54 protein-coding genes and 2 pseudogenes (1 of these 56 only partly in view) are annotated in these 57,671 nt (G+C 43.2%); 11 read left to right on the top strand and 45 right to left on the bottom strand.

What is annotated here, in order from left to right; translation table 11 throughout:
- Positions 1-20 precede the first annotated feature (20 nt).
- From raiA to DK428_RS07070, 4 genes are all read left to right on the top strand, one after another.
- On the top strand, positions 21-344 hold the full coding sequence (gene raiA / locus DK428_RS07085; RefSeq protein WP_109063409.1) for a ribosome-associated translation inhibitor RaiA: 324 nt from the start codon (positions 21-23) through the stop codon (positions 342-344).
- A gap of 341 nt (positions 345-685) precedes the next feature.
- On the top strand, positions 686-2,935 hold the full coding sequence (locus DK428_RS07080; protein ID WP_109063408.1) for a nitric-oxide reductase large subunit: 2,250 nt from the start codon (positions 686-688) through the stop codon (positions 2,933-2,935).
- A gap of 187 nt (positions 2,936-3,122) precedes the next feature.
- Positions 3,123-3,686 (top strand): DUF5358 domain-containing protein, encoded by a 564-nt coding sequence (locus DK428_RS07075; protein WP_005701275.1) that lies wholly within the window; start codon positions 3,123-3,125, stop codon positions 3,684-3,686.
- A gap of 147 nt (positions 3,687-3,833) precedes the next feature.
- Complete coding sequence (locus tag DK428_RS07070; protein ID WP_109063407.1) at positions 3,834-5,498, top strand: bifunctional metallophosphatase/5'-nucleotidase; 1,665 nt, start codon at positions 3,834-3,836, stop codon at positions 5,496-5,498.
- A gap of 91 nt (positions 5,499-5,589) precedes the next feature.
- On the opposite strand, the gene psiE is transcribed toward DK428_RS07070, so the two are convergent.
- The 13 genes from psiE to DK428_RS07005 form a co-directional block, all read right to left on the bottom strand.
- Positions 5,590-6,009, bottom strand: coding sequence for a phosphate-starvation-inducible protein PsiE (psiE, locus tag DK428_RS07065; protein WP_050692447.1), 420 nt, complete (start codon positions 6,007-6,009; stop codon positions 5,590-5,592).
- Positions 6,010-6,123: 114 nt separating this feature from the next.
- Positions 6,124-6,675: an REP-associated tyrosine transposase gene (locus tag DK428_RS07060; RefSeq protein ID WP_109063406.1), complete on the bottom strand. Its 552-nt coding sequence runs from the start codon at positions 6,673-6,675 to the stop codon at positions 6,124-6,126.
- 294 nt (positions 6,676-6,969) lie between these two features.
- Positions 6,970-8,817, bottom strand: coding sequence for an NACHT domain-containing protein (locus tag DK428_RS07055; RefSeq protein WP_157952197.1), 1,848 nt, complete (start codon positions 8,815-8,817; stop codon positions 6,970-6,972).
- A 46-nt stretch (positions 8,818-8,863) separates the two neighbouring features.
- Complete coding sequence (purL, locus tag DK428_RS07050) at positions 8,864-12,757, bottom strand: phosphoribosylformylglycinamidine synthase (protein WP_109063404.1); 3,894 nt, start codon at positions 12,755-12,757, stop codon at positions 8,864-8,866.
- 161 nt (positions 12,758-12,918) lie between these two features.
- The gene (fis, locus tag DK428_RS07045) at positions 12,919-13,215 is read right to left on the bottom strand and encodes a DNA-binding transcriptional regulator Fis (protein WP_005701282.1); all 297 of its coding nucleotides are present in this window, start codon (positions 13,213-13,215) and stop codon (positions 12,919-12,921) included.
- A 20-nt stretch (positions 13,216-13,235) separates the two neighbouring features.
- A complete protein-coding gene (dusB, locus tag DK428_RS07040; RefSeq protein ID WP_109063403.1) occupies positions 13,236-14,198 on the bottom strand; it encodes a tRNA dihydrouridine synthase DusB in 963 nt (320 codons plus the stop codon).
- Positions 14,199-14,494: 296 nt separating this feature from the next.
- Positions 14,495-15,379, bottom strand: a complete 885-nt coding sequence (gene prmA, locus DK428_RS07035) for a 50S ribosomal protein L11 methyltransferase (protein ID WP_109063402.1) — start codon at positions 15,377-15,379, stop codon at positions 14,495-14,497.
- Between the two features lie 12 nt (positions 15,380-15,391).
- Complete coding sequence (gene fic, locus DK428_RS07030) at positions 15,392-15,937, bottom strand: protein adenylyltransferase Fic (RefSeq protein WP_109063401.1); 546 nt, start codon at positions 15,935-15,937, stop codon at positions 15,392-15,394.
- A 5-nt stretch (positions 15,938-15,942) separates the two neighbouring features.
- Positions 15,943-17,394 carry a sodium/pantothenate symporter gene (gene panF, locus DK428_RS07025; protein WP_109063400.1) on the bottom strand — a complete coding sequence of 484 codons (1,452 nt, stop codon included), beginning with the start codon at positions 17,392-17,394 and terminating at the stop codon, positions 15,943-15,945.
- Positions 17,391-17,666 carry a YhdT family protein gene (locus DK428_RS07020; protein ID WP_005704551.1) on the bottom strand — a complete coding sequence of 92 codons (276 nt, stop codon included), beginning with the start codon at positions 17,664-17,666 and terminating at the stop codon, positions 17,391-17,393. The genes panF and DK428_RS07020 overlap by 4 nt, the downstream gene beginning before the upstream one ends.
- A 23-nt stretch (positions 17,667-17,689) precedes the next feature.
- Complete coding sequence (locus DK428_RS07015; protein ID WP_109063399.1) at positions 17,690-19,126, bottom strand: surface lipoprotein assembly modifier; 1,437 nt, start codon at positions 19,124-19,126, stop codon at positions 17,690-17,692.
- 134 nt (positions 19,127-19,260) lie between these two features.
- A complete protein-coding gene (locus tag DK428_RS07010; protein WP_109063398.1) occupies positions 19,261-20,052 on the bottom strand; it encodes a TatD family hydrolase in 792 nt (263 codons plus the stop codon).
- A 43-nt stretch (positions 20,053-20,095) separates the two neighbouring features.
- Positions 20,096-20,608: a peptidylprolyl isomerase gene (locus DK428_RS07005; RefSeq protein ID WP_005704548.1), complete on the bottom strand. Its 513-nt coding sequence runs from the start codon at positions 20,606-20,608 to the stop codon at positions 20,096-20,098.
- 99 nt (positions 20,609-20,707) lie between these two features.
- On the opposite strand from DK428_RS07005, the gene cysS reads away from it, so the two are divergent.
- Positions 20,708-22,087 (top strand): cysteine--tRNA ligase, encoded by a 1,380-nt coding sequence (gene cysS / locus DK428_RS07000; RefSeq protein ID WP_109063397.1) that lies wholly within the window; start codon positions 20,708-20,710, stop codon positions 22,085-22,087.
- 133 nt (positions 22,088-22,220) lie between these two features.
- Here cysS and lipA read toward each other — a convergent pair whose 3' ends face one another.
- The 10 genes and pseudogenes from lipA to rhlB all read right to left on the bottom strand — a co-directional run bounded on the left by lipA (position 22,221) and on the right by rhlB (position 31,681).
- Positions 22,221-23,183, bottom strand: a complete 963-nt coding sequence (lipA, locus tag DK428_RS06995) for a lipoyl synthase (RefSeq protein WP_012771720.1) — start codon at positions 23,181-23,183, stop codon at positions 22,221-22,223.
- A 66-nt stretch (positions 23,184-23,249) separates the two neighbouring features.
- Complete coding sequence (gene lipB / locus DK428_RS06990) at positions 23,250-23,888, bottom strand: lipoyl(octanoyl) transferase LipB (protein WP_109063396.1); 639 nt, start codon at positions 23,886-23,888, stop codon at positions 23,250-23,252.
- 45 nt (positions 23,889-23,933) lie between these two features.
- Positions 23,934-24,236: a DUF493 family protein YbeD gene (gene ybeD, locus DK428_RS06985; RefSeq protein WP_109063395.1), complete on the bottom strand. Its 303-nt coding sequence runs from the start codon at positions 24,234-24,236 to the stop codon at positions 23,934-23,936.
- Between the two features lie 71 nt (positions 24,237-24,307).
- Positions 24,308-25,504, bottom strand: coding sequence for a serine hydrolase (locus DK428_RS06980; RefSeq protein ID WP_109063394.1), 1,197 nt, complete (start codon positions 25,502-25,504; stop codon positions 24,308-24,310).
- Between the two features lie 29 nt (positions 25,505-25,533).
- The gene (locus DK428_RS06975; protein WP_109063393.1) at positions 25,534-26,418 is read right to left on the bottom strand and encodes a septal ring lytic transglycosylase RlpA family protein; all 885 of its coding nucleotides are present in this window, start codon (positions 26,416-26,418) and stop codon (positions 25,534-25,536) included.
- A gap of 49 nt (positions 26,419-26,467) precedes the next feature.
- Entirely contained in the window at positions 26,468-27,589 is a 1,122-nt protein-coding gene (rodA, locus tag DK428_RS06970) for a rod shape-determining protein RodA (RefSeq protein WP_162616571.1), read from the bottom strand.
- Between the two features lie 58 nt (positions 27,590-27,647).
- Positions 27,648-29,525: pseudogene (gene mrdA / locus DK428_RS06965) on the bottom strand (penicillin-binding protein 2); the annotation flags it as partial.
- Positions 29,525-29,992, bottom strand: a complete 468-nt coding sequence (gene rlmH / locus DK428_RS06960; protein WP_005701303.1) for a 23S rRNA (pseudouridine(1915)-N(3))-methyltransferase RlmH — start codon at positions 29,990-29,992, stop codon at positions 29,525-29,527. The pseudogene mrdA and the gene rlmH, both read right to left, overlap by 1 nt.
- Positions 29,993-30,041: 49 nt before the next feature.
- Entirely contained in the window at positions 30,042-30,350 is a 309-nt protein-coding gene (gene rsfS, locus DK428_RS06955) for a ribosome silencing factor (RefSeq protein WP_109063391.1), read from the bottom strand.
- A 71-nt stretch (positions 30,351-30,421) separates the two neighbouring features.
- Complete coding sequence (gene rhlB / locus DK428_RS06950) at positions 30,422-31,681, bottom strand: ATP-dependent RNA helicase RhlB (protein ID WP_109059902.1); 1,260 nt, start codon at positions 31,679-31,681, stop codon at positions 30,422-30,424.
- A gap of 301 nt (positions 31,682-31,982) precedes the next feature.
- Here rhlB and rho point away from each other — a divergent pair, with 301 nt between their 5' ends.
- Positions 31,983-33,245 (top strand): transcription termination factor Rho, encoded by a 1,263-nt coding sequence (gene rho, locus DK428_RS06945; RefSeq protein WP_109063390.1) that lies wholly within the window; start codon positions 31,983-31,985, stop codon positions 33,243-33,245.
- A 131-nt stretch (positions 33,246-33,376) separates the two neighbouring features.
- On the opposite strand, the gene DK428_RS06940 is transcribed toward rho, so the two are convergent.
- The 17 genes and pseudogenes from DK428_RS06940 to DK428_RS06860 form a co-directional block, all read right to left on the bottom strand.
- Positions 33,377-34,603 (bottom strand): MFS transporter, encoded by a 1,227-nt coding sequence (locus DK428_RS06940; RefSeq protein ID WP_109063389.1) that lies wholly within the window; start codon positions 34,601-34,603, stop codon positions 33,377-33,379.
- Between the two features lie 233 nt (positions 34,604-34,836).
- The gene (acpP, locus tag DK428_RS06935; RefSeq protein ID WP_005544465.1) at positions 34,837-35,067 is read right to left on the bottom strand and encodes an acyl carrier protein; all 231 of its coding nucleotides are present in this window, start codon (positions 35,065-35,067) and stop codon (positions 34,837-34,839) included.
- A 269-nt stretch (positions 35,068-35,336) separates the two neighbouring features.
- Positions 35,337-36,065 (bottom strand): 3-oxoacyl-ACP reductase FabG, encoded by a 729-nt coding sequence (fabG, locus tag DK428_RS06930; RefSeq protein ID WP_109063388.1) that lies wholly within the window; start codon positions 36,063-36,065, stop codon positions 35,337-35,339.
- A 22-nt stretch (positions 36,066-36,087) separates the two neighbouring features.
- The gene (gene fabD / locus DK428_RS06925) at positions 36,088-37,026 is read right to left on the bottom strand and encodes an ACP S-malonyltransferase (protein WP_109063387.1); all 939 of its coding nucleotides are present in this window, start codon (positions 37,024-37,026) and stop codon (positions 36,088-36,090) included.
- 107 nt (positions 37,027-37,133) lie between these two features.
- A complete protein-coding gene (locus DK428_RS06920; RefSeq protein ID WP_109063386.1) occupies positions 37,134-38,084 on the bottom strand; it encodes a beta-ketoacyl-ACP synthase III in 951 nt (316 codons plus the stop codon).
- A gap of 61 nt (positions 38,085-38,145) precedes the next feature.
- Complete coding sequence (plsX, locus tag DK428_RS06915) at positions 38,146-39,156, bottom strand: phosphate acyltransferase PlsX (RefSeq protein WP_109063385.1); 1,011 nt, start codon at positions 39,154-39,156, stop codon at positions 38,146-38,148.
- 26 nt (positions 39,157-39,182) lie between these two features.
- Positions 39,183-39,353: a 50S ribosomal protein L32 gene (gene rpmF / locus DK428_RS06910; protein ID WP_005544470.1), complete on the bottom strand. Its 171-nt coding sequence runs from the start codon at positions 39,351-39,353 to the stop codon at positions 39,183-39,185.
- A 16-nt stretch (positions 39,354-39,369) separates the two neighbouring features.
- Positions 39,370-39,894 carry a 23S rRNA accumulation protein YceD gene (gene yceD, locus DK428_RS06905; protein WP_050332904.1) on the bottom strand — a complete coding sequence of 175 codons (525 nt, stop codon included), beginning with the start codon at positions 39,892-39,894 and terminating at the stop codon, positions 39,370-39,372.
- Positions 39,895-39,965: 71 nt separating this feature from the next.
- Positions 39,966-40,607, bottom strand: coding sequence for a dethiobiotin synthase (gene bioD / locus DK428_RS06900; RefSeq protein WP_109063384.1), 642 nt, complete (start codon positions 40,605-40,607; stop codon positions 39,966-39,968).
- Positions 40,607-41,371 (bottom strand): malonyl-ACP O-methyltransferase BioC, encoded by a 765-nt coding sequence (gene bioC / locus DK428_RS06895; protein ID WP_109063383.1) that lies wholly within the window; start codon positions 41,369-41,371, stop codon positions 40,607-40,609. The genes bioD and bioC (DK428_RS06895) overlap by 1 nt, the downstream gene beginning before the upstream one ends.
- Positions 41,365-42,015 (bottom strand): DUF452 family protein, encoded by a 651-nt coding sequence (locus DK428_RS06890; RefSeq protein WP_109063382.1) that lies wholly within the window; start codon positions 42,013-42,015, stop codon positions 41,365-41,367. Before DK428_RS06890 ends, bioC (DK428_RS06895) begins: the two co-directional genes overlap by 7 nt.
- Entirely contained in the window at positions 42,000-43,172 is a 1,173-nt protein-coding gene (locus tag DK428_RS06885; RefSeq protein ID WP_109063381.1) for an 8-amino-7-oxononanoate synthase, read from the bottom strand. Before DK428_RS06885 ends, DK428_RS06890 begins: the two co-directional genes overlap by 16 nt.
- Positions 43,165-44,454, bottom strand: a complete 1,290-nt coding sequence (gene bioA / locus DK428_RS06880; RefSeq protein WP_109063380.1) for an adenosylmethionine--8-amino-7-oxononanoate transaminase — start codon at positions 44,452-44,454, stop codon at positions 43,165-43,167. Before bioA ends, DK428_RS06885 begins: the two co-directional genes overlap by 8 nt.
- A gap of 342 nt (positions 44,455-44,796) precedes the next feature.
- A pseudogene (bioC, locus tag DK428_RS06875) lies at positions 44,797-45,557 on the bottom strand (malonyl-ACP O-methyltransferase BioC).
- A 217-nt stretch (positions 45,558-45,774) separates the two neighbouring features.
- A complete protein-coding gene (locus DK428_RS06870) occupies positions 45,775-46,140 on the bottom strand; it encodes a hypothetical protein (RefSeq protein ID WP_109065025.1) in 366 nt (121 codons plus the stop codon).
- Between the two features lie 28 nt (positions 46,141-46,168).
- Entirely contained in the window at positions 46,169-47,464 is a 1,296-nt protein-coding gene (locus DK428_RS06865; RefSeq protein WP_109065026.1) for a phosphatase PAP2/dual specificity phosphatase family protein, read from the bottom strand.
- 1 nt (position 47,465) lies between these two features.
- Positions 47,466-49,250, bottom strand: a complete 1,785-nt coding sequence (locus tag DK428_RS06860; RefSeq protein WP_239496838.1) for a bifunctional alpha/beta hydrolase/class I SAM-dependent methyltransferase — start codon at positions 49,248-49,250, stop codon at positions 47,466-47,468.
- Between the two features lie 198 nt (positions 49,251-49,448).
- Here DK428_RS06860 and asd point away from each other — a divergent pair, with 198 nt between their 5' ends.
- Complete coding sequence (asd, locus tag DK428_RS06855) at positions 49,449-50,318, top strand: archaetidylserine decarboxylase (RefSeq protein ID WP_083014651.1); 870 nt, start codon at positions 49,449-49,451, stop codon at positions 50,316-50,318.
- A gap of 25 nt (positions 50,319-50,343) precedes the next feature.
- A complete protein-coding gene (bamJ, locus tag DK428_RS06850; RefSeq protein ID WP_109059894.1) occupies positions 50,344-50,976 on the top strand; it encodes a BamJ family beta-barrel-assembly machinery protein in 633 nt (210 codons plus the stop codon).
- Positions 50,977-51,040: 64 nt separating this feature from the next.
- Here the strand turns inward: bamJ and proB are convergent, their stop codons facing one another.
- Entirely contained in the window at positions 51,041-52,147 is a 1,107-nt protein-coding gene (gene proB / locus DK428_RS06845) for a glutamate 5-kinase (RefSeq protein WP_065295901.1), read from the bottom strand.
- A gap of 164 nt (positions 52,148-52,311) precedes the next feature.
- On the opposite strand from proB, the gene DK428_RS06840 reads away from it, so the two are divergent.
- From DK428_RS06840 to folA, 3 genes are read left to right on the top strand one after another with little or no spacing between them, the layout of a single operon-like run.
- Positions 52,312-53,097 (top strand): threonine/serine exporter family protein, encoded by a 786-nt coding sequence (locus tag DK428_RS06840; protein WP_109065028.1) that lies wholly within the window; start codon positions 52,312-52,314, stop codon positions 53,095-53,097.
- Position 53,098: 1 nt separating this feature from the next.
- Positions 53,099-53,563, top strand: coding sequence for a threonine/serine exporter family protein (locus DK428_RS06835; protein WP_109065029.1), 465 nt, complete (start codon positions 53,099-53,101; stop codon positions 53,561-53,563).
- Between the two features lie 39 nt (positions 53,564-53,602).
- Positions 53,603-54,088: a type 3 dihydrofolate reductase gene (gene folA, locus DK428_RS06830; RefSeq protein WP_109065030.1), complete on the top strand. Its 486-nt coding sequence runs from the start codon at positions 53,603-53,605 to the stop codon at positions 54,086-54,088.
- Between the two features lie 157 nt (positions 54,089-54,245).
- On the opposite strand, the gene DK428_RS06825 is transcribed toward folA, so the two are convergent.
- From DK428_RS06825 to DK428_RS06810, 4 genes are all read right to left on the bottom strand, one after another.
- Positions 54,246-55,091, bottom strand: coding sequence for a hypothetical protein (locus tag DK428_RS06825; protein ID WP_109065031.1), 846 nt, complete (start codon positions 55,089-55,091; stop codon positions 54,246-54,248).
- A gap of 305 nt (positions 55,092-55,396) precedes the next feature.
- Positions 55,397-56,704 (bottom strand): polyamine export protein PaeA, encoded by a 1,308-nt coding sequence (gene paeA / locus DK428_RS06820; RefSeq protein ID WP_109065032.1) that lies wholly within the window; start codon positions 56,702-56,704, stop codon positions 55,397-55,399.
- Between the two features lie 91 nt (positions 56,705-56,795).
- Positions 56,796-57,320 carry a DUF1523 family protein gene (locus DK428_RS06815; RefSeq protein WP_050692480.1) on the bottom strand — a complete coding sequence of 175 codons (525 nt, stop codon included), beginning with the start codon at positions 57,318-57,320 and terminating at the stop codon, positions 56,796-56,798.
- A gap of 31 nt (positions 57,321-57,351) precedes the next feature.
- Positions 57,352-57,671, bottom strand: the end of a protein-coding gene (locus DK428_RS06810; protein WP_109065033.1) for a TatD family hydrolase. It continues 463 nt past the right edge of the window; only the last 320 of its 783 coding nucleotides appear in the window; its start codon lies beyond the right edge, outside the window; its stop codon occupies positions 57,352-57,354.

The raw sequence follows: 57,671 nt of genomic DNA, 5'->3' as shown, positions 1-57,671 counted from the left end.
CACAATAAGAGGTAAATGCTATGACATTAAATATCACCAGCAAACAAATGGATATCACCCCTGCAATTCGTGCTCACGTTGAAGATCGCCTTGCCAAATTAGAGAAATGGCAAACCCAATTAATTAATCCCCACTTTATTTTAAATAAAACGCCGAAAGGTTTTTCCGTGGAAGTCTCTATCGGCACGCCAAACGGCAATTTGCTTGCCAGTGCAGAATCGGAAGATATGTATAAAGCCATTAACGATGTGGAAGAAAAACTGGAAAGACAACTCAACAAACTACAACATAAAAGCGAATCCCGCCGTGCAAATGAACGCTTAAAAGACTCATTTAAAGACTAAAAAAACCTAGCAAAATTTCGGCAACCGCCAAAATACTAAAACAAATGACCGCACTTTTCTAAGTGCGGTCATTTGTTTTAGATCAAAAAGCCGTCAGTTATTTTGAATTAACCACTATTCGGTAATACGCTTAGATTACAAATCCGATATAATTACTCAGGTATTTTTACTGCAATATGTAAAACCTACTTTATGCCACTTTGCATATTTTACTTTTATTACTTCTGTGGGAATAATCTCTTCATGTTAGCTAACATATCTCATTGTTCCTATTCTAGTTATGCAATGCGCGCATAAATTCCGTAATACCCTAATCTATTCAATAATCTAGGAGTGCTCAAATGGGACAGTACAAAAAGTTCTGGTACCTATTAGTCGCCGTATTAATAGGGGCGTTCTCTATTCTCGGCTACTATGGCTTTGAAATCTATCGTGAAGCTCCGCCGATTCCGAAACAATATGTGACGGAAAAAGGCGAACCGGTTATCACACATGACAATATTTTACACGGTCAAACCGCTTGGCAAACTACCGGTGGTATGCAGTTAGGTTCCGTTTGGGGCCATGGTGCATATCAAGCACCGGACTGGACCGCCGACTGGTTACACCGCGAATTAATCAACTGGTTAGACATTGTTGCAAATCAAGAATACGGCAAAAACTTCGCCGATTTAAATGATGACCAACAAACCATCCTAAAAAACCGTTTAACCAAAGAATACCGCGGCAGTAAAGTTGATGAAAACGGCACCGTAGTGCTTTCCGCCAACCGTTTAGCGGCAATCGATAAAACAGCACAATATTATATTTCTTTATATGGTGATGATCCGGCGAGCAAAGCAACGCGTGAACACTTCGCCATGAAAGACAATACTTTGCCGAGCTTAGAAGCCCGTCAAGATTTAGCAAAATTCTTCTTCTGGACAGCATGGACTGCCTCCGCAGAGCGTCCGAATACCCACGCTACTTACACTAACAACTGGCCGCATGAGCCATTAATCAATAACGTGCCGACACCGGAAAACGTCATGTGGTCTATCGCCAGTATCGTCTTCCTTATTGCCGGTATCGGTTTCGTGGTGTGGATTTGGTCATTTAAACGTCGTGAAGATGAAAAAGACCCGATTTCCCCGGAAGTTGACCCGCTAACTAAATTGCAATTAACGCCATCACAAAAAGCCTTGGGTAAATATTTGTTTACCGTACTTGCGCTTTTCTTCGTACAAGTGAACTTAGGTGCCGTTGTGGCACACTACACGGTTGAAGGTCAGGAATTCTATGGTTTGGATATTTCCCAATATCTTCCATATTCTTTAGTACGTACCTGGCACATTCAAGCTGCGTTATTCTGGATCGCCATGGCATTCTTGGCCGGCGGTTTATTCCTTGCACCGATTATTAACGGCGGTAAAGATCCGAAATACCAAAAACTTGGCGTAGATGTTCTCTTCTGGGCGTTAGTCGTCTTGGTGGTTGGCTCCTTCACCGGTAGCTACTTGGCCATCGCGCATATCATCCCTGAAGAATGGAGCTTCTTGTTCGGTCACCAAGGTTATGAATTCATCGACTTAGGTCGTTTCTGGCAAGCTGTGAAATTCGCCGGTATCTTGTTCTGGTTGGTATTAATGCTACGCGGCACCGTGAATGCATTCAAACAACCGGGCGACAAAAACTTACTTGCCTTGTTCTTTGCCTCCGTTATCGCCATCGGCTTATTCTATGGTCCGGCGTTATTCTACGGCGAACACACACACTTATCCGTGATGGAATACTGGCGTTGGTGGGTAGTTCACCTTTGGGTAGAAGGCTTCTTTGAAGTATTCTCCGTAGCGGCACTGTCCTTCATCTTTGTAAGTTTAGGTTTAGTTTCCCGTCGCACAGCGACTGTGGCAACCATCACCGAAGCGGCATTGTTCTTAATCGGCGGTATTCCGGGAACCTTCCACCACTTATACTTCGCCGGCGCGACAACCCCAATTATTGCTGTGGGCGCCTCCTTCTCCGCGCTTGAAGTTGTGCCATTAGTTTTACTTGGTCACGAAGCCTGGGAACACTGGGAAATGAAACAAAAAGCCCCATGGATGGATCGCTTAAAATGGCCTATCTACTGCTTCGTTGCCGTTGCCTTCTGGAATATGTTGGGTGCGGGTGTGTTTGGTTTCTTAATCAACCCACCAATCTCCCTCTACTACATCCAAGGTTTAAACACCACCGCAGTACACGCCCACGCGGCATTGTTCGGGGTATATGGTTTCTTGGCATTAGGTTTCGTATTCTTAATCGCACGTTACTTGCGTCCAAACACACCATTCAACGACAAATTGATGAAATGGGGCTTCTGGTTGCTTAACGGCGGTTTGATCTTAATGATCGTCTCCAGCCTATTACCAATCGGTATCATTCAAGGTTACGCAAGTATCTCTGAAGGCTTATGGTATGCCCGTAGTGAAGAATTCATGCAACAACCGTTATTCGACACCTTACGTTGGGTGCGTTTAGTCGGTGACGTCGTATTCATCTTTGGTGCACTTGCATTCTTCTTGCAAATTTTCACCATGGTTTTCTTCAAACCAAAACACGCTGCCAATTAAGCTAAATTAAGCTAAATTGAGCAAAACAACAAAGCTGCCGATTTTAATCGGCAGCTTTTTATGTTGAAAAAAACGCACAAAAAAATCACCGCACTTTTTGCTCTCTCAAACAAATTATTTATAAATCGTCGGCTTATTGCTAGAATAAGCGCCAATTTTTTCGTTATGAATGACCAAAGGTTTAACAATGTTGAAAAAAATTATTTTATCCGGTGCCGTGTTGTTGATGGCGGGTTGCTCTCTTTTCGGCACGAAACAATCGCCGATTCCGGCAGAATACGCTCAAGCGGATTACTTATTATCTGATGCAGATGCACAGCGTTGGGTTTTCGCCAGTAAACAGGCGGAGCAATGTATCTACCCGAACTTAACCCGTATTTTGCAGCAACACTTCCCGAAAGAAGATGCTTATATTCATTCTCAATACATTTTCTTCTATCCGTTGGAAAACATCATCGGTGAGAAATATGTGAAAATTATCCAAGAGGATGAAAAATCCATGAGTTACGCCACTTATCAGTATAAAAAATTCAAACAGGACAAAGTGGAAGACATGGATAAAGCCCAATGTGATATTTTAAGAAAAAATGCCTTGGACGACCTTGAAGTGGTAAAAGGTCAATATAGAAATGGCATGATTGAGGTGCAGAAAAACCCGGATGGCACGATAAAAAGCACTGACGGCGTGGCCACCAATCAAAATAAATTCTTCTTCGACATCATCAAATGGGGTTCCGCATTACTACTCTAATGCCAAGCCAAATCTCAAATCAAACGCACTTAATTCATTTATTAAGTGCGTTTTTTCTTTCTGCACAAATATCCTGCTGAATCCATATTGCTTGTGTCACACAAACCGATATCATTCGCCGAACATTTATCACAAAAAGGAAACCTCATGAAAAAAATCATTTGTTCATTATTTGCTCTTTCTGCGCTTAGCACGGCTGTCGCGCAAGAAGTGAATATTAAAATCTTAGGCACTTCCGATGTACATGGTCGCATTGTGCCTTGGAGTTACGGCGCGGACGTGGAAGATCGTTCCGGTTCTTACGCCCAAATCGCTACCTATGTTAACGACGTACGCAAAAACAATAAAAACGTGGTATTAGTTGATGTGGGTGACGCCATTCAAGACAACCAAGTAGATGTCTTCGCGAAAGATGAAAAATATTACAAAGACCACCCGGTAGCAAAAGTCTTAAACGCTATGAACTACGATATTTTCGTGTTAGGTAATCACGAATTTAACTTCGGTATGACCGCGTTAGATGAAATCTTAAAAGATATCAAAGCGCAAAAATTAACGGCTAACTTCTACTACGCCAAAGATGGTAAACGCTACATCGAGCCAACCACCATTATTGAAAAAGACGGTGTGAAACTTGGCATTATCGGCCTCACTACGCCAATGTCCGCCAAATTTGAGGAAGACACCGGCAACTTAAAAGACATGAAATTCACTTCACCAAGTGAAGAAGCTAAAGCCCAAGTCGCCGCGTTAAAAGCCAAAGGGGTAGATGTCATTATCGCCGTGAGCCATATGGGTATCGACAATGAAAACAACATTCCGGACACCGGTATGCGTGATGTGATTAACGCCGTGGACGGCATTGATGTGGTCATCGCCGGTCATATGCATAAAAACGTACCGAGCGAAACCATCAAAGATACCTTAATCACTGAGCCACACCGTTACGGCACTGTAGTTTCCGAGGTGGATTTAACGTTTGATATCAACGATAAAAAAGAAGTGAAATTGCTGAAAAAAGAAGCCGAAACCGTACCGGTTAAAGATTTGGCTTCCGACGAAAAAATCGTGGAAATCTACAAACCATATCACGAAAAATTACGTGAATTAAATAACGTAGTGATCGGCCAAGCGGAAAATGAAATGGTGCCACAAGGCAAAAAACATGGCGTAGCCATTGCCTTTGCTAAAGACACCGGTCTGTCTTCTTTCATCCACGATGTGGAACGTCATTACAGCAATGCCGACGTTGTGTCTTTCTCTTTTGACCACCAGAACGCCCGCATGGATAAAGGCGACATCAAGAAAAAAGACATCATCTTTAACTATCGCTATGCCGGCGGTGATGTGACCGTTTATGAAATGACGGGCAAACAACTCAAACAATACATGGAATGGTCAGCGGATTATTTCGATACCGTTCAAGCGGGCGACACCGATTATCGCTATAACGCAGAGCGCAAAAAATCCAAATATGTCACCTACGATCTATTCGGCGGCGTGAAATACAAAATTGATTTACGCAAACCAAGCGGACAAAAAATCGTGGATTTAACCTTAGCCAATGGTAAACCGATCACCGATGACATGAAATTGAAAGTAGGTATGAACTCCTACCGCTTCAACCAACTTCACGGCAAAGGCGGCATCTTTGAAGGGCAAGACATTCCTGTGGTGTGGGAATCTAAAGTGGCGATGGGACGCGAAAAAGGCACCATCCAAAACATGATGATAGACTACATCACCAACGTGAAAAAAGGCAAAATCCAAGGCCTTTCCCACAATAACTGGGAAATTATCGGCTTAGAATAAGATAGCCTAAACCGAAAGAAAAATACCGATGGCAAAAACCATCGGTATTTTTATATGTGAAAAACGTCGCTAAAAACGACCGCACTTTTTGCTAAATATTCCGTAATTTATTGGAATACAACACCAAGCACAGCGCAATCACCATAATCAAAATTGCCCCGGCGAACAAAATCGTATCTACCGAGCTCTCATGGTTCACGATAATCAAACGCAACATCGCGGTAATCCCCGCATAAATAAAATAGCGTAACGGGAAGTGATAACCACTTTTAAAATATTGCACGATTAAACCGATAAACCCGAAATACAGGAAAAACATTACCGCCTGCTCGGCAACATCATAAGGCACCACAGATGACGTGTTCAGCACCATCATCGCCAACGAATATGTCACCTTTACTAACGCAATAATCAACACCGCTGCCAAGGCAATCAACGCTGTGCTTAGCACGATTTTCAATACTCCCGTTACCACTCGTGGCAACTTTTCCAACTCTTGAGATTCTTCCATTCTTCGTTCCTAATATAATGAAATTAATGCAAAAAAGGAGCGTATTCTAATGCAAGTTTTGGGATGGGTAAATAGGCACAGCCTGGAAAAACGTTTGGATTTTTGACCGCACTTTTAGCTAAGAACATCAATGTCTAAAACAGGATCAACCACCTGCCAATAGTTTTTCGCACTGCTATATTTCCAATCCTGCGGCTCAGACACAAACCCGCTCACCACCGGATTTTGATGAATATAGTCTAGCTTTTCGTCAAAAAATTTATCGGAATGAATTTCGATAGGTTGGTTGTGGTGTTGCCAGAATTGGTATTGCTTTACATAACTATACTTTTTCGCCGCTCGCCGGAACATCCATAGTAGCCATTCTTTGCGGCTTTCTTGAGGATTTTCTGCAATTTGTTTCAGCAGTGCTTTAGAGGTAAATGTTTTTAAATCTCGAATGACATCAGAAGGATTTTTCTCTTCTATCTGAAATAATAAATGTACATGACTTGGCATAATACAGTAACCATAGATCTTCATCCCCTTATTTTCACGACAATAATTCAATGCACTAATCATCGCTTCAAAGTAACAATCACGAACAAAGACATCAATCCAATATACGGTTGCAAAGCTAATAAAATAAACGCCATTCTTATCATTAAATTTATACTTTCTGCTCATCTTCCGACCTTCTAAAACTCTCCGATAAGCAAAATAGTATACATGACTAAATTCACTCTAAATTTAACTCAGATTTTTGAAGAAGATCGCAAAAAATAAATTACTGAAGCAAAAAATCAAAAAGCTATTGAGTTATGATGACATTATGATGGAATTACAATTAGATTACGATGGCATCACAGATGGAACTACGATGGCATTACAGATGGAACTACGATGGCGCAAGCGTCCACGCTTGTGCCTGTAACTAAAATGAAAAAAGCACAAGCGTGGACGCTTGCGCTATCATGGGGGCTATCTTTGAGCTAATAACTCACTAATATCACGATTAGAATTAGTATTTTTTTCATCTATAAAGGATGATATTTTTTCTAAAATAGATCTTGAATTAACAATAAGTTCTTCATATAAATAATTAATGAGATTCTTATACGCAATATCTGATAATTTATTGCATAACTCTTTTAATGTTCCTAAGAATTCAATTTTATCATCTAATATATCACAACCGTCAAAAATATCATTAACCTCATTACTAGTTAGTATTAACATAGAATTTATCAAATAATGAACCTCCCTTTTAGAAAAGGATATTTCCTCATAATAGAAATCCCATATTTTTTTATTAAAACCACTATTATCATATCCATCCTCTGTAGATTTGCAGTTATACATAAGATAATATTTACCAGGCTCAGAACTACTTTCTTTTATAAAAACGATATTAATAATCCTTTCAATTTTATTCTTCTTATCTTCATACTCATTAATATTTACAGATAATAAATCTCTAATCTTTTCCTTTATCCAGTAATTTTCAACCAAATAAGGATTCATATCATATAATATATTAATTATCTTATTTTCGTTTGCCATAGCAACCTGATTAAAAATAGCATATCTATAATCACTATTATTATAGTTCAGAAGGTATAAGGCACAAAAATACTCTTGAAATGACCTATGAGTGAATACAAAATCTAATCCATCTCGCTGAATTAAACATAAGTTATGCATTAAGTCTGATAAAAAATCCTCAGGCTTTATATTAATACCATAATGGTGTATGCTTTTCTCAATAATATCAATGATATTCCTTTCATTTAAGACTGATTCTTGCTTTACATGCGTATGTAAACAAAAATAAGAAAATATCTTAGAAAACTCACTAATATCTAATTTTGTTTTTGAATCTCTTTTGAATAAGCTTTTTAATGCATCATGTCTATGATATAAAGTTCTAAATGCGTGCTCATAAAAAAGATGTATTCTATTTGGAATTTCAGCATATTCCTCAAAAGTTAAAAACATCATTGTTAATAATAAAGGATTTATAACAAAACTTTCATGAAGATCATAAAAATCTGATCTTAATTTGGAAATAAACTTTTTCTTTATATCCTCATCATATTCTAATTTACTTATTAATTTTATAGCTAAATTTCTATTTAATCCTCCCATAGAAATCTCTATAAAATTATTCCATGACTTAAAAGAAATGTCTGGCCTGCTAGAAACTAATATTTTAAGATTCTTGTATTTATCAGATAGAAACAATATTTCTTTAGTATATTTCCCTCTCAAATTAAAGTTTAACTCATCAAAACCATCTAATATTAATATTAAGTTTCCTGCATTAATCATCCTTTCTAATACAGACTCCTTTAATTTTTTTGAATTATAAGAAATATTATTACAAATATATTCTATTAAACTTTGATCTGAAATATTCAAATCTCTTAACTCAATAAATATAGGATAAACACCATAGTTATTAGTCGCTATATTTAAGAATATACTTTTACAAAAAACTGACTTACCTAACCCAGCCCCACCTGAAATAATGACTTTTTTATTTTCTAAAATAACCTTAACTATACTAGTTTCTTTAATGTTATATTCACCTAATTTAACTGGTATAGGTATATAAAAATCAGATATTAATACAGGATTTTTATAAAGCAAAGTTTTCATTTTAGATAATGATTCGTATCTATTATCTAAATAATTTGATAACAACTCTTTTGCTGTATACTGGTTCCATTTGAGGCCTACATTATTCAGAATATCTTCTTTGAGAGACTCTGGAATTGAATTAATCACGGTTTTCCCAATAGTTACAACCGTTGTAGAATCTATCATATTACACCTATGCATATAATTAATCTAAAAGTAACCGTAAATTATATTACCCCAAAACCACCCTCGCATTCCTAAACACCCGCATCCAAGCGCCATCTTCTCCCCACTCTTCCGGATGCCATGAGTTGCTCACGGTGCGGAAAACACGTTCTGGGTGTGGCATCATGATGGCGACGCGGCCGTTGGTGTTGGAAAGGGCGGTGATGCCGAGGACGGAGCCATTCGGGTTCGCCGGATACACTTCTGTCGGGGTGAGGTTGTTGTCGATGTATTGCGCCACGATCAAGTTTTGTGCTTGAAGTGCGGTCAGATCTGCGGGTGTTTTGAATTCCACTCTGCCCTCGCCGTGGGAAACGGCAATTGGCATGTGGGAGCCTGCCATGCCTTGGAACCACAGGGAGTTGCTTTCGTTAATACGAACCAAGGCGGCACGGGCTTCGAAACGTTCGGATTTATTACGCACGAAACGTGGCCAGTTTTCCGTACCCGGGATGATTTCCGCCAAGGTGGAAAGCATTTGGCAGCCGTTACAAATGCCAAGTGCGAGCGTGTCTTCGCGTTCAAAGAATTGGCTGAATTGATCCCGTAAGTGCGGGTTAAATAAAATAGATTTCGCCCAACCGCCACCGGCGCCGAGCACGTCGCCGTAAGAGAAGCCGCCGCACGCCACCAAGGCATTGAAGTGTTGCAAATCATAACGACGATTATGCAAATCGCTCATGTGAACGTCGATAGCCTCAAAGCCAGCGCGGTCAAATGCCGCCGCCATTTCAACATGGCTGTTGACGCCTTGCTCACGCAATACCGCCACTTTCGGGCGTTTGCCGGTGGCGATATAAGGCGCGGCAATGTCTTCGCTTAGGTCGTAGGTTAAATGGGCGGAGAAGCCTTTGTCCTGCGGATTTTTCTTCGCCGCAAATTCTTGGTCGGCACATTCCGGGTTGTCCCGTAAACGTTGCATTTGATGGGTTAATTCCGCCCAAATACCGCGCAAGTCGGAGCGTTTTTCATTGAGTAACACTTTGTTGCCGCGGGTGATTTCGATTTCGTCGTCTTCGGTCACGGCGCCCAATTCTTTCACCAAATGCAACACATTGTGTTTGGCAAAGACATCGCGCACGAGACTCAAATCGCTGTCGCGCACTTGAATCACCGCCCCCAATTCTTCGTTAAATAACACGGCTAAATCGTTGTCGCCCAAGGCGCTGATATCGACGGCCACACCACAATGGCCGGCAAATGCCATTTCCGCCAAGGTGATGATTAAACCGCCGTCGGAACGGTCGTGGTATGCCAATAATTTTTCTTGTGCCACCAATTCCTGCATGGCGTTAAAGAAGTTTTTCAACGTGTCTGCGTTGACCACATCCGCCGGTTCATCGCCAAGTTGCGCATAAACCTGCGCTAACGCCGTAGCGCCCAAGCGATTGTTACCTTCGCCCAAATCCACCAACAACAAGCGGGATTGTCCTTTATCGGTGCGTAATTGTGGGGTAACGGTTTTGCGCACATCTTCCACGCGGGCAAAGGCGCTGATGATCAAAGAAAGTGGTGAAGTCACGCTTTTTTGCTCGCCATTTTCCTGCCAAGTGGTTTTCATGGACATAGAGTCTTTGCCCACCGGAATGGTTAAGCCTAATTGCGGGCAAAGCTCTTCGCCCACGGCTTTCACCGCTGAGTATAAGCCCGCGTCTTCGCCTTTGTGGCCTGCGGCGGACATCCAGTTGGCAGACAATTTAATGCGTTTAATGTCGCCGATGTTCGTGGCGGCAATGTTGGTTAAGGATTCAGCCACAGCTAAACGGGCTGAAGCCGCAAAGTCTAGCAATGCTACCGGCGTACGTTCGCCCATGGACATGGCTTCGCCGTAGTAGCTGTCTAATGTCGCCGTGGTCACCGCACAGTCTGCCACCGGTACTTGCCACGGGCCGACCATTTGGTCACGCGCCACCATACCGGTCACCGTGCGGTCACCGATGGTGATTAAGAAGGTTTTTTCTGCCACCGCAGGTAAACGAAGCACACGATGTAACGCCTCTTTTAATTGAATTTGGCTTTGTTCGAGCGGTTCGCCGTTCACGCTTGCCGTTTGCACGTCGCGGGTCATTTTCGGGGTTTTGCCAAGCAACACGCCCATCGGCAAATCAATCGGATTGTTGTTGAAATGCTCGTCATGTAAGGTTAAGTGTTCTTCTTCCGTGGCTTCGCCGATGACCGCATAAGGCGCGCGTTCACGACGGCAAAGTTCCTCAAAGTGCGGTAGTTTTTCCGGATGAATGGCAAGCACATAACGTTCTTGTGATTCGTTACACCAAATTTCCAACGGGCTCATTTCGCGCTCGTCGCTTAAGATTTTGCGGAGCTCAAATTTACCGCCACGGCCGCCGTCATGCACCAATTCCGGCATAGCGTTGGATAAACCGCCCGCGCCCACGTCGTGAATAAAGGCAATCGGGTTGTCATCGCCCAGCTGCCAGCAACGGTCGATCACTTCTTGGCAACGACGTTCCATTTCCGGGTTATCCCGTTGTACGGAGGCGAAATCCAAGTTTTCTTTGGATTTGCCGGACGCCATAGAAGACGCAGCACCACCGCCCAAGCCGATGTTCATGGCAGGGCCGCCAAGCACAACCAGTTTTGCGCCCACCGGAATGTCGCCTTTTTGCACGTGTTCGGCACGAATGTTGCCGATACCGCCCGCCAACATGATTGGTTTGTGGTACCCACGTACTTCTTCTCCGTTGAAGCTATTCACTTTTTGTTCGTAAGTGCGGAAATAGCCGAGCAATGCAGGGCGACCGAATTCGTTGTTAAACGCCGCGCCACCTAACGGGCCTTCCAACATAATATCTAAGGCGGAAGCAATACGATTCGGTTTAGAAAGCGGCGCTTCCCAAGGTTGCTCAAAGTTTGGAATGCATAAGTTGGACACAGAGAAGCCCACCAAACCCGCTTTTGGTTTGGCGCCACGACCGGTCGCGCCTTCGTCACGGATTTCCCCACCGGAGCCGGTTGCCGCGCCCGGGAACGGAGAAATGGCAGTCGGGTGGTTGTGGGTTTCCACTTTCATCAAAATGTGAGTGTCTTCATTGTGATAACGGTAAATGCCGTCTTGATCCGGGAAGAAACGTCCCGCTTTGGAACCTTCCATGACTGCCGCATTATCTTTATAAGCAGAAAGCACGAAATCAGGGGTTTTCTCAAAGGTATTTTTGATCATTTTGAACAGGGATTTATCCTGTTTTTTGCCGTCGATAATCCAGTCGGCATTGAAAATTTTGTGGCGGCAATGTTCCGAGTTGGCTTGCGCGAACATATAAAGCTCAATGTCGTGCGGGTTGCGTCCAAGTGCGGTGAAATTTTCCATCAAATAATCGATTTCATCTTCCGCCAATGCCAAGCCGAGTTCTACGTTGGCACTTTCTAAGGCACTGCGTCCGCCATTTAAAATATCCACGGTTTTGAACGGCTTCGGTTCTTGTTGACGGAACAACACTTCCGCCTCGTCTGCCTTGCGAACCACGGTTTCCATCATGCGGTCATGTAAAAGTGCGGTCAGTTTTTCCGTTGTTTTTTCATCTAACGGCTGTGTCAATTCAAAGTAATACGCCAAACCGCGCTCAATGCGTTCTACTTCGTTCAAGCAACAGTTGTGGGCAATGTCGGTGGCTTTAGACGACCAAGAGGAAATGGTACCGACACGCGGGATCACAATAAAACTTTCCCCTTTGGCTTCGTGTTCGGCAAGGGTCGGTCCGTAATGCAACAAGGCTTTCAGTTTCGCTTCCTGTTCAGCAGAAAGGGCGGCGTTTAATGCCACAAAATGCACATACTCCGCATACACGGATTTTACCGGTAATTGTTGCTGTTGGAATTTTTGCATTAAGCCATTGATACGGAATTCGGAAAGCGCCGGAGAGCCACGGAAAGTTTGGAACATGAGGATTACCTTTGAGGTTGAATTGAAACAAAAATTGCGGGCTATTATAAAGGAAATCAGGATAAACGAAAACGTTTGCGCAAGAAAAAACAAGCGGGAAAAAAGCATAAAAAAACCCTTGCCAAAAACGACAAGGGCGATGGTCAAAAATGAGTTAAAAACTAACCCATACCGTATTTTTTTAATTTTTTACGCAAAGTGCCACGGTTGATGCCAAGCATTGTTGCGGCGCGGGTTTGATTACCGCGAGTATATTGCATAACCATATCCAACATTGGGTGTTCGACTTCTGCCAATACCAATTCATACAGATCATTCACATCTTGACCGTCTAATTGGGATAAATAATTTCTTAACGCTTGTTTTACAGAGTCGCGCAATGGTTTGTTGGTCACTTGAGATTGAGAATTCAGCACTGAAACAGTTAATGCTTCCGCCGGATTACGTTGTTCTAACATTTTTCTATCCATTAATTAAATCAAATTAAACTAAAATATTGTTCTAATGCGGATAATTGTGCCGAAGCAGAGGTTATCGCATTAAAATCTTGTTTAAAAACAGAATCGGGTTGAATGTCCTGTAAATACCAAGCAATATGCTTACGCGCAATTCGGTAGCCTTTTTCTTCTCCGTAAAAGCGATGCAATTCACGGATATGCTGCAAAATTACACAATATTTTTCTTCTGGACTTGGTTCCTGAATAATCGAATCATGCTCCACCAGCCCAACCACAGATTGAAATAACCATGGTCGGCCTAAGGCTCCACGTCCGATCATAATGCCATCAGCACCCGTGTAATCGAGCACCGCTTTGGCTTTTTGGGCAGAAGTAATATCGCCATTAGCAATCACCGGAATGGCAACCTGCTGTTTCACCAAACGAATATGTTCATATTCCGCATCGCCTTCAAATTTACAGGCTCGGGTACGACCATGAATGGTTAACGCTTGAATACCGCTTTGTTCCGCGATTTTGGCAATTTCTACACAATTTCGATTTTCCAAATCCCAACCTGTGCGAATTTTTAAGGTTACCGGAACCTCAACAGATTTCACTACAGTCTCAAGAATTTGTCGGACAAGTTGGGGATATTGTAAAAGTGCGGAACCCGCCATTTTACGATTCACCTTCTTTGCCGGGCAGCCCATATTAATATCAATAATCTGAGCGCCATATTCGACATTCACTTGAGCGGCTTGCGCCATTTCATCAGGATCTGAACCCGCAATTTGTACGGCATTTATGCCTGCTTCTTGGTGATGAGCCAAGCGCAATTTCGATTTCTCGGTATGCCATACCTGCGGGTTGGTTGACATCATTTCTGAGAAAGTCAAACCTGCGCCATAAGTTGCACAAATTCGACGAAAAGGTTGATCGGTAATCCCTGCCATGGGCGCCAGCAAAATGCGATTTTTTAATTGATAAAAACCAATATGCACCCGCGACTCCACTACATTTCAATTACTTAATCAAACTCCCTTGCCTACTGACAAGGCGTGCTATCATACGCACTTTTAATGCGTTTGGAAAGCGTGTTTTTTATACAAATTTGTAAATTTTTTTGATTCATTTAATTTTGTCAAATTTATGTGAAAAAATAGAAATTACCCCTTGACATTATCCATAAAATTTTTATGGATTTTAGTTACTTTCTTGCATAAAAAAGCAAAAAAGTGCGGTGAAAAAACAAAATATTTTTCCACCGCACTTTTTTACTAACCTATTGATAAAACGATTAAGATTTGAGATTACCTGTAATCCGACACCACTCTTCCCGTTCCGCCACCGGCTCTAAATCAAAACTTTCAGCGTAAGCATCACACACGGACTGCGCTTGAGTCGCTAAAATACCGGACAGCCCCAACACGCCATTTGGTTTAACCAATTGGCTAATCACAGGATAAAGTTCTTTTAATGGGCCGGCCAAAATATTCGCCACCACCACATCAGCCTTTAAGTCAGACGGTTTTTCATCCGACAAAAACAGCTGCAAACGATCGGCAACACCGTTTTGCTCCGCATTATTACGGCTGGCTAAAATCGCTTGCGGATCAATATCAATGCCCACCGCACTTTTCGCGCCAAGCTTTAACGACGCAATGGCAAGGATACCTGAACCACAACCGAAATCGATCACCGTCTTATCTTTCAAATCCAAACCATCAAGCCATTCCAAGCAAAGGGCGGTGGTCGGATGTGTTCCGGTACCAAATGCCAAGCCCGGATCCAACATCACATTGACCGCATGCGGCTCCGGCACGTCACGCCAACTCGGACAAATCCACAAACGCTTGCCGAATTGCATTGGATGGAAATTATCCATCCACTCGCGTTCCCAATCTTTGTCTTCGATTTGTTCGATTTTATAGGCGGAATTTTCGTCTAAATGCTTCGCTTGTTTAAGTGCATCCACGATTACATTCATATCGGTTTCCGCATCAAACAAGGCGATCACGTCAGTGTTGCCCCAAAGCCGTGTTTCTCCCGGTAGCGGTTCAAAAATCGGCGTGTCTTGGCTGTCCATGAAGGTAACCGACACCGAGCCGATCTCTTCTAAAAAATCACTGATTTGCTCTGCCTTTTCGTTAGTACTGTTTAGGCGAATTTGAATCCAAGCCATTTGTTTATCCTTTTATTCTTTTTCATAACCTTCGTAGTAGTAGGATTGCTCAATGCCTTTAAAAATGATTTCACGATTATCAACATCATCCGTTAAATTATTTTGTAGTAAAAAGCGAATTTCCAAATCATTAATTGGACTACGCTCCATCGCTTGAAGGTATAAGGTTTTATCTACATTTTGCCAATTAACAACTTTGCTTAAATTTTTCTTTAAGATTAAATCCAACCAAATTCTTGTTGAACGTCCATTGCCTTCCAAAAACGGATGGGCAATATTCATTTCAACATATTTATTAATAATCTCCTCAAATGTCGTTTCAGGCATTTGCTCAATTTTGCCCAACGCTTCTTTTAAATACAACGAATTAACAAAACGAAAATTGCCTTTAGAAATATTTTGTTCACGAATCACGCCGGCAAAATCATATAAATGTTGAAATAAATATTGGTGAATTTGTTGTAATCCCCGTGTCGTTCCTACTTCAATTTGACGAATATCATTCGTTTCAAACAAGCGGTAAGCATTTTCCAAGCTTTTTTGATCTATTTTTTTCATGTATTTTACCTGTCATTTTCACCGCACTTTGAATGGCGCTTTTCACCGATTTTATTTCCCACTAAAAATGCGATCAAGCCAAATACTAAGGCCGGTGCAATTGGATTGAAGCCCAAGAGTTTAATGCCAAATTGGGTGAGTAAAATAAAGGAGATTAAACCGACCAACATGGAGCTTATCGCGCCGTAAGCATTGGCTTTATCCCAATACAGTCCTAATACGATAACCCATAAAAATGCGGCTTCCAAACCACCAAAGGCAAACAGATTCAGCCAAATGATCATATCCGGCGGATTGAGAGAAGCGAAAATTAAAAGTGCGGTCAAAATTAATGTAATTACTGAAGAGATTCGACCGATACGTTTTTGGTTTTGCACCGCCTGCGGTTTTGCCGCCAAATACAAGTCCTTCACAAAAATAGAAGACGATTGAATGAGCTGGGCATCCACCGTGGACATAATCGCCGACATTGGCGCCGCGAGGAAAATCCCCGCCACAATCGGTGGCAACACTTGCAACATCAGGCTCGGGATCACTTTATCCGACACCGTTAAATCCGGCACGATAGCGCGCCCCAATGCGCCTGCCAAGTGCATACCGAACATGATAACGGTCAACACAATCGTGCCGATTAGCATACCGTTGTGCAGGGCTTTGCTGTCTTTAAACGCCATGCAACGCACTGCCGTGTGTGGCAAGCCGACCACACCGAAGCAAACCAAAATCCAGAAAGACGCCATAAATTGGAAATCCAGCATCTCATTCGGTCCGTACGGACTGACGAGGCTAGGGTCAATTTCAGTTAATTTTTTGACCGCACTTTCCACACCGCCTACCTGATAAATCACGCCGACCAATAACACTATCGTGCCTAGAATCATCACGGTACCTTGGATCGTGTCCGTTAACACCACAGCACGGAAACCACCGATAAAGGTATAAATCCCCACGGTTAAAGCGAAAATTAATAAGGCTTGGGTGTAAGGAATACCAATAGTCGTTTCCAACAAACGCGCACCTCCGATAAATTGCACGGTCATCGCCGCAAAGAAGGCAATCAACAACGCGACGCAGGCAATCCACACTAAATATTTGTTTTTATAGCGATAAAGCAATAAATCATTGATGGTCAAGGCGTTAGTTTCTCGGGAAAGCAAAGCAAATTTTTTCCCCAACGCACCGAGTGCCAACCACACCGCAGGCACTTGGATCATAGCAAGCAAGACCCAACCTAAGCCGTATTTATACGCCGCACCGGGGCCACCGATAAAGGAACTGGCGCTGGCATAAGTAGAGGCGGTCGTCATGGCGAGCACAAAGCCCGTCATGGAACGGTTGCCCACATAATATTCGGAAAGAAAATCGCCGTCTCTTTGACGTTTTACATAAGCATAAATCGCCGCCCCGAATACAAATGCCAAATAAATGACGAGCGGAAAAATAATCCCTAGGTTCATTGATGACGCTCCATTGTCATATCTTGATTTTTCTGTTCCACATCCAGTGGAATATCCTGAAACATAATTTTAATCAGCCAATATGCCACCACAATAAAGAGAATAGGTAGATAAATACAGGCCAGTTCAAACCACAGCGGAAAACCGATTGGCCCTTGTGTGCCTTTTGGTAAATAGGCGCATAAGCACCAACCAATAACATAAAGGATGGTTAAACCCAATGTCCAACGGGCTTCCTTAGCCGCTTGTCGATAGCGTTGTTGTAACTTCATGATATGTTTGCCTTAATCCATGATTAAAAGGTTTTGCTCATTTCTAAATAAATCCGATTTTTATCATAGCGATAAAACGGATGATTGCTGTCATTTTTTTGGTACGACCAGGTAAGTTTCGGCGTAATACCCCCAAAATAAACATTACGATGCCATAAAGTGACATTGGTTTGGTATTCCTTATTTTTTTGACGAATACCAAACAAATCCACCCCTTGATAAGTTCGCCTTGCATAAGCTACGGAAAGACGACTGGAAATGCCTAACGGCCATTCTTGCACCCAACCTAAACGTACATTTTTACGCTGATAAGCATTATCAAGATCGCGCGTATTTTCGCGATTATAATCTGCGCCGGCGAACCAATATTGCCCGCTGTAAGGTAAAAATAATAAGGTGTTCGACCATAAATAATTATTGCCATTTAAATGCTTACGGGTGACATAACGCTGTTCGCCATATTCAAGTGCGGTGGAAATTTGCCATGATTTATTAAGCCAATGACTTACATCAATGCGCACACCGGAATTTTTAGAAAATTGTTTCATGGCATCACTGCCGGAAGACCCGCCGGAATACCAACGTCGTTCAGTGAAAGGGAGAAGGGAAAATTCGCTATTTGCCGTTTGATAGCCAAGACCGGCGCCAATTCTGGCGTTAAATTCGTTATATTTTTTGTTATCCCAATAATATTTGCCTTGTCCATCCAAAACGAATTTCGCAAATAACTGATTTGGCAGCGACCATTTTTTCTCCGCGCCAAAATAGTAAGACACACCATGCGCCTGTTCCCGTTCCCAGGCTTTCCAACCGCCGACACGGGTGCCGGCTTTCGGCGCATTATTAATATTGGATTCATTTAAAAAACTGATACCTCCATTAATTTTCCACTGATCCCGTTGGTTAATTGCCATCAAATATTGATCGATCATTTGTTGTGATGGCACATCATTGACTTCCGCACGGAGTTTTTGGAACTGATCTTTCGCCGCCTCATTATCATTATTTAAAAACAACGCATGGGCTAATTGATAACGCAATTGCAAAATATCAGGACGTTGGGCAAATAATTCACGGTATTGTTGCACTGCGGGTGCATAATCGCCATGACGGGTTGCCAACACCGCCTCTCCCCAAGCCAATAAGAAAGGATCTTGTTGTGCCTGCTGTTTATACAACGGAAGTAATAATGCCACGGCCTCCGAATTGTTTTGCAATAATGCCGGAATCAACCCGCGAATAATTAAATCCGGTCGTTTTGCCAGTTCTTCTTTGGTGATAGATAGGGTGTGTTTGTTATCTGCCGCCTCGTCCACCTGTGGTGGTTGCGGTAATTGCGGTTCGGCGATTTGAATGCGTTCTTCGGTCAAGTTATTTTTAGGCTGTGCCACCTTTTCGGCCGTAGCTGTCCCCGCCAAAGTCAAGGCTACCCAAAATAAGGCATGATGTATTGGTTTCATGATAGGTTATCTAAATTTAAAAAAATAAAAATTGCCATCACAGCAAACAAAAACGTGGACGATTTTAACACGATTTTAAGGTTCGGAAAAATTATCACGGGTCATGCGCTGTTAAAATGCGGGAAAAATGGCTTTTAAGCAAATTTTGCTATGCTGTTTTGCCAAAGAGTATCGGCAATCACATCCGCAGGCTCATGTCTTAACTCACATAAAACGCGAAACACCTGCGCCACGCGCTCAGGTCGATTAGGTTGCCCCTGAAACCCAAATACCGGCATGTCGGGCGAATCCGTTTCCAACAGCAAGGCATCAAGCGGCAATTTAGCGATGGTTTGACGGGTTTTATTGGCGCGTTCATAGGTAATCGTGCCACCCACACCAATGTGATACCCTAAATCCACAAAACGTTTCGCCTGATCATAACTGCCTGCAAAACCATGTACGACACCACGTTTCGGCACATCAATGCGTTTAAGAAAAGAAAACAGTTGATCGTGCGACTTACGGGAATGCATATTCACCGGCAAATCGTGCTTTTTCGCCAAATACAGTTGCGCTTCGAAAAAGTCACATTGCTTGCGCCATAATGCCTCGCTTAACAATTCCGGTACGGCACGCTCTAAGCCGATTTCCGCTACTGCTGTGCAATTTGCCGAACGCGTTGCCAATGCCTGCTCCAATAACGCCAAATCCTGCGCTTGGTGTTCTTTAATATACAACGGATGTAGCCCCAAGCCGTAATACAAGTGTTCAGGATAAAGTGCGGTCATTTTTTCAATCGTTTTAAAATCACGTTGTAATACCGCCACAATCAGCATTTTTTGTACCCCTCGCGTCTGTGCATTTTGCATAAGCTGTGCTAACGGCTCACCGGTGGCTTGCTGCAAATAATCGAGGTGGGTATGCGTGTCGAAAAAGGAATACATATCAATCTAAAAAATCAGGCAACTCAATGAGTTGCCTATATTATTATTCGTCAATCGTAACGGATGTAATCACCACATCGTCATTCGGCACGTCTTGGTGGAAGCCTTTGTTGCCGGTTTTCACACCTTTGATTTTATCCACAACGTCCATGCCTTCAACAACTTCGCCGAATACCGCATAGCCCCATTCTTGTACCACTTCACGACCATGCAATTCTTTCGCGCGATAATCTAAGAAAGTATTATCGGCAACGTTAATAAAGAATTGTGCGGTAGCAGAATGCGGATCGGAAGTACGTGCCATGGCGATAGTGCCACGTTTGTTGCTTAAACGGTTGTTGGCTTCATTTTTAATCGGCGCGTTAGTGGCTTTTTCGCGCATACCGCTTTCCATGCCGCCACCCTGAATCATAAAACCGTCAATCACACGGTGGAAAATTGTGTTATCATAAAAGCCGTTTTTACAATAAGTTAAGAAGTTTTCCGCCGTTACCGGTGCTTTTTCGTGATTTAAGGCAATTTTAATGTCGCCAAAATTGGTGTGTAGTGTAATCATTGTACTTTTCCTATACGAATTAAAGAGCGTCATTATTTCACAATCCGCCCCAAATCGCCATAAAGTGCGGTGCGTTTTCAAAAAGATTTGGATCCTAATATGTTAAAACTTTTCAATACCCTCACCCGCGAAAAAGAAATATTCAAACCGATTCACGCAGGCAAAATCGGCATGTATGTGTGCGGTGTCACCGTTTACGATCTCTGCCATATCGGGCACGGACGAACCTTTGTGTGTTTCGATGTCATTGCCCGCTACTTACGCTATTTAGGTTACGATTTAACCTATGTGCGCAACATCACTGACGTAGATGACAAAATCATTAAACGCGCGTTGGAAAACAAAGAAACCTGTGAGCAATTGGTGGATCGCATGGTCGTGGAAATGTACAAGGATTTTGACGCCCTGAACATTTTGCGTCCGGATTTTGAACCGCGTGCGACCCATCACATTCCTGAAATTATTGCTATTGTAGAAAAACTGATTCAACGCGGACATGCTTATGTGGCGGACAATGGCGATGTGATGTTTGATGTGGAAAGCTTCAAAGAGTACGGCAAATTATCCCGCCAAGATTTAGAGCAATTACAAGCGGGGACTCGTATTGAAATCAATGAAATCAAGAAAAACCCAATGGATTTCGTGTTGTGGAAAATGTCCAAACCAAATGAACCAAGTTGGGATTCACCTTGGGGCAAAGGCCGTCCGGGTTGGCACATTGAATGCTCCGCCATGAACAGCAAACAACTTGGCGAACATTTTGACATTCACGGTGGCGGCTCCGACCTGATGTTTCCGCACCATGAAAACGAAATCGCCCAATCCTGCTGTGCCCACGGTAATCAGTATGTGAACTACTGGCTACATTCCGGCATGATCATGGTAGATAAAGAGAAAATGTCGAAATCCCTCGGCAACTTCTTCACTATTCGCGATGTATTAAATCACTACGATGCGGAAAGCGTGCGCTACTTCCTGCTCACCGCCCATTACCGCAGCCAATTAAATTACAGCGAAGAAAATCTCAATCTGGCTCATGGCGCATTGGAACGCCTTTACACCGCATTGCGCGGCACTGATAAAAGTGCGGTGGCTTTTGGCGGTGAAAATTTTGTGGACGCCTTCCGTGAAGCCATGGACGACGATTTCAATACGCCAAATGCCCTTTCTGTGCTATTTGAAATGGCGCGTGAATTGAACAAACTGAAAACCGAAGACATGGAAAAAGCCAATGGACTTGCCGCGCGTTTACGCGAACTTGCCGGCATTCTCGGTTTGCTTCAACTCGATCCGGAACAATTCCTACAAGCCGGTTCCGATGACGACGAAGTCGCCAAAATCGAAGGACTTATCAAACAACGCAACGAAGCCCGCGCCGCCAAAGACTGGCCGGCTGCTGATGCGGCACGCAACGCCTTAACCCAAATGGGCATTGTGTTAGAAGACGGCCCGAACGGCACCACTTGGCGGAAACAATAAGCCGATAAGTTAAAAAAAAGGAAAGTTACTCACAACTTTCCTTTTTTTCTTATTGAGTGTCATAAAGTGCGGTTGTTTCCAGCAACGTTTTTCACCTTGAAAAATAGCTGTTAAAACAACCGCACTTTTCAGATTATTTCACTAATCCACCGCTCGCTTGTAAATCGGCGTGGTAGGAAGAACGTACGAACGGGCCGCAAGCCGCATGTTCAAAGCCCATGGCTTGTGCTTTTTCGCGGAACATATCAAATTCAGTCGGCGGCACATAGCGGGCAACCGGTAAATGGTGTCGACTTGGTTGTAAATATTGACCGACAGTGAGCATTGTCACACCGTGATCACGCAAATCCTGCATAACTTCCAAGATTTCTTCGTTGGTTTCGCCTAAGCCTACCATTAATCCCGATTTGGTCGGAATATTCGGGAACATCGCTTTAAATTCTTTCAGCAAGCGCAACGACCATTGATAATCCGCGCCCGGACGAATTTCACGATATAAACGTGGTACATTTTCCAAGTTGTGGTTAAACACATCCGGCGGATTGTCTTTTAATTTTTCCAACGCCAATTCAATGCGTCCACGGAAATCAGGCACCAAAATCTCAATTTTAATATTCGGATTTAACGCACGAATTTCACGTACGCAATCCGCAAAATGCCCGGCACCACGATCAGGTAAGTCGTCACGGTCAACGGAAGTAATAACCACATAACGTAACTTCATATCCTGAATAGTTTCCGCCAATTGACGTGGCTCATCCGGATTCGGTGCAAGCGGTTTGCCGTGTGCGACATCACAGAACGGACAGCGGCGGGTACAAATCGCCCCAAGAATCATAAAGGTTGCCGTACCGTGATTAAAACATTCGTGCAGGTTCGGACAAGAGGCTTCTTCACATACGGAATGCAATCCGTGGCGACGCATACCGGATTTAATACTTTGAATTCGCGCTCCGTTAGCGGGAATTTTGATTTTCATCCATTCCGGTTTTTTAAGTAATTCCTGTTCAGGATCGATATTTTTTACCGGAATAATAGACGTTTTCGCGGCGTCACGATATTTAACGCCACGCTCCATCTTAAAAGGTGTTCCCATTGAAATTCCTTATGTAGCGAGTAAATGGCAAGGGTAACGAGATTAAACTGTGATTAACTGAGAGTGTTAATGATTTGTTACATTATACCCTAACAGTGTGGAAAAATGCTTAACTAATTGTAGGGAAACTTTGTGGCAATCCGCCTGTTCGTTGCCAACAAAATCCGCCAGTTGGCACATTTCTAGCCCCGCATAGCCGCAAGGATTAATTTGATGGAAAGGCGCCAAATCCATATTGATATTAAACGCCAAACCGTGAAAAGAACGACCATGACGAATACGCAAACCGAGAGAACAAATTTTTCTGCCATCAATATACACACCGGGCGCATCCGGTTTCGGGTAGCCTTCAATGCCATAATCCGCCAGCGTTTTCACCACTGATTGTTCAAGTGCGGTTACTAATTGACGCACATTTAAATTCTCATGCCGCTTAACATCAATCAGCACATACATAATTTGCTGCCCCAAACCATGATAGGTTATTTGTCCGCCACGATCCGATTGCACCACCGGAATATCCGTATGCTGTAACAAATGCTCCGGCTTGCCTGCTTGGCCTTGGGTAAATACCGACGGATGTTGCACCAACCAAATTTCATCGGTGGTATCTTCCGTACGATTATCGGTAAACGCCTGCATTTCGTGCCAAACGCTCTCGTAATCACGAATACCAAGTTGGCGTACAATTAATTCGGGTTGCATGATAATTTCCTAAAAACGTTGTGTTTTTTGACCGCACTTTGGTGATTACAACACCATGCGCACACCTTTAATTTCCGCCAGTTCCTTATACAGAGTTTCGATTTGTTCGATATTTTCTGCACGGACATTGATAGACACGGAATGATAGGTGCCTTTACCACTTTCCTTGGTTGTCGGCGTATAATCGCCTTTGATGGTTTTATGAACGGTCTGAACCACATCGTCCACTAAATCAGAACGTGCGGCGCCTACTACTTTAAAAGTGAAATTACACGGGAATTCAAGTAGATCTTTTAATTTTTTATCATGTGCAAGGTCGGTTAAATTTACCGTTTTTTTATCAGTCATTGTTTTTTCCTAAAAATTTAACCGCACTTTCCTAGAAAAGTGCGGTCGGTTTTAAATGTGTTTTTTAGAGACTAGTCAAACAAACTTTTGATGGTAAGCACCAACCAGTCCCAAATTTTGCCGAAAATGCCGCCTTCTTTCACTTCTTGCATAACTTGTAAGTTTACGCTGGCAACATCTTTGCCCTCTAATTGATAAATGACTTTACCTACGACTTGGCCCTTGGCAAGCGGGGCTTCCAGATATTTTTTCTCTAATTCATAACGGGCTTTCAGCTCGCTACTTTTGCCTTTCGGAATGGTAATAAACGCATCCTGTAATACACCTAACTGAATGTTGCTTTTATCACCGTAATAAACCCGTTGCTCGGAAATGGATTGGCCCGTCTTGCCCGCCTCAAAGGTTTTAAAGGTTTCAAAATTAGCAAAGCCCCATTGTAATAATTTTTTGCTTTCCACTTCACGGCCTTTGTAAGTCGGCACGCCCATAACCACGGAAATCAAACGCATATTATTCGGATTGGTGGCAGACGCTACAAGATTATAACCGGCTTTGTCCGTATGACCGGTTTTCATGCCATCAACATTAATGGTTTTATCCCATAACAAGCCATTGCGATTCGGTTGTTTAATTTTATTAAAGGTAAAATCTTTTTCTGCGTAAATTTTATATTCTTCCGGCAAATCACGAATAATATGCGCACCGATAATTGCCATGTCTCGGGCAGAAGAATATTGCCCTTCTTCATCTAAACCATGCACGGTGGTAAAACGGGTGTTTTTTAAACCAAACTGTTCTACGTATTTATTCATGGCATCCACAAAGTTCATTACTGTGCCGGAAACATGTTCTGCCATAGCAACACAGGCATCATTACCGGAAACAACAATAATCCCGCGATTTAAATCCGCCACGGAAACCTGTTGATTTAAGTTTAGGAACATTTTAGATGAGCCCGGGAAATTTTGTCCCCATGCACTTTCCCCGATTGTAACCATATCGGTGTTATGGATTTTGCCTTGTTTTAGCGCCTGCCCCACCACATAACTGGTCATCATTTTTGTTAGGGACGCAGGATATTGACGCTGATCGGGATTCAACGAAGCCAACACGGCACCGGAATTGTAATCCATTAAAACGTAGGTTTGTGCGTTAATTTGCGGCGCGGCAATATTAAACTGAGCATCCTCAGCCATCGAACCCAAAGGCATGGCGAAAAGAGCGGCAACTAATGCAATTTTGCTGTTTTTTACGACTTTGTTAAACATAACAGTGAATATCCTAAAATGATGTATTGTTATTTATTATAAGAATACACAATTAGCGGTTCGGGATGATTTAAACGTCTTAATTGTGTTTTCAATTCTGTAATTTCGGCTTTTGAATTAAACGGTCCCAAATGGATATTATATTTTTTACCATGTGCGGCAATTTCCGCTTTCACGTTTTCCAATGCCAATTCTTTAATAATTTGTTCGGCATTTTGACGACTGGCGACATTCACCATTTTAATTTCATAACGTTCGGCATTCGCCGCGTTTGAGCCGCGAATAAATTTCGTATTGTTTTTTGAAGAATCCGATGTAAAAGTAGAGGCTTCCGAATTATCTTTTAGACGTCGTAAGCCTTCTTCCGTTTTGCTGATTTGCGCTAACGTTGAAGCACCGGCACCGGATAATTCACCTTTAGCATCCACATGCAAGGCTTCGACTTTCACCAATCCCATACCGTAATTTACAATACCGATTTCTTTTGCCGCAGCATGAGATAAATCAATAATGCGATCTTTCGTAAACGGACCTCGGTCATTAATACGAACAATGACTTTGCGCTGATTATACATATTGGTGACAACGGCATAAGAATTCAACGGTAAGGTTTTGTGCGCTGCAGTGTATAACGTGGAATCATAAATATCGCCGTTGGAGGTTTTGCGTCCATTAAACTTATGATGGTAGTAACTAGCAATACCTTGTTTGGAATAGTTTTTGGCTGTTTGATGCGATCTTGTAGTATAGGTTTCGCCTTTTACGTTATAGGTTTGCGAGGTGACCGACATTGGACGATAAGTTAATGAAGGTCCTTCAATTCCATATAATTTTTTTGTTTCGGCTTGCACAGAAAGTGCGGTGCAAAATGAAAACAAAATTATCATATAGTTTACAGTTTGCTTTAAATTCATTAAGTTTTTCTCCCCCTCTGTCGAATTACCAATTAAGAAAACTGAAAACTTAATTAGTTCCCTTCAGAAAGTGTTCTCTGTGAGTATGAATTGACATCACTAAACCAAAACCTGCCATGATAGCAACATAAGAGGTTCCGCCATAACTCACCAACGGTAACGGCACGCCTACAACAGGTAAAATACCGCTTACCATACCGATATTAACAAAGACATAAACGAAAAAAATTAGCGTTAATGCCCCGACTAAAATACGCCCAAACGCAGTTTGTGCGCTGACGCCGATTATCAAACAACGGGCAACAATAAACAAATAAATGGCTAATAAAATCAAGAAACCGATCATGCCATATTCTTCACTTAATACGGCAAAGATAAAATCCGTATGCGGTTCCGGTAAAAACTCCAATTGGGATTGCGTACCTTGCATCCAGCCCTTGCCCCACAAACCGCCCGAGCCGATAGCAATTTTTGACTGCCAAATGTGGTATCCCGCGCCCAATAAATCTTTTTCCGGATCAAATAGGGTTAATACACGGGTGCGTTGATAATCGTGCATTAAATAAAACCACATAATGGGGATAAACCCGGCAAGCCCGACGATTGCCGCTAAAATCAACCACCAGCTCATGCCGGCTAAAAATACCACAAATAAGCCCGAACCGCTAACCAAAATTGCAGTGCCCAAATCCGGCTGAATCGCCACAAGCAAGGTTGGCACAATGATAATGATTAACGCAATAAATGTTTCTTTTATTTTAATCGGTTGCGGACAATTACCCAAATATACCGCCACCATCAAAGGTACTGCCAATTTAACGATTTCCGATGGCTGAAAACGCACAATGCCCAAATCTAGCCATCGTTGCGCACCTTTACTGGTGGTTCCAATCATATCCACCAAGACCAACATAATAATCCCGATACCAAATAAATAAGGGGCAATACGCTGATAAAATTTTGGAGGGAACTGTGCCATCACCAAGAGAACAAAAAATCCTAAAGCAACCTGTATAATACGGCTCTGAAACATAGCTTCGTTTGCACCGGATGCGCTATATAGTACAAACATACCATAGCCGGTAACCACCACCAATCCGATAAACAGCCACAAGTCAATGTGCAAACGGCGCCACAACTCCAGCCAAATATTGCGATCATTCATTTTCATTTGGCTCTCCTGTGGTCGGTTCGCTTAACGGTTGTTCCGAGCTTTGTTCTATTGGCAACGGCGTGTTTTGTTTAAAATAATAATCCATAATTTTTCTAACAATCGGCGCCGCATTACTGGAACCGCCACCCGCGTTCTCCAAAATCATAGAGACAACAATTTGCGGGGTCTCATAAGGCGCAAATGCGATAAACCAAGCATGGTCGTGTAATTCTTTTTTCAAGGCGCCGGCATTATAACTTTGATTCTCTTTCAAACTAAACACCTGCGCCGTTCCGGATTTTCCCGCGACACGATAAGGCGTACCGATAAAGGCCTTGCGACCTGTTCCGCCGGCGCTATTCACCACGTTATACATGCCACGTTTCGCCTCATCCCAAAAATACTGCTTCGGTTCGGTAATATCTTCATATGGCAACGGATCTTTATAAGGTTCTACCACGGAACCTTCCACGCTCTTCATCAAGTGCGGTGTGTTTACCTTGCCGTTATTCACCAGAATACTGGTGGCTTTCGCCAACTGCAACGGCGTCGCCGTCCAATAGCCTTGCCCGATACCCACAGAAATAGTATCGCCCTGCACCCAAGCTTTTTTATAGCGTTTTTGTTTCCATTCACGGGTCGGCATATTGGCACCGGTTTCTTCTTGAATATCAATACCGGTCGGCACACCAAACCCAAACCGTTTCATCCAAGCGGACAAACGGTCAATCCCCATGTTATAGGCAGTTTGATAAAAATAAGTATCGGAAGATTCGGTAATGGCTTTATTTAAATTTGTCATGCCATGCCCACCTTTTCGCCAGTCACGGAAACGCTTGGTGCTATTTGGCAAACTCCAATAACCCGGATCATAAATCGTCATACTCGGGGTAATCACATTTTCCTGCAAAGCAGACACCGCAATGAACGGTTTCACCGTAGATGCCGGCGGATAAGCGCCTTGTGTCACACGACTATAAAGCGGGCGATTAGGGTCATTTAACAAACGGCTATAGGCCTCGCCGGAAATGCCATCCACAAATAAATTATTGTCATAACTCGGTACGGAAACCATGGCTAAAATGCTGTTATCTTTCGGATCCAGCACAACCACGGCGCCTTTATGTCCCGCCAATAGTTCCGTGACATAAAGTTGTAAATTCAAATCAATCGTCAAATGAATGCTTTTTCCTGCAATGGCAGGCTGTTCGCGTAGCTTACGAATTACTTTGCCACGGCTATTAACTTCCACCTCTTCAAAGCCTGTGGTGCCGTGTAGAGAATCTTCATAATAACGCTCAATCCCGAGCTTACCTAAATCGTGAGTACCGGAATAATTCGCGAATTTTTCCTCTTTTTTCAGGCGTTCCACATCACGATCATTAATTTTTGACACATAACCTAAGATGTGGGTCAGCGGTTCACCATAAAGATAATGGCGTTTAAAATAAGGACGAATATCTAAACTTGGGAAATTGTATTGATTTACCGCAAAACGGGCGATTTGTTCTTCCGTTAAATTCGGTTTTAACATAATCGGTGTGTAACGGGTTGAACGACGGCGTTCTTTCTTAAAATTTCCAATATCCGTATCGGTCAGCCCTACCAACACTTTTAATTCCTCAAAAGTGCGGTCTAAATTTTCCACTTTTTCCGGCACCACATATAATCCGAAAAAGGTTAAATTTTCTGCCAATAATTGCCCGTTGCGATCGTAAATCAAGCCTCGGGTCGGTGGTAATGGCAACAATTTAATGCGATTGCCGTTAGAACGGGTTTGATAGCTGTCGTAATTCACCACCTGCAAATCATATAGATTCAGAATCAACACTGCAGACAACACCAAAACGCCGATAAATGACACCAAAGCACGACGGGCAAACAAATTGCGCTCGGCTTTTTTATCACGAATCGGATCGTATTGCGGTTGCGACAGAAGTTTTTTTAGATTCATTATTCTCGATGATATGGATGATTAGTCGTCAATGACCACGCGCGATAGAGGCTTTCGGCTACCACCACTCGCACCAAAGGATGTGGCAGAGTAAGCGGTGAAAGCGACCAGCTTTGCTCGGCGGCGGCTTTGCATTCGGGAGACAGGCCTTCCGGTCCACCAATCAGCAAACACAGATCGCGCCCGTCATTTTTCCAACTTTCTAATTGTTGGGCCAGTTGTTCGGTAGTCCAAGGTTTGCCGGGAATGTCCAACGTCACGATTTTGCCCTTTCCGGCAGCCGTCAACATGGCTTTGCCTTCCTGTTCCAAAATACGCTTAATGTCGGCGTTTTTCCCTCGTTTACCGGCAGGAATTTCGATCAGCTCAAAAGGCAATTCCTTCGGAAAACGACGTTGATATTCCTCAAAGCCTGTGGTTACCCACGAAGGCATTTTGGTTCCAACGGCAATTAACTGAATTTTCACCTTAGCTCCTCAAAAAACGTCATGAAAAATGACCGCACTTTATAGGCCTCTACGCCCAAAGTTTTTCTAATTGATACATCTCACGGGTGTCCGCCTGCATGATATGCACAATGGCTTCGCCTAAATCTACCACCACCCAATCGGCAGTCTCTTTGCCTTCATCGCCAAATACATCAATACCGGCAAGTTTGCATTCGCTAATGAGCTTTTGCGCCAATGAAGACACATGACGGGAAGACGTTCCGGTACATAAAATCATGGTGTCGGTGATGAAAGATTTTCCTTTCACATTTAACGGTAAAATGTCGGTGGCTTTTAAATCGTCTAATTTATTCACTACAAAATCGACTAACGACATACTTCCTCCTCAATTCAAAAAACGGCGAATTTTAGCATTGAATAAAATCAACGCCAATCTTTATCACCCGCTTATCGCTTACCTTGAAACGGCTTACGACGATTATTGTTGCTTGTACGGTGAGTACTTGTGGCGCGTTTTATTCGATAAGGCTTCGGAATGTCCTGCAACAACGCATTCGGATCATATTGACTCACCGGAATACTATGTCCGATATATTCTTCGATAGCCGGTAAATTCATGGCATATTGCTCACAAGCAAAGCTGATGGAAATCCCGCTTTCCCCCGCACGGCCGGTACGTCCGATACGATGCACATAATCTTCCCGATCATCAGGCAAGTCGTAGTTAAAGACATGCGTCACTTCCGCAATGTGCAAACCACGCGCCGCCACGTCTGTGGCCACTAAAATATCCAATTCCCCGTCGGTAAATTGTTTTAACAAAGAAAGGCGTTTTTTCTGTGCCACATCACCGGTCAACAAACCTACACGATGTCCATCCGCCGCCAAATAGCCCCAAATTTCCTCACATTGATGTTTGGTGTTGGCGAAGATAATGCAACGCTCCGGCCATTCCTCTTCCAATAACGTCAATAATAAGCGGATTTTGTCTTGGTTAGACGGATAAAACAGTTCTTCTTTAATTTGTCGGCCGGTTTTCTGCTCCGGCGCAATTTCCACATACTCGGGATCGTTCATATCCTCAAATGCCAATTCACGCACTTTGTAAGATAAGGTCGCGGAGAACAACATGGTCAAGCGCTGTTGTGGCGACGGGCATTTGCGCAATAAATAACGGATATCGCGAATAAAGCCTAAATCGAACATTCGATCCGCTTCATCCAACACCACCACTTGAATACGATCCAAACGGATAATGCCTTGTTTTACATAATCAATCACCCGCCCTGTGGTACCAATAAGCACATCAACCCCGTTCTCAATAGCTTTAAGCTGCTTATCATAACCATCACCACCGTAAGCAAGTGCGGTCTTAAATTGAGTTGTTTTTAAGAAAATCTGCGCATCATGCTCAATTTGCACGGCCAGCTCACGGGTTGGCGCAAGCACCAAAGCGCGCGGTTGATTTTTATCAGTTTCAGTTGGATGGGTTAATAAATGGTGAAAAAGTGCGGTTAAAAACGCGATTGTTTTTCCGGTGCCGGTTTGTGCCTGTCCCGCCACATCTTTGCCTTGTAATGTCACCGGCAAGGATAACGCCTGAATTGGGGTACAAAAATCAAATCCTTTCGTTGTTAGTGCTTGTAGCACCAAAGGATGTAAAGGTAAATCGGCAAAACGTGCCGAACTTAAATAATTCTCTTGCATAGTCATAAATTCATCATAAAAAATCAGCGCTAAGCATAGCATGAACAGGGCAAATCCCCAAAAACTCCACACGATTAATTATGAGAATTTTGTAAACAAAACTTAAAGAAACAACGCTAAAAACACGCCGAAATCAGACCGCACTTTCCCCTAAGTACAAGGATTTAGCACGATAAAATAAAAAAATCAGCTAAAAACTAGACAGTATGAAAATTTAATGCTAATTTACGCACCAATTTCAAAATCACTCCCATTCATTTATATCTAAAACATCAAATCTAAACAAACTTCAAATTAAATTATGCATCTTACAGAACTTAAAAATATGCCTGTTTCCGATCTCGTGAAACTCGGCGAAGACCAAATGGGTTTAGAAAATTTAGCCCGTTTACGCAAACAAGATATTGTTTTTGCGATTTTGAAGCAGCACGCCAAAGGTGGGGAAGATATTTTCGGTGGCGGCGTATTGGAAATTTTACCGGACGGTTTTGGATTTCTACGTTCGGCGGACAGTTCCTATTTAGCCGGTCCTGATGATATCTATGTTTCCCCAAGCCAAATTCGTCGTTTCAATTTGCAAACCGGGGACAAAATCGAAGGTAAAATTCGACCGCCGAAAGAAGGCGAACGCTACTTTGCCCTCCTCAAAGTTGACCAAGTCAATGACGACAAACCGGAAGTTTCCCGCAGCAAAATCCTTTTCGAAAACCTAACCCCATTACACGCCAACTCCCGTTTAAGAATGGAACGCGGCAACGGCTCTACCGAAGATTTAACCGCCCGTATTTTAGATTTAGCCTCCCCAATCGGGAAAGGTCAGCGTGGCTTGATCGTGGCGCCACCGAAAGCGGGTAAAACCATGTTGTTGCAAAATATCGCGCAAAGCATTACCCATAACTATCCTGATGTCGAACTTATCGTATTACTGATCGATGAACGTCCGGAAGAAGTAACGGAAATGCAGCGCTCCGTAAAAGGCGAAGTGATTGCTTCTACCTTTGACGAACCGGCAACCCGTCACGTCCAAGTGGCAGAAATGGTAATCGAAAAAGCCAAACGTTCTGTAGAGCACAAAAAAGATGTGGTGATTTTGCTTGACTCCATCACCCGTTTAGCCCGCGCATACAATACCGTCACCCCGGCTTCCGGCAAGGTCTTATCCGGCGGTGTGGATGCCAACGCATTGCATCGTCCGAAACGCTTCTTCGGTGCAGCACGTAATGTGGAAGAAGGTGGTAGCTTAACCATTATCGCCACTGCATTAGTGGATACCGGTTCAAAAATGGACGAGGTAATCTTCGAAGAATTTAAAGGCACCGGTAACATGGAATTGCATCTTTCCCGTAAAATTGCGGAAAAACGCGTATTCCCTGCTATCGATTTCAATCGTTCAGGCACCCGTAAAGAAGACTTGCTTACCACCCCTGACGAGCTGCAAAAAATGTGGATCCTACGCAAAATCCTTAACCCAATGGGCGAAGTGGAAGCGATGGAATTCCTTATCGACAAACTCGCCGTGGCGAAAACCAACGAAGAGTTTTTTGAGATTATGAAACGCTCATAATTTCCACCGCACTTTCAACGAAAAAGCCGCTTTTGATAATACCAAAAGCGGCTTTTTGTTTTTCACCGTTTTATCAAGATGAAAAAGTGCGGTGAAAAAACACTTTATTTTTAAACCGCACTTTCATCGCATTAATGTAGCTCTTTGCCTTTTAATTCCGGCACCAAACACACCGTTGCCAGCATATCAATGACATAAATCACCGCTAAAAAGGCAATAGCGGTTTGGAAGGAATACGCGGAAACCACAGCGCCCACGGCTACCGGGCCAAAGCCTCCTACAGCACGCCCTAAGTTAAACAATACGTTTTGCGCGGTAGCGCGTGCTTGAGTCGGGTAGGCTTCTGCCATTAAAGCACCGTAGCCGCCCATCATACCGTTAACAAACATCCCTAAGAATACCCCGGCAATTAACATGGTATTCGGCTCCGTTAATTGAGAATAGGCGATGATACTGACCACCGCACCTGCTTGGAACAATAAGAAACTAGGCTTGCGCCCAATCCAATCGGCCAAGCGCCCAAAAATCCAAATGCCGCCCATCATGCCGCAAACGGTCACTGCCGTCCATACGCCGGACTTCGTCAAACTGAAGCCAAGTTGTTTGGAGAGAAAATTCGGCATCCAAATCATAATGCCGTAATAACCGAAGTTTTGCACGGAGGTAAGGATCACAACGCCCAAACTGACTTTGGCTGTGGCTTTGTCTTTCACTAATAACTTGAATGATTCCAATTTAGACGACCAACGGCTTGTTGTTTTTGGAAGTGCGGTCTGTTTTTGCACAAAAATTTCAGGTTCATGCAAATGGGCGCGTAAATACCAAGCGACAAATGCTGGGAAGATGCCCACCACAAACATGCCACGCCAACCGATTTGCGGCAATAGTAACGGAGTTAACAATGCTGCCCCCAACACGCCGACCTGCCAACCAAGCGCCACATAGGAAGCGGCCTTGGCACGATGGCGCGCAGGCCAGGCTTCCGCGGCCAACGCCATGCCGATCCCAAATTCTCCGCCTAAACCGATACCGGCGATAGTGCGATAAATCAGCAAATCCCAATAACCTTGCGCCAATGCACATAAACCGGTGAATACGGCAAAAAGAATGATCGTCCAAGTCAACACACGCACACGACCGTATTTATCACTTAACGCGCCAAATACGATACCGCCGAAAACTGCGCCGACCAATGTCCAAGTGACTAAAGAGCCACCTTGTGCCGGGGTTAAGCCTAAGTCGGCAGAAATGGCCGTTAACATGAAACCAAGAATGAGAAGATCGAAACCGTCCATCGCATAGCCGACGGCAGAGCCTAGCAAGGCTTTCCAGCCATAGCTATTTACTTTTGTAGTCATTTTGAATTGTCCTTCTGTTACTCACGGGTAACATTTAAAGTTAGTAGAGAAGATTTTTTAGATTGCGTAAAACAAGGCTAAAAAATTGTGCGCTAGTTTACTGCTTTTCGGAAAAAATTCAATAAGTCAGAAAGATAAGTGCGGTGAATTTTTAAGATATTTTTATGGTAAGAATATGAAATCAGGAAAAAATTTAGGCGGTTATAAGAACCGCCTAAATTGAGAATCAGAGATTATTGATTGTTTTGCACGTAATCAATTGCTGATTGAACAGTTGTGATTTTTTCAGCTTCTTCATCAGGAATTTCGATATCGAATTCTTCTTCTAAAGCCATAACCAATTCAACAGTATCTAAAGAATCCGCACCTAAATCTTCAACGAAAGACGCTTCAGGTTTTACATCTTCTTCTTTTACGCCTAATTGTTCAACGATGATTTTTTTTACGCGTTCTTCAATGCTCATTTGTTTCTTCCTATGTTTAAGTTTTCGCCTATTGCGATAAGTTAAGTAGTGTATGTATTTACAAAACATTTCGCAAGATTTCTTGTTAGAGGTCAAACCTCAAAAAAGAGTTCCAAATTTTTTGCAACTACATACAGTTTAAAATAGTTATGTCTTTCACAGACACCGAATGACGTAACCAAGTGACAGTCGCGGAGGGAATTTTAACATTAAGCAAATTAATTTGCACGCATTAATCCAATTTATCCGCAACCCTCAATTGCCGAACATTAGCTCATGTACATTCCGCCATTAACGTGTAACGTCGTACCGTTAATATAAGCTGCATCGTCAGATGCCAAGAATGCCACCGCTTTGGCGATGTCTTTCGGCTCACCTAAGCGCCCGGCCGGAATTTGGGTTAATAGGTTATTTTTTAACTCTTCGCTTAACACTTCCGTCATGTCGGTGGCAATAAAACCGGGAGCAACTACGTTTACGGTAATACCGCGAGAAGCGACTTCTTTCGCCAAGGCTTTACTAAAACCAATTAAACCGGCTTTTGCGGCACAATAATTCGTTTGCCCCGCGTTCCCCATGGAACCAACCACAGAGCCGATGTTAATAATACGCCCGAAACGTTTTTTCATCATGGTGCGTAACATCGCTTTAGAAAGGTGGTAAACAGAACTTAAGTTGGTTTGTAAAATATCAAACCACTCTTCATCTTTCATACGCATTAACAGGTTATCGCGGGTAATCCCGGCGTTATTAACTAAAATATCAATGTCGCCGAATTCTTGTTTGATGTATTCCAATACCGCATCAATGGAAGCTTGATCAGCAACGTTTAAGACCAAACCTCTGCCTTTCTCACCTAAATAGGCAGAAATGCTTTCGGCGCCTTTTTCAGAGGTCGCCGTGCCGATTACAAAGGCTCCTTTTGATGCCAATTCTTCTGCTACCGCGCGCCCGATACCACGGGTTGCACCTGTAACTAATGCAATTTTGCCTTGCATAGGTTTACTCCTTTATCAATTGTTATGCTAATAATTCATTCACCGCGTCTAATGATTTCACATCATTGACCGATGTAGCCTGTAAAGAATCAACGATACGTTTGGTTAAACCGTTTAACACTTTGCCCGGACCGATTTCCACCAACACTTCTACGCCACTATGCGACATTTTTTCTACAGTTTCTGTCCAACGTACCGGACTGTAAAGTTGACGAACAAGTGCGTTACGAATCGCATCTGCATCGGTTTCTGCTTTTACATCCACATTATTTAACACAGAAACGGTCGGGGCTTTCAATGTAATGCTTTCTAAGGAAACAGATAATTGATCTGCCGCCGGTTTCATTAATGCACAATGGGAAGGTACACTTACCACTAACGGTAATGCACGTTTGGCACCGGCTTCTTTACATAATGCCGCTGCACGTTCTACCGCAGCTTTCGCACCGGCAATCACGACTTGGCCCGGCGAATTAAAGTTCACCGCAGAAACCACTTCGCCCTGTTCTGCTTGTTTACAAGCGTTAATAATGGCTTCATTATCCAAACCGATAATCGCATACATAGCACCCGTTCCTTCCGGTACGGCTTGTTGCATAAGTTTACCGCGCAATTCCACCAATTTAACCGCATCTTGGAAATCTAACACACCGGCACACACCAACGCAGAATATTCGCCCAAACTATGACCGGCCATCACCTCCGGTTTTAATTCCGGGTATTTTTGTTGCCATACGCGATAAACAGCAACAGACGCCGTTAACAACGCAGGCTGCGTTTGCCATGTTTTGTTTAACTCTTCAGCCGGACCTTCCTGCACTAATTGCCACAAATCATAACCCAACGTTTCAGACGCTTGTTTAAAGGTTTCTTGTACAATCGGGTAGTCGCCGGCTAATTCCGCCAACATTCCCACGGTTTGTGAACCTTGTCCCGGAAAAACCATTGCAAATTTTTTCATGTGTTGCACCTATATTAAAAAATAAATCAATTCCTTCCGATATGTTTTACAGTCGAAAAGTGCGGTCAAAAATAACCGCACTTTTTTTATGAATAACAACAGATTATCTAAAATCTCACTAAGGCCGAACCCCAAGTCCAACCACCACCAAACGCTTCCAAAAGAAGCAATTGACCGCGTTGAATACGTCCGTCACGCACTGCTTCATCCAATGCAACCGGCACGGTTGCCGCGCTATTATTGGCATAACGATCCAACGTTACCACCACTTGCGACATATCCATATCTAATTTTTTCGCTGTAGCCGCAATAATGCGTAAATTGGCTTGATGAGGCACCAACCAATCAATATCTTTTTTATCTAAATTGTTAGCCGCAAGGGTTTCTTCCACAACATTAGAAAGCTCACGCACAGCCAGTTTAAAAGTTTCATTACCCTGCATTTCAATATAGCCGGATTTTGCCACACCGCGATCAGGTTGCGGAAGTAGCAACGCACTATGTTTATCTGCCGACGCATGCAAATGTGTAGAAATAATTCCTTCTTGTTCGGATGCTTCTAAAACAACAGCACCTGCGCCATCACCAAACAACACGACAGTGCTACGATCTGTTTCGTCTAACTTGCGTGAGTTTAAATCAGAACCGATGACGAGCGCTTTTTTCACTTTACCGGTACGGATAAATTGATCGGCAACACCTAAGGCATATACAAAGCCGGTACAGGCGGCCGCTAAATCAAAAGCAATGGCATCATCAATCTCCAACATACCTTGAATTTGGCAGGCGGCACTTGGATAAGCGTGAGAGTTGCTGGTTGTCGCCACTAAAATAAGATCAATTTCCTGCGGATTAATGTTTGCTGCTTCAATGGCTTTTTTGGCAGCCTCGAAACCCATTGTAGACACCGTTTCATCAGGGGAAGCGATACGACGTTCACGAATACCAGAACGGGTAACAATCCATTCATCCGAAGTATCTACCATTTTTTCTAAGTCGGCATTGGTGCGAATATGTTGGGGTAAATAGCTACCTGTCGATAAAATTTTGCTAAACATAGTCATCTCGTTAAAAACAATAGCGAGGAAGCTCACTAATTCATTGATATTTCATTCTTATTTATAAACCGGCCAAAATTTTTTGCGGAATTTGACGGCGGGCTTGTAACGCCGCATCAGCAATAGCATTCGCAAATGCCTCTATATTTGCACTACCGTGGCTTTTAACCACAACTGAAGTTAAACCGATAAGCGATGCGCCATTATATTGATCCGGATTGATTTTCTTTAATTGTTGGTATTTATCCTTGAAAAGGTATTTAATTAAACAACCAAAAACGCTACTTAATATACTATTTTTCTTATCACTTTTCAGTAAAGAAATCACATTCTTCGCTGCGCCTTCCAAGGTTTTCAGTGCAACATTGCCGGCAAAACCGTCACTCACAATCACATCCGCTTTGCCGTTAAGTAAAAAATTACCTTCAAGGAACCCAATGTAATTAAGTGCGGTGTCTTTTTTCAGTAAATCTGCTGCGTCCCGTAAAGATTTATACCCCTTCACCGCTTCAATGCCGATATTTAGTAGTGCAATGCGTGGATAAACCAAGTTGAGGGTATTTTCTGCAAAAATCGCCCCCATCAAAGCAAATTGGTATAAATTCTCCGCATCACATTCAATATTTGCCCCAAGATCCAACATGATCGTGCGCTCGCCTGTCACTGTCGGAATGGTGGAAATCAACGCAGGGCGATGAATTCCCTCTAAGGGTTGCAATAAAATTTTGGATAAGCCCATTAAAGATGCCGTATCCCCGGCACTGACGCAAGCCTGTGCATCTCCTTTTTGTACGGCCTCAATTGCCAAACGCATAGAGGTATCTTTGCTATGGCGCAACGCGTAGGAAATTCCCTGTCGATTATCAATCACACGGGCACAATGAATAATTTCACAACGCTGACGAAGAGCATTGGGGACTGAGGATAAAAGCGGAAGAATCTGTTGGCGATCGCCAAACAACAAGAGAGAAAGCGTTGGATCACGTTCCAAGGCTAAAATGGATGCTGGGATAGTAATACGGGGACCAATGTCCCCGCCCATCGCATCTAACGCAAGGGTTAGACGACTCAAGTGATTACCTTTATGTAATTGGATAATTACTTGTTAATCACTTTACGACCACGGTAGTAACCGTCTGCGGTTACATGGTGACGTAAATGAGTTTCACCACTTGCTTTATCAACGGATACTGCAGCAGTTGTTAACGCATCGTGAGAACGACGCATATCACGACGTGAACGGGATTTTTTATTTTGTTGAACAGCCATTGGCTATACTCCTAAATTATTTTTGCTTTAAATTAGCTAATACAGCGAACGGGTTCGGTTTTTTTGCCAATTCTTCAGGCAATTCGCCAAAAACCTGTTCAGCCACGGACACTTCACAGTGTTCAGATGAATGCATTGGCACAATCGGCAGACTTAAAATTAATTCGTCTTCAATCGTACCAAGTAAATCTATTTCACCGAATTCATTGAATTCAATTGGCTCATAGATTTCCGGCAATACATCAATTTGATCCAAATTAGCCACCGGACTGTAACAAAATTCACAATCAACGGTTTGAATAAAGGGTTCGCCACAACGCTGACAATTTAACTCAACATCAACATTAGCATGGCCTTTCATGACAACCAATTTTTGCGGATCAATAAAGAACGATAATGTAACCTGTGCATCGCTGAGCACTTTACCAACCGATTCGGTAAGACGACTTAATTGATTAACCGAGTAATAACCCTGATAATCCAATCTTCGTTGGGCATCTTTAACCGGATCGACAGTGAGGGGTAGTTTTACCTTTTGCATAGGGCGTGAATATTACCCTCAGAAAATTAAATAGTCAAAGGAAATTATTGCGCAGAACATGAAAATCAATGCTAAAAATCGATTTTATCCATCAACATAAATTTTGTCTCTGGAAACCGTTTGGCTAAGTAACCGCGCAGATATTGTTGTGTATCTTGCGTAATCAATTCATCCGCCGGCGGATAAAGATTGTAAATCAATGCCTCTACGCTAATTTTTCGCTGAGCGCACGCCTCAAGGCTGAGTAACGTGTGATTAATACTCCCCAATCTGCCGGAAGTCACCAGAATTAACGGATACCCATGCGCCGCCAGATAATCCAACGTGGTTTTCTCCTCGGAATAAGGCACCATCAAGCCCCCCGCGCCTTCTAGCAAAACATAATCGTAGTTTTGCGCCAAAAGTGCGGTGGATTTTTCAATTGTTTTTTCATCAATGCACGTCTGTTGCAAACGTGCAGCCATGTGAGGCGAGCAAGGATAATCAAACAAATAAGGACATGTGACACCCTGACGATCTTCCTCGGTTAATGCAATGCCTTGAATTTTTCGGTGAACGATAATGTCCGTCGATATATCCTGACAGCCAGTTTGCACCATTTTCTGTGTAATCACCGAATATCCCTGCTGCATTAAATGCTTAGCATAATACCCTGTCGCGATAGATTTACCAATGTCCGTATCAATTCCGGAAACGAATAATACCTTTCCCATCATATTTCCTCTTTTTTCTGCGCCAACATTAAAATCGGCACATAAGTTAACGAGACATTACCCTGCTCGTCGGCATACTGTTGTCGATATTGCTCACAAAATTGGGCAACTTTCTTGTAGTGCCAAATTTGATTATTGGTGGCCGTCACACCGGTCTCTTTCAAATGTTTAAGCACCGATAACGGCGAATCAAATTTCAACTGAATTTCTTTTTGCTCCAAATGCAACACGGAAAAATCTGACGTTAATGTCTCCAGCCATTGCGCTAGATCGGGGTAATCCAAACCGACACCCGTTAAAGCCCTAACTTCGTGTAAATTGGTTGGGGCAAACGTACCGAATAAAATCATGCCATAAGACGTTAAATGACCGACGCAACGTTGAAGAAACGCCAACGGTTCAGTAAACCACTGAATGGTCGAGGCGGAAGCAATCAAATCATATTGATGAGCAAAATCAAGACGCTCGCCACAACCTTGGTAAAAACGATAATTTTTCTGCGGCAAATTACGTGCCAAGTGGTTGGCAACATCACATAAATCGTTGCAATCCCAATGTGTTGCGTTGATATTTTGCATGAGCAAGCGGGTAAAATTGCCTGTGCCACAACCAATCTCTAACACACGCTGAAATTGATTGCCGCCCTTTTCTAAAAGCAACTGCAACAAATCCTCAGTGATTTGCTTTTGAGCAATGGCATTTTGTTCATAGGTTGGTAAGGCGGCGCTGAAACATTGCATCACCCGTTGTTGCGTTATTACCATAGCTGTTCCCAAGTTTGTAGCAATGGGAACAGGTAATGCCCTCCAACCATTTCACTCACCTCACAGCGTTCATGCCAATAATTTCGCTGATTTTGCGCAGGGAAAATACGATCTTGTGTACCAATAATCGCTTTCGTCCAAGATAACGCCGTATGTTGATGTTCTGCCGATAACGCATCATAAAGTGCGGTCAATTCTGCGTGTATTTCTTCAATTGAGCGCCGTCCTTCCAAAGATTGATATTGCTGCAACAACTGCTTGTCACCACATATGCGACGCTCAAATTTGCCTAGATTAATTTCATCTAGCGTATCCAACGTGCCTTGAAAAACGGCGCATGGAATACCGTAGTCATCATGCATGGGCAAGCCTGTGCCATTTATCGCGGTTGCAGAAAGCAAAGGGATTTGTCTCATCACACGTTCGGCTACCCAAACGCCCATTGACCACGCCACCAAACGCACATTTTCATAACGGGAAAAATCAAACTCCAACGAAAAATCCCGATAGTCATAACACAACAACAGATCATACGCCGGTGGAATAGCTAAATATTGTACGGCAGAAGGCGGTGTGCCCCAACCGGCAAAATAAACGATTAAATTCCGGCTTGGTGGATTTTGGCTAATTAATTGATATTGCATAAAAATAACTGTTCTATAAATTGCTCAAGTTCATCATGCGTGATGTCGGCGGTGAGAGACAAACGAATACGCGAGGTGCCGACAGGCACTGTCGGCGGGCGAATCGGCAAGCAGTAATATCCTTGCTGTTGCAGACGTTGCGCCGTTTGCACGGTGCGTTGGTTGTCACCAAGAATAAACGGCACGATATGGCTTTCACTTGGCATTGGCATATTTAACTTTTCTGCCACGATGTGCCGTAAGCGCGCACTTAATTGCATAAGATGTTGCCGTTTCGCCTGAAAGTGCGGTCGTTTTTCAAAGAGAAATTCTGTCCACGCCACATTAAACGGGGGTAACGCGGTACTAAAAATCAACGGGCGCATGGTGTTAATTAAATAATCTTTGATCACTTGATCGCAAACCACATAAGCCCCCATCGATGCCAACGCTTTGCCGAATGTGCCGACCAAGAAATCAATGTACGGAAGGCAATTCATCTGCTCGGCAACGCCTAACCCCTGTTCGCCGTAAACCCCAATGCCGTGCGCTTCATCCACATACAACATAACATTCCAAAATTGCCTTTTAAATTCAACTAATTGAGGCAAATCAGCAAAATCGCCGTCCATGCTAAACAGACTTTCCGTCACCACAATAATGCGTTCGTAGTTGAGATGCTGTTTTTGCAAAATCTCGTGCAAATGGGCGTAATCATTGTGGCGATAACGCACAAACGGCGCATCGCTTAAACGGATGCCGTCAATAATACTGGCATGCACCAGTTTATCCGCCACGATCAACGTTTGTTTATTGGCTACCGCCGGTAAAATGCCGATGTTGGCGTGATAGCCGCTGTTAAACAACAAACAGGCTTCACGCTGAAATGCCTCCGCCATCTGCTGCTCAAGACTTTCGTATTCAGGAAAATTACCGGTTAATAAACGGGAGGAAGAAGACGTAAAGTGCGGTCGTTTTTCAGCGAGTTTTTCGAGAAAGGCTTGCTGCAATGCGTCGTCGTTCGCTAAACCTAAATAATCATTGGACGCCAAATTCAGCATTGACCGCCCGTTTTGCTCCACAAACTTGCCCTTATGCACAATTTGCGGAAAGCGACGATATTGTTCTTTTTGACGGAGTTTTTCCAATTGCACTGCAAAATAATCTGACTTACTCATGGTATTCCTCTTTAATTGCCGCCAGCATACCTGCCGTTAACGCAGATAATTGGGTTGGAGTGATAATGAAGGGCGGCATGATATAAACGAGCTTGCCGAAAGGACGTACCCAAACACCGTGCGCCACCAGACGCGCCTGCAAACTCGCCAAATCTACCGGTTCGTGCATTTCCAACACGCCGATAGCACCGAGTACGCGCACTTCTTTGACGGATTTAAAACTTGCCGCGATTCGTAACTCGGCTTTCAGTTGGGCTTCGATCCGTTGGACATTGCCCTGCCAATCACTTTCCAACAACACATCAATGGATTCGGTGGCAATAGCACAAGCCAACGGATTCGCCATAAAGGTCGGGCCGTGCATAAAACAATGCGCTTCGCCCTGGCAAATAGTTTGTGCAATGGTGCGCGTGGTGATGGTGGCGGACAGGGTTAAATAACCGCCTGTAAGTGCTTTGCCGATACACATAATATCCGGCGAAATGCCGGCATATTCGGCGGCAAACAATTTGCCCGTGCGTCCAAAACCGGTGGCAATTTCATCAAAAATCAGCAATACGCCGTATTGTTCGCACAGCTGCTTGGCGCGCATCAAATACATCGGCGAATAGAAATACATTCCCCCCGCCCCTTGTACCACCGGTTCCAAAATAAGTGCGGTCAGTTCTGTGCCTTTTTTTTCTAATAAATCTGCTAAGGGTTTAATATCGTCCTCGTTCCAAGGCTGCCCAAAAGGCGTTTGCGGCTGCGGGAGAAAATATTGCACCGGCAAACTTTTCGCAAACAGCCCATGCATGCCTGTCACCGGATCGCACACCGACATCGCATGCCAAGTGTCGCCATGATAACCGGAACGAATAGTGGCGAATTTATGCCGTTGTGTTTCGCCTTTGGCGTGTTGATATTGAATCGCCATTTTCATCGCTACTTCTACGGCAATGGAGCCGCTGTCGGCAAAGAAGATTTGTTCCAACCCCTGCGGCAATAAAGGCAATAATTTTTTCGCCAATTTGACGGCGGGTTCGTGTGTTAAACCGCCAAACATAATGTGGCTCATTTGTTCCAACTGTTTTGTCGCTGCAGCATTCAAGCGTGGATGATTGTAGCCGTGCAACGCCGCCCACCAAGAGGACATTCCGTCAATCAGTTGGCGACCATCTTTCAGCGTGATCATCACACCTTCGGCGCGTTCAACGGCATAAATCGGGGTGGTTGGTGGAAGGGCGGCATAAGGATGCCAAATATGCTCACGATCAAATTGTAATAACTGTTGTTGGTTCATAGAGTTAGATTCAAAAATTGAGAGGTCGCAATTTTACCTTAGAAAATAAGGCAATCCTAAAACTTTGCACGCCTCCACCCAACTTTTTATGTATTTTGAGACATTTACCAAAAAACCTATTCAGCTACGGACACTTCACCGTATTCAGATGAATGTATTGGCACGATGAGCACTTTACCGACCCATTCGGGAAGACGACCGAACTGATTAACCGAGTAATAACCCTGATAATCTAATCTTCGTTGTACATCTTTAACCGGATCGGCAGTGAGAGGGGAAGTAGCTTTGCCTTTTGCATAGAGAGTGAGTATTACTCTCAGAAAATTAAATAGTCAAAGAAAACTATTGCTTTTTCTTCGCCAAGACAAAAATCGGTGAATACGTTAGAGACACTTTGCCCGAATAATCGGCATAGTGGCGACGATATTGGTCACAAAATTGCACAATTTTATTCCGGTTCCAAATTTGATTATTCGTTGAAGTGACACCGGTTTCCTTCAAATGTCTCAATACCAACAAGGGAGAATCAAATGTCAATTCAATCTCCGTTTGTTCCAAATGAGCTAAATGAAAATTATCAAGCAACCAATCATACCATTGACATAAATGGGGGTAATTCAAGCCAATACCGCTTAAGGTTCTGACTTCCGTCAAATTATTTGGTGTAAATGTACTAAATAGCAACACACCATTTGGCGCCAAATGTTCCCAACAACGTTGAATAAATGCTTGTTGGTTCTCAAACCACTGCACCGTTGAGCAAGAAACAATCAAATCATATTGTTTATTGGTGAAGTCTAAATATTCGCCATCTGCTTGATAAAAAAATAATTTTGATGAGGCAGATTATTTTTTAACTGAGTGGAAACATCACACAAGTCATTTAAATCCCAACTTTTCGGGTGAATATTTTGCATTAACAGACGGGTAAAAATCCCGGTCCCACAACCGATTTCCAGCACATTCTGAAAACCGCTTAACTGATTATTTAATAATATTTGAAGTAAATGCTGCCCAATTTTCTGCTGAGCCACAGAATTTTGCTCATAACTTTCTAATGCCGCATGAAAGAATTGTGCAACACGTCGTTTATTAATCATCATGATTATTTTAACTAATAATGTAGGAAGAATTTAAAAGAAACACCATCACAAAATAAGAGGTTCCTTAGGTATCGCATACCTAAATAAGTGATAGAAAAATCGGGCATTATTGTAACGTAAAATCCCTTGCTATTTCATGCGTTTACAAGAATTTACACTAAATTACATAGGGTTACTCGAGGTTATACTGTATTGCACTCTGCTATAAAAAATAAAATCAACTCGCTAAAAAAAGTAACAATAACTGTATTCCTGTACCGTATAAAACATACTTCCACAACCTTAAAGCACCTTGCACGCGTTCGGCAATATTACGGTCGCCTTGTGGCATTTTCAGTTTTAACACACCAAGTGCCTTATCTAATTCTTCCGTAGTAATGTGCTGATGTGCCAAATCGCTAAATAGCATTTGATCAAAATAAATCCGAATATGTAAATAGAGTAAGGCCGCGCAAAGTAAAATCTGTAAACAGAAGAAGCCTGAATCAGGGCGGAAAGACAACGCAAACACCACGAGATTCAATACACCGATGTAACGTGCCGTAGCAAGCAAATGAGAGGTTAAACGGGCTTGTGCAGACATAATTTCCTCCTAAAAGTGCGGTCAGTTTTTATCGCGTTTTTTGCAAGAGATAGATCGCCTCCAACACTTTTTGTTCCGTAGCTGCGGGCAATATCATATTGGGACGCGCAACACGTAGCTGTCGTTGGGCTTCGGTTAAATTATCACAACCTCCATAAACTGCCAACCAAACCAGCATCGCAGCGGCACTGCGCCCATAACCCAAAGCACAACAGATAAATACTGATTGGTGGTTATTGTACAAACGTTGCATTTCCTGCGCCGTCCGCACAAGCTCGGTAGATTCGGGGGGAACCATATCCAACATTGGTATGAAAACATAATCCTTGGGCGGATTTATACAAGGATATTCGGCACACAGGTCTAACACGGCCTCAAAGTTTGCCGCCTGCGTGACACTACCGATAAACACTCCAGGTAACACTTCCGACACTTTCGCTTGATGTCGTAACCAATAAAAAATATTCAGTCTCACACCTAACAGATAGGGCAAAAGCAATAGGGTGGCCGCCATGCTATGTCTGCCGTTCTGTTGTTTTTGAAATAACTTTGCCCCTGACCATAGATAAGCATATGCCACCAGCAACAATGCAATGCTAATCCAAATAAACCAAAGATACGCCCCGCCAAGAAAAATCGGCAGGAAGAAAATGAGTGCGCCCGCTAAGTAATATCGCATGAGCTTAAGACGAAATCTATCGGCTCTTGTACCATGTAACGGACTTGCTCCTTCATAAGGCAACGCCCATAGAATCAAACAGCCCACCAGAACACCGGTAGGGATATCAATAAAATGATGTTGGTAAGTCGTCAATACGGATAACGCAATTAATCCAAGCCAAATAATTAAAGGCAAACGCCAGATTTTCGGTAAATAACGCCAATAAAATGAACCAACAATGATCGTCAGAATAATATGTAACGACGGCGCTTGGTTATAAGGTTGATCAAAAGCCGCCAGGGAATCGAATAACAGCGCTGAAACCCCGTCTGCAAGTGGTTTTTGCCAACTAAATTGCAGCGGAAATAGAAGAAAACAACAGATGGCAATCAACTGAGCCAATAATAATTGTGCCACATAACGTCGTAATTCCCGCTTGTCACGAGCCAAAAAGAACGCCAACGCATACATGGCATTGAGCGACCAATAAGGTACGATTGTCCATGCAAGAAAAGGAATATGTTCTTCCCAAGCAAAGACAATCTCCGCCACATTCTCCTGTTGTGCACTAAACCAATTACTGAAGCCGTAAGTTGCGTAGAACAGCACACCTACAGAGATTAAATAACCGAGACGATGCGACACCGCTTTTTTCATAGGCATACTATTTTTTTAATGCCAAACTCACGGTAAAAATGCCGTCTTCATCAATCCATTGATGGATTTTCTCAAAACCCGCTTTTTCCACTAACTGATCCATTTCCTGCTGACTGCGACGACGCATTACCCACTCCGGATTACCCTCTTTATGACTGGTTAAACAACGGGCAATGAGCTCCAGCTGCGGATGCCACGGTTGTCCGGTATAAATTAGATAACCGCCCTCTTCAATAGCATCGCCAAAGCCATATAAGGAATTCATAATCAAATCGTTGTCGGCAAATAGTTCATGTAAACCGGATACAATCCCCAGTGTCGGGCGGGGATCAAGGTTTTGGTAATTATTGCGATCATAGGCGTTGACTTGTTCAAAGGTCACCACATCCTGCAACTGACGCTCTTCAATTAGCTTACGCCCTGCTTCCACGTTAATCGGGCTGTAATCCCGTAACCGCACGGAATCAGGCAGCCTGTCGGTTGTTAACGCATCGAGCACATAGCGCCCATGGCCAGAGGCAATATCCAGCACATGTACGGGTTTGTCTGCTGTGCGTAATTTTTCCATCGCCAGTTGAATCGCCTTGCCAATGTTCACCTTACGCTGACGAATACCGCGCCAACCAATAGCATTCAAATAATTTTTATCCACTAACACACCAAATTTATTGGTTCCTTGTGGTTGGTTACGATATACATAATCCAGCGTGCTGCCGGAATCGTAACCGGTTTCTTTGCCGATTTTCAGGCCTTCGCTCCAGTTTGCACCAAGTTTCATCAATCGACGATAAGCGGCCCAAAATGCACCGCGAGGGCTAAAAGGAGAAAGCGGCGTTGCCAGCTCATCGGCCTCAATACGGCTGGCACTATGAATATGCGCCTGGGTAATATCTACCCGTTGTAACGGTTCGGCAAAACGCTGACGAATAAAACGGCGCATTTCTTTAAACGCCACTTCTCGATTTTCCTCGCCTAATGTATCGTGATAAAAACCGTTAAAAATATGACGTTCTTTAATATGACTGCCTAGATGATTATAAAAATCATGCTGTGGCTTATGATGTACGACCCAGTCACTGCCCGAAATGAACAGCTGAATTGGTACTGTAATCGCCTGAGCGTCCGCCACCACACGATCCGCTGCCTCATATAAACCAAGCAAAATACGCACAGAAATAGCACGAGCAATGAGTTTATCGTTATTGTAACTTTCTTGACGGGCTTTATTGTGGGTAAGGTAATGGGCTTTCACATAGCTGTTCACAAAGAAATTGCCACGCAGACGATACATCAGCTTTAACCCTGCGCGGGCAAAAGGGACATAAAGTTTCACTTTAAAAGCAGGTGACGCTAATACCGCGCAACGGATTTTGGGCGCATAATCATGTAGCCAAGCAGAAACCAACACTGCACCGACACTTTGCGCGATCACGCAGATATTTTCCGCCTTGATGCCATACTCCCGTTCAATATGCTGCATAAATGCCTGAATATCGGCAACGGAGGTGCCCAAACTCGGGCTATCACCGCGTTCGCCCGGGCTTAAACCATGCCCGCGTGCATCCCAAGCAAAATAAGCAAAATCGTCAAAACCCAGTTCCTCAGCTACAAACATCATGCGTCCTGAATGTTCATGCCCGCGATGAAACAACACAATCGCCTTATTACAACTAGCATCTTTTGCCGGGCGATAACGATAAAAAAGTTCGGTGTCATCGGCACTACGAAAATATTTTTCTTGTTCCATATTGGCTTCCTTCTTTAGGTTAAAAGTGCGGTAGAAATTTGGCATATTTTTTCCCTCGATTATACTCAACATCACCATGATCAAACATTGCAAATGCAATTCATTTCTGTCGGATGTGTCACAAAATCGGAAAATTTTCTCTCCAGCGACACCAAATACACAAAAGTGCTCGTCATTGCACAAGCTAAATAAGTTGTTATAATCACCCCTCATTCATTTAATCTTGTAGAAAAAATAACCATTATGAATAAATTCACCTATTGGCAACGTCTAAAAGTTGCTTTTCAATATGTTATGCCGCAACTATATTTAACCCAACTGGCGGGCTGGTTTGCTAAGCAAGAATGGGGCTCGATAACACATTTTGCGATCCAACTTTTTGCGAAGAAATACAACGTGGACATGAGCGAAGCCCAAAAAGAACACTTCAGCGACTACAAAAGTTTCAATCAATTTTTTATTCGAGAGCTAAAAGAAGACGCGCGAAAAATAAATGAAAATCCGACCGCACTTTGCTTACCGGCCGATGGTCGTGTGAGCCAAATCGGCCATATTGACGACGATCTATTATTACAAGCCAAAGGGCATTTTTTCAGCCTATCCGATTTATTGGCGGGTGATGAAGAATTAGTCAATACCTTTAGAAACGGGGAATTCGCCACGATTTATTTATCCCCGCGCGATTATCACCGTGTCCACATGCCGTGCGATGCCACCCTGCGTAAAATGCTTTATGTGCCGGGGGATTTATTCTCGGTCAATCCGTTTTTAGCAGAACATGTGCCGAATTTATTTGCCCGTAATGAACGGGTGATTTGTGTATTTGATACGGACTTCGGCCCGATGGTGCAAATTTTAGTCGGTGCCACCATTACAGCCAGCATGAGCACTGTCTGGGCGGGTATCATTAATCCGCCGCGCTCTAGAGAAGTCAAAGTGTGGACATATCAAGGCGACAGCGCAATCGAATTACGCAAAGGTCAAGAAATGGGCGCCTTTCAACTAGGTTCAACGGTTATTAATCTATTTCCTGCCGATAGTGTGAAATTAGCGGAACATTTGCAGGTAGAAGTACCGGTAAGAATGGGTGAAATCCTCGCCACCATTAAATAGTTTTATCAACAAAAAGGAAAACAACATGACAGCAGAATTCTTCAGTCAAGTGAAATTAGACGATACCGAAGCCAAAGGCAGTTACGGTATCGGTTTGCAAATCGGCCAACAATTATTGGACAGCCACTTGGCAGTGAAAGCAGAAGCCGTAGCAAAAGGCATTTATGATGTCTTAAACCAACAAGCGCCAGCCTTAGATTTCAATGAAATCAGCCATGCGTTACAACAGTTACAACAACAAGCGGATGAAGCGCAAAAAGCACAATTTAAAGAAATCGACGCCGCCGGCAAAGCCTTCTTAGAGGCGAACAAACAAAAAGACGGCGTGAAAGTGACGGATTCCGGCTTGCAATATGAAGTGTTGGTTGAAGGCAACGGCAACGTACCATCCGCTACCGACACCGTACGCGTTCATTACACCGGCACATTACCTGACGGCACCGTATTTGATAGTTCTGTCGCTCGTGGTCAACCGGCTGAATTTCCGGTTAACGGCGTGATCAAAGGTTGGATTGAAGCCCTTTCCATGATGCCTGTCGGTTCCAAATGGCGCTTGGCTATTCCACATGAATTGGCCTATGGCGAACGTGGCGCCGGTGCAGCAATTCCGCCATTCAGCCCATTAGTATTCGAAGTGGAATTATTGGATATTCTTTAATTGACATTTACCCATAAAAAAAAACGGCGTCATCAAACGCCGTTTTTTGTTTCTTTTGAGGTTATTACAACACAATCATATCATCACGATGCACCGCCACCGCACCATACTCATAGCCTAAAATGTGTTCGATATCTTGCGAATGTTTACCTTTGATAAGCTCTAACGCATCGCTATTATAACGTGGCATACCCAGCGCAATATCCTTGCCTGATCGCGTGCGAATACGCACCACTTCACCACGGGAGAAACGTCCGCTGACTTCGACGATACCTGCCGGCAATAAGGATTTATGCTGAATTAACACCGCACTTTCGGCGCCGTCATCCACCACCAACACCCCGGCCGATGGTGCCGCAAATAACCACTGTTTACGACTTTCCAGACGATCCGCCTGCACGGTGAATTTCGTACCAATCGCCTGCTCATACGCTAAATCCACAATCACATTGGCTTGGTTGCCCGGTGCAATAATGGTTTCAATACCGGAGCGGGTCGCGACATCCGCAGCCGTAATTTTGGTGGACATTCCGCCTGTGCCTAAATTCGTCCCGCTACCACCGGCAATAGAACGAATATGATCGGTGATTTTATCCACCACGGGAATTAATTTCGCTTGCGGGTTTTTACGCGGGTCGCTGTCAAATAACCCTTGTTGATCCGTGAGCAAATAAAGCTGTTCTGCTTGCACTAAAATCGCCACCAACGCCGATAAATTATCGTTATCCCCGACTTTAATTTCCGCCGTTGCCACCGCGTCATTTTCATTGATGACCGGAATAATCTGATTGTCTAACAGCGCCTGTAATGTATCGCGGGCATTCAAAAAACGTTCGCGATCTTCAATATCGGCGCGGGTTAGCAACATCTGTCCGATGTGAATGTCATAAATCGCAAATAATTTTTCCCAGGTTTGGATTAGCTGGCTCTGCCCTACTGCCGCCAATAATTGCTTAGAGGCCACTGTTGGTGGCAATTGCGGATGATTCAAATAATGACGCCCTGCCGCAATAGCGCCCGAGGTGACGATCACCAAGCGAAAACCGGCTTGATGTAATTGCGCAAGTTGACGCACAATTTCCATCATATAAGCCAAATTCAATTTTGGGGAACCTTGGGTTAATGTGCTGGTGCCAAATTTCACTACAATAGTTTTATTATGATGTTGCATACTGACTCCTCATCGAAAAATGCGTTTAAATTAGCATAAATCCCAAAATTTATCCAAAAATCAGACCGCACTTTTAAGCCTATTTCGGAGGTATTTGATTAAGCGTTTTTTTGTTCCATGAGAAAGGTCTATAATGACACTAATTAATTTTAGGTAGATTCATTATGAAAAAGGAAAACATCACGCCCGAAGATCAACGGGAAGTCACGCGGTTATGCGTGCAAACGGCACTGTTATTACTGCAACATGGCGCGGAAAGCACTATCGTGGCGCAAATGACACAACGACTAGGCTTGGCATTAGGTGTAGAAAGCGTAGAATGCGCCCTCACTGCCAACGCCGTCATTATTACCACATTGGCAAACGATCATTGTATTACCACCGCCCGCAAAAACACCGACAAAGGCATTAATATGCAAATGGTGACGGACGTTCAACGCATCGTGATTTCTGCTGAACATAAAATATACAACCTGCACATGGTCAGAAAGAAACTTGCACAACTCAAACCATTAAAATATAACCGTTATTTTGTGCTCTTGATGATTGGCTTATCCTGCGCCTCTTTTGCCCATTTATCGGGCGGCGATGCACTGATTTCGCTCATCACCTTCATAGCAGCATCCATTGCCATGTTCGTGCGTCAGGAATTGTCTAAACGGCACTATAATCCGGTCATCGTCTTTGCCGTGACCTCTTTCGTTGCCTCCCTTCTTGCCGGTGTCAGCTTGAAATATCAGCTCGGTAATGATCCGCAAATTGCCTTAGCTTCCAGCGTGTTATTGCTGGTGCCCGGCTTTCCGTTAATCAATTCTCTGGCGGATATTTTAAAAGGTTATGTGAACATGGGAATCGGTCGTTGGGCAATCGCCACCATTCTCACTTTCGGCGCTTGCCTCGGCATTGTCTTCGCCTTAAGCGTACTCAACATCACCACTTGGGGGAACTAAGATGAATTGGTTACTTCTATTATTGGACGATATGTTTTTTGCCGCGATTCCGGCAGTGGGTTTCGCCTTGGTGTTTAATGTGCCGCCGAAAGCGTTAAAATATTGCGCCCTACTCGGCGCCCTAGGACACGTTACCCGCACCATTCTCATTCATTGCGATATTCCTATTGTCTTCGCCACCTTGGTGGGTGCCGCATTAATCGGTTTTATCGGCGTGCATTTATCTCATCGTTATCTGGCACACCCAAAAGTGTTTACTGTTGCCGCCATTATCCCTATGATTCCGGGCGTACAGGCATACAAAGCGATGATCGCCATCGTACAAATTCACCATTACGGCTTCTCCGATGCTTTATTTGAACAAATGATCGCCTCCTTTATCAACACCACCTTTATTCTCGGCGCGTTAGTTTTCGGCTTGGCATTACCCGGCTTACTGTTCTATCGGGAAAAACCTGTGGTATAGTAACCGAACTTTAACTTGTTAAATAAATTAGGAAAATAAATGAGCTTAAGCCTGATTGTCGCCATGACCCAAAACCGCGTTATCGGTAAAGATAACCAAATGCCATGGCACTTGCCTGCGGATCTTGCTTGGTTTCGCCAAAACACCACCGGTAAACCCGTCATCATGGGGCGCAAAACCTTTGAAAGCATCGGTCGCCCTCTCCCGAAACGCACCAACATCGTTCTGTCCCGCCAACCTTTTGAGTATGACGGCGTGATTTGGAAAGACAGCCTGGAAAGTGCGGTGGATTTTGTCCGTGATTCTGAAGAGATCATGCTTATCGGTGGCGGTCAATTATTCAACGAATATTTATCACAAGCCGATCGCCTCTACCTCACGGAAATCCAAACGGAGCTGGATGGCGACACTTTCTTCCCATCAATTAATTGGGACGAATGGCACATTGAATTTGAACAATATCGCCCTGCAGACGAGCAAAATCCTTATGATTGTCGATTTTTGATTTTGCTGAAAAAGAAATAATCTGTGTATAAAAGTGCGGTAGATTTGGAGATTGTTTTCATATTCTTCCCCTCGCCCGTTTACGGAGAGGGAAAGAAAATTCAACATTTTTTGAAAAGCAAGAAAAAATGCTTGGAAAAACGACCGCACTTTTTCAATTCTTCTACCTCATCACGATTTACTCATAGTATTTATATTGATGGGTGATTTTCGTTTTCCACACACCATTTTTGTTATAAACCACTTCTTCAATCACATTACCGTGCGGGTCAAATTTATATTCCATCGTTACCCACTCAATAAGTTTATTCCCATTAAATATTTCGCCTTTTAATAGACGATGATTTTTGTCAAACGTATTTTTTACCAGATAACCCCCAAAACCTGAAGAAGATGCGATAAAACTATCGTCATCGGCATAATGATAGGTTTCGCATTCGTTTTCTGAACCGCTTTCTTTAACATCGCAAACTTTACTTAGCTTTCCATCTTTATACTCATATTTTTTAATACGAGATGCCGTTTTACTTTGCGGATCATATTCTTGACTGAGTAAAAGACGTCTTTCTTTATCGTAAATTTTTTCTTGATATGGTTTTGTAAAATCAGGTTTATCCACATATTCAACAAATTGCATCACGCCATTTCCCTCTTTCGTTTCTAAATAACGATAGAATGCGCTAAAGAATTTCATTTCGGGGTTGGATGCCGTGACATTTTCATTTTGAATTTCAAATAAACGATTTTGTGAATCATATTTATAGTGTCGAATGACTATATTTTCTTTATCAAAGAATTCTCCTTGTTCCTTTTCCTGAGTTAAGAAACCTTGTTCATTATAAAAAGTGTCTAAATAACTCACACTATCATTGTCCGGCAATGCCGGGTTGCCTTCGCTTTTGGTCTTTACCGATTTCACTTTGCCCTGCAAATGATTTTTTGCCCAATCGTTTTCCATTGGGAATAAGGCAAGGGCAGAAGTTGAGAACATAAAAAATAAAATATAGAGAAAAAGTTTACGCATAAATTTCCGTAATATTGAGTGATAAGTAATTCAATACTAGCATAACAATATCTATATAAATAGTCGAAAAAGCATCACTCTATTTTAGAATTGTTGAAGTGCCAATCCTTCAAGCCCAAACGGCAATAGAACAAGAGGCTGAACAAAACGCAGAAAAAACAAAAACACTTTTTGTGCAAAGCTATACCGACTTGGAAAAAGATGATGAAAAAGCCCTCTATTGGCTTAAAAAGTCGGTTTTCAAGGTAAAAATGTATTGGACGATGTTAAGAAGAGATATAGGGCGGATTAAACGCCCTACCACCTTAATCCTTATTACTCTCCGCAACATCCTTCCGAAAAGACACCATCAGTTGGTCAATTTTAAAATTCTCAGTGTCGATGATTTCAAATTTATAGCGGTCAAACAACACGAAATCCGTTTTTTTTGGGATTTTGCGTAGCATATACATCATAAAACCGGCGATAGTTTCGTAGTTTTCGTCATGCGGAAAGGCTTCAATATCCAAGGCACGTTTCACGTCGTTTAACGGAGTGGCGCCATCAATCAGCCAAGAGTCTTCATCACGGCGGATAATTTGCTCTTCTTCATTAGAAACCAATTCTCCCATCACAATGCTCATCACATCATTTAACGTCACAATGCCGACAACCAGGGCATATTCATTCACAATAATGGCAAAATCTTCGCCGGTAGATTTGAACAATTCCAACACTTCATATAAAGATAGTGTGTCAGGCACAAACAGCGGTTTGCGCAATAAGCGATGATCAGTTACCTGCACTTGTTCTTCTTTCAAGAACAACGTGAGCAAGCTGTGTGACTCCACATAGCCTAGAATATGATCTAAACCTTGATCGCAAATAATTAATTTAGAGTGAGAATTTTTCGTCAAGGTATCCAGTACCTGTTGACGATTAAAAGTGCGGTCTAAAAAGACAATGTTTTCGCGAGTGGTCATCGTAGATGTCACCGTGCGCTGTTGCATATCGAAAATATTTTCAATTAAATAATGCTCTTGCGCTTTCAGCACACCGGCTTCGGCACCGGCATCCACCACAGCCACAATATCTTCCGGCGTCATGCTTTCTACCCGCACAGTAGAGATCTTGAACATACGGAAAATCACGTTCGCCAAAGAGTCGAAAATCCACACTATCGGTTTTAACAGAATAATGCACAGTTGCATAATGCGCACAGTACGCAAAGCCACCACTTCGGGATTTATTAGCGCCAAGCGTTTTGGCATTAAATCCGCCAATAAAATAAAAGAGGCCGTTACGATCGCAAACGCCAACCAAGAAGAGGCACTTTCCACCCAAGCGGCATCTGTGTATTGATTAATGAAAGCTTGCACATGCACGCGAATCGTCGCTTCTCCAATGACCCCACCGAGCACGGCGACCATGTTCAAACCGATTTGCACCACGGTGATGAAACGCCCCGGTTGTTCTTGTAATTTTAATACCAACGCAGCCTTGGCATTACCTTCGTTCACCATGTTTTGCAATTTAATGCGACGCGCACCCGCCAAAGCAATTTCGGCGGAGGACACAATAGCACTGATAATAATCAGTAGGATCAAAAGTAAAGTAGCTGATAATAAACTCATAATGTTCTCGATTTCTTGGCTTAAACGGGGGAAAAGTGCGGTCGATTTTTAACGTGTTTTTTGACCGCACGAAAGGAAAGAAAAAGAAAGGCTAATTTTCGCTATCAAACCAACCGCGAATAAATTGGACGGAGAAAAAGAGCGTAAAGAATAAAACAAGATAGAGAATATAAGAGAAAATCGGATGGCTTGGCGAATCCGCTTCGGTAATTTCTTTTACCGATAAAGCATTACGGAATTCATCAAACATCGTAATGCGCCAACCGTAATATTTAATCTGGACGGTTTTATCTTCATTACCAAAGGCTTGCGCTTGCGCCTGTAAATTGGCAGAGCCGAATTTGAAATAGAACGGGAAACCCCAACGGGTATCTTCGTTACGATAGACCATGACTTTGCCGTCCGGATGCTGAGTGTTGATAAAATACACGTCACGGGTCGGGCCGTCTGCCGGATTGGATTTGGTTATCGGGCCGTCTTTATCCACCCGTTTAACTTCCACGCCGGTAACTTTCGTAACGTCATAGCTTGGCATAGAATAATTCACTACGGCTGCCAAAAAAAGGTGAAAAACAAAAAGCACACTTATAAAAAAATACTTTAGAAATTTTCTCATCATGTTGTCCTATTGAAATGAGATTGTTTAATCATTGTACATGAATTTTGAACAAACGCTCGAAATTTTCTGTGGTGATTCGCGCCATTTCTTCTATCGTAAGGCCTTTCAAAGCAGCCACATACTCGCACACTTCGCGGGTGTAAGCCGGTTGATTTTGTTTGCCACGATAAGGCACAGGCGCCAAATACGGCGAGTCGGTTTCCACCAATAAACGATCTAACGGTAACTTACGCACTACATTGCGAATTTCTTCGGCATTTTTAAAAGTGACAATACCAGAAATAGAAATATAAAAACCAAGATCCAAGGCTTTTTTTGCCATATCTTCATTTTCGGTAAAACAATGGA

It is taken from the genome of Aggregatibacter kilianii, assembly GCF_003130255.1.
GTDB lineage: Bacteria > Pseudomonadota > Gammaproteobacteria > Enterobacterales > Pasteurellaceae > Aggregatibacter > Aggregatibacter kilianii.
This window is presented reverse-complemented; position numbering and strand designations above follow the sequence as displayed.

Bases quoted from the DNA above. Each gene is read 5' to 3' on its own strand.
- raiA (WP_109063409.1), top strand. From the start codon at position 21: ATGACATTAAATATCACCAGCAAACAAATGGATATCACCCCTGCAATT.
- DK428_RS07080 (WP_109063408.1), top strand. From the start codon at position 686: ATGGGACAGTACAAAAAGTTCTGGTACCTATTAGTCGCCGTATTAATA.
- DK428_RS07075 (WP_005701275.1), top strand. From the start codon at position 3,123: ATGTTGAAAAAAATTATTTTATCCGGTGCCGTGTTGTTGATGGCGGGT.
- DK428_RS07070 (WP_109063407.1), top strand. From the start codon at position 3,834: ATGAAAAAAATCATTTGTTCATTATTTGCTCTTTCTGCGCTTAGCACG.
- psiE (WP_050692447.1), bottom strand. From the start codon at position 6,009: ATGGAAGAATCTCAAGAGTTGGAAAAGTTGCCACGAGTGGTAACGGGA.
- DK428_RS07060 (WP_109063406.1), bottom strand. From the start codon at position 6,675: ATGAGCAGAAAGTATAAATTTAATGATAAGAATGGCGTTTATTTTATT.
- DK428_RS07055 (WP_157952197.1), bottom strand. From the start codon at position 8,817: ATGATAGATTCTACAACGGTTGTAACTATTGGGAAAACCGTGATTAAT.
- purL (WP_109063404.1), bottom strand. From the start codon at position 12,757: ATGTTCCAAACTTTCCGTGGCTCTCCGGCGCTTTCCGAATTCCGTATC.
- fis (WP_005701282.1), bottom strand. From the start codon at position 13,215: ATGTTAGAACAACGTAATCCGGCGGAAGCATTAACTGTTTCAGTGCTG.
- prmA (WP_109063402.1), bottom strand. From the start codon at position 15,379: ATGGCTTGGATTCAAATTCGCCTAAACAGTACTAACGAAAAGGCAGAG.
- fic (WP_109063401.1), bottom strand. From the start codon at position 15,937: ATGAAAAAAATAGATCAAAAAAGCTTGGAAAATGCTTACCGCTTGTTT.
- panF (WP_109063400.1), bottom strand. From the start codon at position 17,394: ATGAACCTAGGGATTATTTTTCCGCTCGTCATTTATTTGGCATTTGTA.
- DK428_RS07020 (WP_005704551.1), bottom strand. From the start codon at position 17,666: ATGAAGTTACAACAACGCTATCGACAAGCGGCTAAGGAAGCCCGTTGG.
- DK428_RS07015 (WP_109063399.1), bottom strand. From the start codon at position 19,126: ATGAAACCAATACATCATGCCTTATTTTGGGTAGCCTTGACTTTGGCG.
- DK428_RS07010 (WP_109063398.1), bottom strand. From the start codon at position 20,052: ATGTATTCCTTTTTCGACACGCATACCCACCTCGATTATTTGCAGCAA.
- DK428_RS07005 (WP_005704548.1), bottom strand. From the start codon at position 20,608: ATGATTACACTACACACCAATTTTGGCGACATTAAAATTGCCTTAAAT.
- cysS (WP_109063397.1), top strand. From the start codon at position 20,708: ATGTTAAAACTTTTCAATACCCTCACCCGCGAAAAAGAAATATTCAAA.
- lipA (WP_012771720.1), bottom strand. From the start codon at position 23,183: ATGGGAACACCTTTTAAGATGGAGCGTGGCGTTAAATATCGTGACGCC.
- lipB (WP_109063396.1), bottom strand. From the start codon at position 23,888: ATGCAACCCGAATTAATTGTACGCCAACTTGGTATTCGTGATTACGAG.
- ybeD (WP_109063395.1), bottom strand. From the start codon at position 24,236: ATGACTGATAAAAAAACGGTAAATTTAACCGACCTTGCACATGATAAA.
- DK428_RS06980 (WP_109063394.1), bottom strand. From the start codon at position 25,504: ATGTTTAACAAAGTCGTAAAAAACAGCAAAATTGCATTAGTTGCCGCT.
- DK428_RS06975 (WP_109063393.1), bottom strand. From the start codon at position 26,418: ATGAATTTAAAGCAAACTGTAAACTATATGATAATTTTGTTTTCATTT.
- rodA (WP_162616571.1), bottom strand. From the start codon at position 27,589: ATGAAAATGAATGATCGCAATATTTGGCTGGAGTTGTGGCGCCGTTTG.
- rsfS (WP_109063391.1), bottom strand. From the start codon at position 30,350: ATGTCGTTAGTCGATTTTGTAGTGAATAAATTAGACGATTTAAAAGCC.
- rhlB (WP_109059902.1), bottom strand. From the start codon at position 31,681: ATGCAAGAGAATTATTTAAGTTCGGCACGTTTTGCCGATTTACCTTTA.
- rho (WP_109063390.1), top strand. From the start codon at position 31,983: ATGCATCTTACAGAACTTAAAAATATGCCTGTTTCCGATCTCGTGAAA.
- DK428_RS06940 (WP_109063389.1), bottom strand. From the start codon at position 34,603: ATGACTACAAAAGTAAATAGCTATGGCTGGAAAGCCTTGCTAGGCTCT.
- acpP (WP_005544465.1), bottom strand. From the start codon at position 35,067: ATGAGCATTGAAGAACGCGTAAAAAAAATCATCGTTGAACAATTAGGC.
- fabG (WP_109063388.1), bottom strand. From the start codon at position 36,065: ATGCAAGGCAAAATTGCATTAGTTACAGGTGCAACCCGTGGTATCGGG.
- fabD (WP_109063387.1), bottom strand. From the start codon at position 37,026: ATGAAAAAATTTGCAATGGTTTTTCCGGGACAAGGTTCACAAACCGTG.
- DK428_RS06920 (WP_109063386.1), bottom strand. From the start codon at position 38,084: ATGTTTAGCAAAATTTTATCGACAGGTAGCTATTTACCCCAACATATT.
- rpmF (WP_005544470.1), bottom strand. From the start codon at position 39,353: ATGGCTGTTCAACAAAATAAAAAATCCCGTTCACGTCGTGATATGCGT.
- yceD (WP_050332904.1), bottom strand. From the start codon at position 39,894: ATGCAAAAGGTAAAACTACCCCTCACTGTCGATCCGGTTAAAGATGCC.
- bioD (WP_109063384.1), bottom strand. From the start codon at position 40,607: ATGGGAAAGGTATTATTCGTTTCCGGAATTGATACGGACATTGGTAAA.
- bioC (WP_109063383.1), bottom strand. From the start codon at position 41,371: ATGGTAATAACGCAACAACGGGTGATGCAATGTTTCAGCGCCGCCTTA.
- DK428_RS06890 (WP_109063382.1), bottom strand. From the start codon at position 42,015: ATGCAATATCAATTAATTAGCCAAAATCCACCAAGCCGGAATTTAATC.
- DK428_RS06885 (WP_109063381.1), bottom strand. From the start codon at position 43,172: ATGAGTAAGTCAGATTATTTTGCAGTGCAATTGGAAAAACTCCGTCAA.
- bioA (WP_109063380.1), bottom strand. From the start codon at position 44,454: ATGAACCAACAACAGTTATTACAATTTGATCGTGAGCATATTTGGCAT.
- DK428_RS06870 (WP_109065025.1), bottom strand. From the start codon at position 46,140: ATGTCTGCACAAGCCCGTTTAACCTCTCATTTGCTTGCTACGGCACGT.
- DK428_RS06865 (WP_109065026.1), bottom strand. From the start codon at position 47,464: ATGCCTATGAAAAAAGCGGTGTCGCATCGTCTCGGTTATTTAATCTCT.
- DK428_RS06860 (WP_239496838.1), bottom strand. From the start codon at position 49,250: ATGCCAAATTTCTACCGCACTTTTAACCTAAAGAAGGAAGCCAATATG.
- asd (WP_083014651.1), top strand. From the start codon at position 49,449: ATGAATAAATTCACCTATTGGCAACGTCTAAAAGTTGCTTTTCAATAT.
- bamJ (WP_109059894.1), top strand. From the start codon at position 50,344: ATGACAGCAGAATTCTTCAGTCAAGTGAAATTAGACGATACCGAAGCC.
- proB (WP_065295901.1), bottom strand. From the start codon at position 52,147: ATGCAACATCATAATAAAACTATTGTAGTGAAATTTGGCACCAGCACA.
- DK428_RS06840 (WP_109065028.1), top strand. From the start codon at position 52,312: ATGAAAAAGGAAAACATCACGCCCGAAGATCAACGGGAAGTCACGCGG.
- DK428_RS06835 (WP_109065029.1), top strand. From the start codon at position 53,099: ATGAATTGGTTACTTCTATTATTGGACGATATGTTTTTTGCCGCGATT.
- folA (WP_109065030.1), top strand. From the start codon at position 53,603: ATGAGCTTAAGCCTGATTGTCGCCATGACCCAAAACCGCGTTATCGGT.
- DK428_RS06825 (WP_109065031.1), bottom strand. From the start codon at position 55,091: ATGCGTAAACTTTTTCTCTATATTTTATTTTTTATGTTCTCAACTTCT.
- paeA (WP_109065032.1), bottom strand. From the start codon at position 56,704: ATGAGTTTATTATCAGCTACTTTACTTTTGATCCTACTGATTATTATC.
- DK428_RS06815 (WP_050692480.1), bottom strand. From the start codon at position 57,320: ATGAGAAAATTTCTAAAGTATTTTTTTATAAGTGTGCTTTTTGTTTTT.